Below are 56672 nucleotides of genomic sequence, written 5' to 3'. Positions count from 1 at the left end.
TGGTCTGGAGGACCACTGACAACTGTGCTCAGTGTGTTGAGGCCGGACCGCTTCGACCGCAAATCACACAAGTTATGTCAGGAATGGGCCATCAGATTTCGGGGCAGATGGCCTTCCTGACAAGGGTTCAAATCAACGATCAGATCACCGTGCCATCGGGAATGGTGGCGTTTTTCTGAACAACCACAATGCCGTTGCGGATGTAGAAGCCCTGATCCGAACGATCCGCTTCCTCGACGTTGTCCTTGTTGATGATCGAGACACCCGAACCGATGCGAGTGTTCTTATCGAGGATGGCTCGTTTCACAGTGGTGCCCTTACCCACACCAAGTGGGATGCCACCGCGTTCCTGAAGAAGAGCGCGCTCTTCACTCGATTCGAAGAAATCAGAGCCCATCACCAGGGTGTCCTGAAGGACGACGTCACTTTCGATCCGGCTGCGCACACCAAGAACACAGTGGTGGATGCTGCAGGACTTCAAAATTGAACCCTCTCCAACGATCGAATTGGTGATCTGAGCGTCCACAAGTTTGCTGGGGGGCAAATAACGGGGACGGGTGTAGATGGGGAACTTCTCGTCGTAAAAGCTGAAGGGAGGCTTCGGTTGTTGCGTTAGCGCCAGATTCGCTTCATAAAAGGCACCGATGGTGCCGATATCTTCCCAGTAATCGTCAAACACATAACTCTGAAGATTGTCGCCCCTCGCGAGAGCCTCAGGAATGACTTCCTTGCCGAAATCCTTGTGGCCGGGATGCTTGTCGAGCAAGTCAAACAGGGTTTGACGGCTGAAGACGTAAATGCCCATCGATGCCAGATACGGTCTCTCCTTCGCGGAGTCAGCACTCAGACCGAAGCGTGAGGTATCAACAGCCATCTCGACGAGTGAATCCCCCTTTGGCTTCTCACGGAACTCCTTGATGGTGCCGTTTTCATCAGTGCGCATCAGGCCAAACGCTTCCGCCTGCTTGGAATCAACAGGAAGAGCGGCAACAGTGAGGTCCGCGCCTGTGCGGCGGTGATGCTCGATGAAGCGGCTGTAATCCATCCGGTACAGCTGGTCACCGGAGAGGATCAGATATTCATCAACATCCCACTCCTGAAAGAGCCATTGGTATTTGCGTACAGCATCGGCAGTGCCACCAAACCAAGAGGGGCTGTCGGGCGTCTGCTGGGCCGCGAGCACCTCAACGAAACCTCCACCAAAGGTATTACTGAGGTTGTAGGTCTGGCTCAGATGACGGTTGAGCGACGCACTATTGAACTGCGTCATCACGTACATCTTGTTGATGTCGGAATTGATGCAGTTACTGATAGGGATATCAATCAGACGATATTTGCCAGCCAAAGGGACAGCCGGCTTAGCTCGCATTTTGGTGAGCGGATACAGGCGCGTACCAGCACCTCCGCCCAGAATGATGGCCAAAACACGCTTCATGCCGCTATCCCAAATCGGCGTTGCCGCAAGAACTTACTGGAGTTTTTGGCTTAAGAACCGTCTTCGGGAAGAATCAGTCGAGATTACTGGGATTCAGTTCGGGACTGAAAGGCTCAGCAGCTCAAGATGGCTCCAAATTGAACAGTCTTTCCACGATCCGAAGTGCCTGTTGACGATCCTGCCGTGTCTGCGGAGCCCGCAGCTGAGTGACTGGGGTGTGGAGGATCTTATTGATGATCCCCTTGCTCAAGGCCTCAACAACCTTGCGCTCTCTGGCTGAAAAATCAGGCCCCATCCTGCTAAGGGCCTTCTGCAGTTCCTCCGAGCGGATCGATTCCATGGAGGAACGCAGCTGGTTGATCGTCGGCACTGCCTCGAGGCTGTCCCACCATTCCAGGAACTGCTGCGCTTCCTGCTGAAGCAACTGCTCGGCCTCTCGAGCGATGGCTTGGCGAGCTTCCTGATTGCGGGCGACGACCTCCTGAAGATCATCCACATCGTGGGATTCAACGCCGTCAACCTCGGCAGCATCTGCAGCGATGTTGCGGGGAACCCCGATATCAATCAGGCGAAGCTTGCTGCGACGGTTCAGTGGAGCCAGCCGGGACGCGTCAATGATCGGGTCATCCGCAGCGGTACTGGTAAACACCAGGGAACAGGTGCTCAGATACTGATCCAGATCTGAGAGCGGCCTGCACTGAACCGGAAGATCAGGGAAATCGGCAGACAGCTGTTCGGCACGGGCAACAGTGCGGTTCAGCAGCACCACCCCTGAAGCACCCTTGGCCTGTAAGTGCTGAAGCAGCAGACGGCTCATGCGCCCTGCACCAACCACAGCGATCTGCTCACTTTCCAGGGTGACCAGTTGATCAAGACCACGGGACTGCCCAAGCTTCAGCTGGGCAAGCTCAACGGCCGCTGAACTGATAGAAACGGCTCCCGTTCCAAGGTTGGTCTCACTGCGGACCCGCTTGCCTGTAGTGACAGCCTGGGTCAGCAAGCGATTCAGGATCGGGCCCAGTGATTTGTGCTCTTGCCCGAGCCGCATCATCTTCTTGACTTGGGAGAGGATCTGTCCTTCCCCCAGCACAAGACTGTCGAGACCTGCTGCCACCCGCATCAGGTGGTCGACAGCGTCTTCGTGGTGAAAGCTGAACAGGTGAGGGGTCAGTTCACCTGTCTCAAGGCCGGAATGACTGCTGAGGAAGTCGCTGACAGCAGACACGCCGAGGTCGGGGTTCCGAACCAGGGTGTAAATCTCAAGACGGTTGCAGGTGCTGAGGATCGAAGCCTCGAGCACCTGCTCATTCCCGCGTAGCGATTGGAGCGACGTCTCCATGGTCTGCTCAGGGATGCTGAGCCGTTCCCGGATTTCCACCGGTGCCGTGCGATGACTGAGGCCGACGACGGCAATATGCATGGAGACGTTCCTCTCAACCAGTTAGTGACGATCAGCTCAGAGCAATGCTCTGGGCACCGTCTTTGATGTGCACGGTGTTGGTGAAGCGGCAGGTGTTGTCCAGGTTGCTAATCACCAGGCTGCTGGTGCGTGTGCAGTCCGTTTCGAACTTAACTCCATTGAAGAGCAGACCATCAGTGATGCCGCTTCCTGCGAAACAAACATGCTCACCGCAGGCCAGTTCCTCAGCTTCGTAGACCTTGTCGGGATCGGTGATACCCATCTCAGTCAGACGCGCCAGGTTTCCCTCTTTGGTCATGTCAGCCCATTCGGAAGTTTGAGCCACAGCCGGGTCGTAAACCAGCTGGCCCTGGAAATGGCCACCGAGAGCGCGCATGGCAGCAGCAGAGATCACACCCTCCGGTGCTGCACCAATGCCCATCAGGCAGTGGGTACCAGTGCCGGCAAAGCCACAGGCGATCGCAGCCTGAACGTCACCATCAGAGATGGGTTGGATCCGTGCACCGGTGGCGCGGATCTCAGCGATCAGATCCTTGTGACGAGCACGATCCATCACAACGATGGTGAGTTCGTCAGGGGCAAGCCCCAGGCATTCGCTGAGGATCTTGATGTTTTCAGTGGCCGACTTGCGGATATCCACTTTGCCCTTGGCTGCCGGGGGCGCAGCCAGCTTCTTCATATAGAAGTCGGGAGCATTGAACAGACCGCCACGGTCGGATGCCGCAAGAACGGCCATTGAGCCACGTTGGTTGTAGGCACAAAGATTGGTGCCTTCGCAAGGGTCAACGGCGAAATCGACGCCAGGACCATTGCCAGTACCGACCTCTTCTCCGATGTAAAGCATGGGAGCTTCGTCGCGTTCGCCCTCACCGATAACGATGCGACCTTGCATTTGAATTTGATTCATGCGCTTGCGCATGGCATCAACAGCCAATGCATCCGCTTCATCCTTCAGACCTTTGCCGGAGAGCGTGGCGGAAGCGATGGCGGCTTGCTCGACGATCTCGAGAATTTCCTGAATGAGGGTCTGATCCACGGGACTCCGGATGGGGTGGTACGGGTTGGCGAGATCTCCTGGACGGGCAGTTTGCCGCCGCCGCAGTGGATCTCGACGTCTGAGCGCGGCTCACTGTATCAGTGGTTGCAGGAGTCCCTAAAATCACTCGGCATTTCGCGCTCCACTGCCATGAGCACCAAGCCCCTGGTGATCTCGCCGTCGATCCTGTCGGCTGACTTCGCACGCCTCGGCGAAGAAGTGAAAGCCGTGGACGAAGCAGGTGCGGATTGGATCCATGTGGATGTGATGGACGGGCGCTTTGTCCCAAACATCACCATTGGCCCCCTGATCGTCGAAGCGCTTCGTCCCGTCACCCAGAAGCCGCTGGATGTTCACCTCATGATTGTTGAACCGGAGAAGTACGTCCCCGACTTCGCCAAGGCCGGTGCAGACATCATTTCGGTGCAGGTTGAAGCATGTCCACACCTGCATCGCAACCTCGCTCAGATCAAAGACCTGGGCAAAAAAGCAGGCGCGGTGCTCAATCCCTCGACTTCCCTCGACACCCTCGAGTACTGCCTTGAGCTTTGCGATCTGGTGTTGATCATGAGTGTCAACCCCGGTTTCGGCGGCCAAAGCTTCATCGAAAGCCAGGTACAGAAAATTCGCGACCTGCGCCGCATGTGCGACGAAAAAGGTCTTGATCCCTGGATCGAAGTGGATGGCGGCATCAAGGGTGCCAATGCCTGGAAAGTCATTGAAGCTGGCGCCAACGCAATTGTTTCCGGCTCAGGGGTGTTCAACCAACCTGATTACGCTGAAGCCATCAAAGGGATCCGGAACAGCAGCAGCAAAGAAGCTGTTCTCGCCTGATCCTCAGGTCGTTCGAGTGAATAGCACCAAGCCCGGCATCCATTGCCGGGCTTTTTTATGGCCGGCAGACACCATGACCTCAAGCAAGGGCTCAGCTGGGATGGTGGCTTGACGCCATAGAGAACAAGGCCCAGTGGCGGCTTGAGGACCCACAAAGATTCAACGTTCGAGGAATCCACAGTTTCATCATCTCCAAAGATTTGGAGCCACGGTGCAGCAAAAGAGACTCCGATAATTGTTTTATGAACGTTGAAGTCAAGCTGGTTGCAGCATTCCTTGCAATCAATGCTGGTGTTATTGCACTAGCTGTTGCTGGATATGCCAAGGGAGGCATGAACATCAGTGCCGTGCTTCAACACTTGAGCTCATAAGCCAGACGAAAAAAGGCAGTGGCCCACCACTGCCTTTTTGTTGATAACACCGGTCTACAAGCAACGTCCAGCTCTCCAGCTTCTCCACTTGAGTTGAAATACTGATGCTTTAACCAATCGCCTGAACGATGGTGGAACTGTCGAAGTCGGAGGCGTCCAATGCGTGACGACGGTCCAACTCAGCAGAATCTAGAAGCTGCCTGACTGGCCTAACAAGCCACACAGCCAGACGCTTCGTTCAGCTTCAAAGAACGCCAAAAAGGAAGGCCATCCCTGCAAGCAGGGATGGCCTTCCTTTTTGAACATTTTACGTGTGCATAGCTTGCTGACATCAATGGCAAACTGGCAGCACATTGAACAAAGTATTTGTCTTGCCTCTAAAGATCGTTTGATAGTACGAACAAGGCACCACAAGGAAGTGGACCTCAGGTCAGCCGAACAACTCCAGGACGGCAATCACCACAATCAGTGATGTTGAACACAAAACAGAAATCGATATTATGAAAGCATGAAATAACGCGACGACCCACAGGTCACAGCGCGAGATTCACACATAACCAAGGAGAAGACAATGAGCAGACGAGGAATCCATCCACTTCTAAGGGGTCTTGATCGGCCTCAACGGATCGCACCCCCCAGACATCCCGTCCAGCTATCTGGTTTGGAGTCGGCACAGCGGAAACGTTATCTCCGATCAGAAGCGGAGGAAGCAGAAAAATCCATCACAACTTTCAGACATTGGTCATCTCATTGAGGTGACATCGCTCTAACGAAGCGCAACCAAAACAAGGAGACGCTTCATCTCTCCTCGGTCCATGCCTTGCTGGATTAGTCCAACACCTTAAGGCTGACGACGGCATCACCAGCTCCATAGGCAAGGTCGATAACCGAGCCCTTCTTGAAGGGGTAACGGTCGTTGATCACGACAATCACACTTTCATTGGTGTCTCCTCGCTTCACTTTGACCTTTGCTCCCAAAGGCAACTGGAAGTGGGCTGATAAGAAGAGTGTGGGGGAGAGTCCACGTGGGCCTCGATCCCCCTCAGAGGTGGGGAGAGTCCGTTAGGCCTCGATCCCCTTGTGGCGGCCGCTTTCGCTGCCAGACCCACAAGTCCACCATGGTGAACATCGGCAGGAGCTAGCCCACACCACAGGTTTTCTTCAGACTGACGACATGCAAGGTTGATCGCGGCTGTCGCAGACAGCAATCCACCGTTCTGGAGGGAACATGTATGCCATCCATCTCACCCCCTAGAAAAAATATCGTTAGCAATCGCGTCTTTTTATGCAGGCTTACTTGAAAGAGATGTTGGCCGTTTTGGAGAAGCCATGAATATCTCCCTTGAGAGCAATTAAGTAACTCAAAGTTGGTATCAAGCGGATAACTCCATGCACCGCAGTGGGTTTACAAAACTCATCAGAGAAATACACCATCCGCAACGTTGAGCCTTCCCATTGCCTTTAGGTTTCTACTGTTGGCATTCGCCGGAGCAACCGTCGTCTTTGTGGCTAACTCAAGAAAAGACTTCGCCCTTCTCGCAGGCACGTTCCTCGTTGGACTTGGTGCCCTAGAAGCAGTGATGCATGTCTATGGCGGCTGACTGAGGGATAAAAGGAGCCGGGGTCCGCCCGCATCGGGAGTGGATTGCCCACTCTCAACTCGACAACAGACATTGACTATTCCGTTACGGAACAGGATTTTTTTAGAGAAGAGAGGAATTAAGCCCAGTTAGCACTGAGCCCAAATCACATCCTCGTTAAACATCGCTCTGGATGGGATCCGAATTGGATCAGCACCCATTAATAACCATGATGAACGCGATTAACTGTGTATATCGTGACGGTCAAAACAAACAGCTCATCGACATCAAAATCCACCGCGACATCTGGCATTACTGGGGGCGGGATCGGAGGTGTGTTCAGGCCAGTTCAGATAGATCACCTGCCATTACGCGGTTCAGGATGACCTGCTTGATCATTGCGCGGTCTCGTTCCACGTAGATCCTCGCCATGTGATCTGGATTCGACTTGAAGCGCAGGTTGTCCAGAGATTTCTCAATCTTGCCAAGAACCTCTTCAACGTGAGCGCCAGGGTTGTCTCCAAAGCTGTCGTAGTTGGCCAAGACCTTGTCGAGTTTTTTGATCAAGCGCGTGGCGGCAGTCATTGATGGCAAAAAAAATTCTCGATAATTTTGGTCGTAGAAAGCTCTGTTCAACAACTTCGTCAGGCCCTCCACATCTTCCATAAAGCAGTGGTGTGTCATTGATTACACCCTCCTCCTCGGATCCCCCATCAGATTCCTCCTTTCCATGGGGGCTATCCCTCTAGCTCTCGCTACGGGAGCAGAACCACAGGAGAAATGGGAGAAGAAGGGGGATCAACAAACTGATCACACGGGGGAACGAAAGACACCAAGAGGCTTATCCTCATCAGGAAGGCGAAAGCCCATGGAAGTCATATCGCGCTGGAACACTTCTCCCCATTGCCATCACAAACAACAACGCTGTCAAAATAGAGCATGCCGGATCACCCTCATCAAAGAATCACTTGATCATTGAACGCGGAACTGACAGGATTTTTTTTAAGAAGATAACGACTACTACAGCAAAGCAACGAGGATAATATTCGACCCGGAAAACGCCTGCAAATCATCAATATCCAAGAAGAACATTACTCACGCCGATCACTTATCGCCAAAAGTTCACGGCAAGGCGAATCGTATTTAGACACTGCTTGACCACGAAAACACATGAATGAGCCAGAACATTCGGAGCCAATATTTTAAGTCGAGTATTCCGTAGATTGAAATCTCTTCAGGAAGAACACTCCGTGTCAAACGCCATCATTGGCAAGACTACGCGCCAAAAAACCAGCCATAACTGTGCAAACCGATGCCTAGAAGATTGACGCCGATGTAGCAAACAGCAATCACCACCAGTCCCACTACAGCCACAAAAGCAGGACGCCGGCCCTGCCAGCCGCGGCTCAGACGCGTGTGCAGATAAGCCGCATAGACCAACCAGCAGATCAAGGCCCAGGTCTCCTTCGGATCCCAGCTCCAGTAACTTCCCCAGGCTTCGTTCGCCCAAACCGCGCCACTGACAATGCCCACGGTGAGCATCAGAAAGCCAACCGTGATTGTGCGGTAGCTGAGACTGTCGAGTTGCTCATTGGTGCTCAGCTGAACAGATTGCAGCTGAACAGAGCCACCATTCCCTATCGAGGCCGCCTGCCGAAAGCCACCACTGCCGATTGAACTGCTGCGCAGCTCCAGAGCCTGGTCGCGATCCGTGATCAGCACCGCAAGGGACAGAAGCGATCCCACCAGCAAGGCGGCGTAACTCACCATGATCACGCTCACATGCATCACCAGCCAGCTCGAGCGCAGGGCAGGCACCAGAGGAGCCGCTGACTGCAATTGATCTGGTAAAGCAAAGCTGGCAAAGGCAATGCAGCCGAGCCCCATCGGTGTGGCCGCTGCCGCAACGATCGGGGAAGGCCAGGCACGCTCCACCAGCAGCTGGGTGAGTGTGCAAGCCCAGGCCAAAAAGCAGAGTGATTCGTAGAGGTTGCTGATGGGAAAGTGCCCGGATTGCCACCAGCGCAGAATCAACTGGGCCGTGAACAGAAGGTTGGCCATCGCAACCAGCAGGCGCACTAGACCTCCACGGGACTGGCTCGACACCGCCCAGAAAGCCAAAGGCATGGCCACCAGCAGCAATACAAAGCCGGCAAAACCAAGGCTGGTCACCAGCTCAAAAGGCGTGTTCAGCACACCATTTCACGAAGAAATGCCATTCTGACTCGGCAGATCAACGACTGGCCTGTTTCAGCATCAGACCACCCGCACCCAGAAACAAAACCACAGGAAGCCATGCCGCCAGGAGGGGGGGAAGGGTGCCCTTCACTCCAAGCGAACTGAAGCTGAAGCCGATCACGTAATAAACGGCGATGATCCCAAGCGTGAGCACGAACGAAAAGCTGCGGCTGCTGCGGTAACTGGGCTGAGCACCGAGGGTGGCTCCAAACAGGCCGAACACCAGACAAGCCATTGGAACCGTGAACTTCTCCTGGATCCGAACACGGATCTTGCGAGCTTCTTTGATGCTTCCGGCCTCCTCATAGACCCTCTGAGCCTGCAAGGCTTCGCCCACGGTCATGTTGACGGCATCTTGCTCAATCCCAGCCAGACGTACGGGTCCGGAGCCAAGGGGATAGACATAACGATCAAAATCGGCCTTGGTCGAACTGCCATTGGCCGCCAAGGTCAGAATCTGCCCATCGAGGAAATCCCAGCTGGCCTGATCCTCATTCCAGATAGCTCTGTCCGCACGCAACATCTGCGTGAAACCAGATCGAGAGAAATCCAGAACCGTCACATCCACCATTTCGCCGTCCTGAAACTTGCGGGAATAGAACAGTTGGTTCAGGCCCTTGCCGTCTTCCTCACCCTGGGAATCGATGCGGCTGCCGAAACGTGGATAAATGATGTCGCGACCTGTCTCACTAGCGAGTGAGCGCCCCAAGGCTCGCTTCAAGGTGACCTCTGCATAGCGTTGGCTTCGGGGAACCACCACGTCGTTGAGGACGAAGGTGAACAGGGTCATCACCATCGAAAGAACGAGGGCCGCACTGATCATCCGCACCGTGGTGACACCGAGGCTGCGCAGGGCGGTGAGTTCACTGTTCGCCGAAAGGCGGGTGAATACAAACAGCGATGCCATCAGGGTTCCGATCGGAACGGAGAAGGCCAGCCAACGCGGGATGCTGAACAGCAGAACCTGCACCGCGATCGTGATCGGCAGGTTCTTATCGACCATCTGTCGCACCAGCTCAAACATCACCCCGCCGGTAAGCAGCAGAAGGGTGAACAGCGCGATAAAGAACAGCAGAGGGCCCAGGAGTTCCTGGAGCAACCAGCGGTCAAGAAGAGCCAGCCGCATCCAGGTGGCCCGTTTAAAACGTTCCAAAATCACAGCTGGAATCCCTCCCCGAGGTAGTAACGCCGCACCTGGGGATCGGCTGCGACCTCATCGGAGCGTCCTGCAGACAACACCGCTCCATCGTTAAGGATGTAGGCACGATCGGTGGTGGCCAGCGTTTCGCGCACGTTGTGATCGGTGATCAGGATGCCCATGCCCCGTGAACGCAATCCCTCAATCAGCAGTTGAAGGTCGGCGACAGCCAGGGGATCGACACCAGCGAAGGGTTCATCCAGGAGGAGATAAAGCGGTCCATTGACACCGGAGGCCAGCGCTCGGGCAACCTCACATCGACGACGTTCCCCTCCGGAGAGTTGGAAGCCACGGCGGTTCATGAACGCCGTGAGATGGAAGTCTTCAATCAGCTGCTGGCGCCGGTCCCGCCGTCGTTCAGGGCTGAGATCGGTCTGCTCAAGGGCAATATCCAGATTTTCGCGCACGGTGAGATTGCGAAAGACACTGGCTTCCTGGGGCAGATAGCCCACACCGAGACGGGCCCGTTGCGGCATGGGAAGGTCTGTGACACGCCGACCATCAATAACCACCTCACCCTGATCAGGGCAGAGCAGACCAATCACCAGATTGAAGGTGGTGGTTTTTCCGGCTCCGTTGGGGCCGAGCAACCCGACCACCTCGCCAGGAGACAGAGCCAGATCCAGATCCTTCACCAGCTGACGCCCCCCCAATGTGATGGAGACGTTTGACAGTTCCAGGGTCATGGCGCCACCGGTGTGGTCACGGGAGCGCCGTCCAGCACAGACTGGCTGGGCTGAAGTGTCCATTGACTGAACACCTGCTGGCCAGGAAGGGGATTGGCAATCGCCCTTCCTTCCTCCAACAGGTAGGTGAACCGATCGGCACGGAGAAGATTGCCGTCGGTCTGGATCACGTCGACATCACCACTCAGCACAATCCGATCTTCTTCAGTGAAGTACTGCGCCTGACGGCTTGTGGCCACCAGGCCCCGGTCGGCATGAACCAATCGAACGTTGCCACTGGCAGTGATCACACCCGTGCTGTTGTCTGCCGATTGCAGGTCGGATTCGATCGTGATCACACCGGCTTCAGCAGCTTGCTGGGACTGCGCAGGGAACAGAGGGCAAAGTGCAGCCAGAAGAGGCAGAAAGAAAAGAAGGCCCCCGGTACGGAGCATCGCCTTGGCTGCCACGCAATCAATCCACAGTTGGTTGAGGTTACCGGCGCTTCAGCTCTGCAACCGCAAAACAGGGACAGTGCATGACTCGGGATCCCCATCCAGCTGAAGTGCTTCAAGACGTTGCTGCGCCGCACCGCACAACGCCTCAAGATCAAGACCCAGATCCGGTGTACCTGGACGTTTCAGCCGTCCAAGCGCTTCGCCGTACAGGATCGTTGCACCTCGCCGGTTGCCCCGTTGCAGATGCAACTGCGCGACAGCAACCTGCAGGATTCCCTGCAGGCTGCGCCGCTCTGGATCAGCCGTTTCATGCCACAGCTCCTCAAACACATCGTGGGCGGCGTACCACTCACCTGCGTTGAAGAGCTCCAGGGCCTGATGAAAGCGGGGATCCGCTTGGGGCATCAGCGCTTGGCCTTCGCCGGCTTCTTGCCAGGAAGCTTGCGCAGACGAATCTACTCCGGCGTCACTTCGAGCATCTCATCGGGTCCGATGTATTCCAGAGCCCGTTCCAGGGTCATCTGAACCGGCGCTTGCAGCGTGTCCAGTTCCTCCGCACCGGCGGAGCGCATGTTGGTGAGCTGCTTGGTCTTGCAGACGTTGATCTCAAGATCCTGGGGTCGGTTGTATTCACCGATGATCATCCCTTTGTAGACCTTGGTTCCCGGGCTGATGAAGAACTGGCCACGATCCTCGGCATTCTTCAGCGCATAGAAGGTTGCCGTTCCTTCTTCGAAGGCGATCAAAACACCGTTCCGACGGGTGTCGAAGTCACCCATCATCGGGCGGTATTCATAGAAGGAATGGCTCATGATTCCTTCGCCGCGGGTGGCCCGGATGAATTCACCGCGGAAACCAATCAGACCGCGGGATGGAACGATGAATTCCAGCTGGGTACGGCCGTCAGCACTGGTTTCCATGTTCTGCATTTCGCCCTTGCGGGTGCCCAGTTTTTCGATGCAGCTTCCAACCGCTGGTTCAGGAACATCCATCACCAGGGTTTCAACGGGCTCGCATGGGGTGCCATCGATGGTGCGGTAAATCACCTGAGGCTGAGACACCTGGAACTCATAGCCCTCACGACGCATGGTCTCGATCAGGATGCCGAGGTGGAGCTCGCCACGACCACTCACCGAGAAACGGTCCGGTGAATCGGTGTCTTCGACACGCAGGGCCACATTGGTGAGCAACTCACGCTGCAAGCGGTCACGCACCTGACGACTGGTGACGAACTTGCCTTCCTTACCTGCAAACGGGGAATCGTTGACGACGAAGGTCATCTGCAAGGTGGGCTCATCCACCTTGATCAGTGGCAAGGCCGTGGGTTCATCCGGGCAGGCGATCGTTTCGCCGATATTGACGTCGTCAAAACCAGCCACGGCCACCAGGTCTCCGGCGGATGCCTCTTCGATCTCGATGCGTTGAAGGCCTTCGAAGCCCAGCAGCTTGCTGATGCGACCCTTCTTAACGGAGCCGTCGTCCTTAATCAGAGCAGCATTCTGGCCCTGTTTGATTTTTCCGTTGTGAACGCGACCAATGATGATCCGGCCGAGGAAGTCGGAATAATCAAGGGTGGTGATTTGAAGCTGGAGGGGCTTCTCGGGGTCACCAACCGGCGGCGGAACGTGGCGAAGGATGGCATCGAACAGCGGACGCATGTTGTCGCTGTCGGTCTTCATGTCGGGCTTGGCGAAGCCTCCGAGACCACTACCGAACAGATAGGGGAAATCACACTGATCGTCGTCGGCCCCCAGTTCGATGAATAGATCGAGAACCTTGTCGACAGCGGTCTCGGGATCCACACGGGCACGGTCGATCTTGTTGACGAACACGATCGGACGGAGCCCTTGCTCAAGGGCCTTCTTCAGCACGAAGCGGGTCTGGGGCATCGGCCCTTCATTGGCGTCCACGATCAGCAGACAGCCGTCCACCATGCCCAGCACGCGCTCCACTTCTCCACCGAAGTCGGCGTGCCCCGGGGTGTCAACGATGTTGATCCGCGTGTCGTTGTAAGTGACCGCAGTGTTCTTCGACAGGATCGTGATGCCCCGTTCACGCTCCAGATCGTTGGAGTCCAATACACAGGTGGGCACCGCTTCGTTGTCGCGGAAAATCCCTGACTGCGCCAACAGCGAGTCGACCAGAGTCGTCTTGCCGTGGTCAACGTGGGCGATGATCGCGATGTTGCGGATCGCCTTGTTGTTGGCGCTCATGCGGGCTGACCGTAAGAATTTGTGAAGAACGCCAAAGGCGCAGTGCGACAGGTTATCTCAACGTGAGAATCGACTGGTGCGCTCAGGACCCCTGATCCGCAGACTGCCGCGGGTGACCCCGAGCTGGTGGTGGATCCGCTCCTGAGACCACACGTCCTGGGTGGCCATTCGACCCGCCATAGCCTCGGCATAGAGGCTGATCCGACGGCGTGTGGCGGCAGCATCCTCATCGAGGAGTTCAAGCCGAATCCTGCGCACGCCTGCCCGCAGCAGCGACGGAAGCGCTTCCACCCCGGATTGCGCAGTCCCATTGAAGAGCGTGTTGCGACAGCCCAAATCGGCACGCAGGGGATGGTCAACGCCACTGCGATCCCTCAGCGTTACGTGGTGCTTCTCGCAGGGACGACCGCAGTCGGTGTGGTCTTTTCCGTCGGACAAAAAGGCACAGAACAGGCAATGCTCCATGTGGAACAGAGGCATGTGCTGATGCAGGGTGACCTCCAGCAAAGCTGGATCAACAGCAGCCGCCAAATCCAGCAACTGCTGAAGGTTGAGGTCGTAACTCGCGGTAATGCGCTGCAGCTTCCAATGGTCGCGATACCAGTGAAAACTCAGAGGATTGGCAGTGTTGAGGGAAAAGTCGCCGATGCAGGGGGCCAAAGGGGTCAACACCTCCAGCTGATCGGCATTGCGCACGAGAAAACCGTCAGGGCGAGCGCGAATGAGTGGCTCAAGGCTCCAGCGTTCGTCGGGTCGTGTGATCCGTGCCCCGGCCAGCCAGAGTCCATCCGGCCAGCAGCCTCGCCCCATTGCCACCGCTTCCCTTAGCTCTCGGGGCTGCTCAAGGTCCGCAACCACCGACTGGACCGGCAGGCCCTCGTCGGAGAGATTCACCAGTGTCTGCAACTGCTCAAGACTGCGCACCAGAACAACCAGACCCGGCGCCGTCTCGCTCTGCGGGGCGAGAGATTGGGGACACATCCTGGCCAGCAGCTGCTTGGCATCCGCCCGTTCGGAAGCAGCCGGGATAGAAGCTGAGCCTGTTGTGTCGTCCAGCGAGGCCTCCAAAAGCTCAAGCAAAGCCCTGCGCATGCGGTTCAGCTCAGCCACAGGCAGGAAAAGATCTCCCTGCAGCTGGATTTCCAGAGACTGAAGCGACCAGCCCGTCCCCCCCAGCCGTCCCAGTTGCTCCTGGAGCCGTTCACGATCGAGGGGGCGCTGGGAGGCTTGCTGCAGCGGCATCATGCTGCTGAGCTTGAGATCCAAGCCCTGCGGGGCCAGCAATTGCAGTTCGAGCGGTGCATCCAGCCGACCGGACACCCGCAGTGCCAGATCCCGGGACCGGGCCTCCACCGATCGGCGCGCAGCACGCTGCCAACGGGACTGCCAGTCGGGGTCGCTGGTGAGCCACACCGACGCTCCAGGGCTCAAGCCAGAGAGATCCGCACGATCCGGACCCAGCCGCAGCTTCCAGCGTTCGGCGCCCATCCGCTCACACACCATGATCCGGCCACCGATTTCCCGTGGTGGTTGCAAGGGATCAGACGAATGTTGTTCCAACACGATCCCCTGACCAGGATGCAACTGCTCTCGACTGCGCAGGTGCAACCAACCGCCCCGTTCAACCCGAAGCAGCTGCCCCAGCAGGGGACCACGCTTTTTGCTCCAGCGGCCATGCACAAGGCGACGGTGGTTCACCCCCTCCAGCCAACCGGTGGAGAGCCCCCTGGAAAACGCCAGCTCCAGCTGGCGTTGAACCTGCGGAGCCGAGACGGGGCTCAGATCCAAGCGTTGCCGATAGGCATCGGTTACGGCAGCCACATAGGCCGCATCCTTTAACCGCCCCTCGATCTTCAGACTGGCCACGCCGATCCGCTGCAACTCCGGCAGGAGCTCCCAGGCAGCAAGATCCTGGGGTGACAGCAGATAGCGCTGATCTTCGAGAGCGCGGGGCTCACCATCCACCACCATTTCGTAGGGAAGACGGCAAGCCTGAGCACATTCGCCTCGGTTAGCACTGCGCTGGCCAAGGGATTCACTCGTCAGACACTGCCCGGAATAGGCGACGCAAAGGGCGCCATGCACGAAAACCTCCAACGGCATCACGAGGTTCCGCTGGGCTAGTTGCGCCTGCAGGCGCTCGAGATCACGAAGGGCAAGTTCACGGGCCAGCACAACCCGCTGACAACCAAGCGCTGCAGCCTGGGCAATCCCCGCTGAGCTCGTAATCGACATTTGGGTGGAGCCATGCACGCAGAGATTCGGCACCAGGCGCTGAGCCAACCGACAGAGCCCAACGTCCTGGACGATCACCGCATCAACAGCCGCCTCGTCGGCAGCAATCAGCAACTGTGCCGCTGCCGCGAGTTCATCACTGAACACCAGCACGTTGAAGGTGAGGAAGCCCTTCACATCGCGCTGATGCAGCCATTGCATCAGCTCAGGGAGGTCATCAAGTCTGAAATTTTCCGCCCGCTGCCGAGCATTGAAGGCATCAACACCGAAGTACACCGCATCAGCGCCGGAGGCGACGGCCGCCTGCATCGCAGCCCAGTCGCCAGCAGGAGACAGCAGCTCAGGGACGGTCAAGGATCGCGCCTAGAGAAGCGACGGGCCGCCTCAAAGAGACGCAATGCATCCGCATTGCCCTGATAGCGCCAATGCCAGGGTTCGTACATCACACCTTGCTGATTTCCCTGAGGGAAGGACAGAACAAAGTGATATCGAGCGGCATGGTCCTGCAGCCAGCGAAAAGCGTTGGTGTCTTGAAAGCTCTGGGAGAGGTTGGTTTCAGGAACCCGGCCATCACCAAGATCAACGGCATAACCAGTGCTGTGCTCGGAGTAGCCCGGTGGAGCCGATACCTGGGCACGTTCCTCTGCAGTCTGATTACGTTCCGAGGCCACATCAAAAAAAATGGACTCCTGCAGGGCCAACGAGCGAAACCCGCTGAGCAAGCGGAGATCGACACCGTCGGCCGCAGCGGAACGCATCATCGTGTCGAGGGCATCGGCTGCCTCCAAATTCAGTTCAATCCCCGGTTGAAACACGATGAGTTGATCCGCTTGCGCTTCGCGATAAGGGAAGTGCCCCAACAGGCGTCCATCCGCATCGGGACGTTCACGAAAGCCTGAAATCTCGAGGGTCTGCGTGGGTTGCCGTCGAGACAACAGGGTGGGAGCGACCAGCACCGCTACCAGGGTTCCAGCGCAGACAAGTACAAGTCCGAAAAGCAGACCAACAGCGCCATTTCCCTTTCGTTGACGCGGCGGTCGTGTCCGACGGGCGACCGGAATATCCTCCCGCTCGGTGCGTCGCGCAGAGGATGCCCGAACCAAAGCGCTGATGCGTGTTGTTTCGATCGTAAAGGCACTGGCCAGTTCGACCCACAAAGGTCGTTGTGACAGTGATAGCTTCAAAAAACAATCCAGCGGAGACGGGCTGAGATGTTGCGAGTTGCGGTGATCGGCGGTGGCCCCAGCGGCTCCTGTGCTGCAGAGATTTTGGCCAAGGCAGGAATTCAGACCTGGCTGTTTGAGCGCAAACTCGATAACGCCAAACCCTGTGGAGGTGCCATTCCTCTCTGCATGGTTGAGGAGTTCGAGCTTCCGGACGAGATCATCGACCGCAAAGTGCGCAACATGAAGATGATTTCCCCTTCCAACAGGGAAGTGGACATCAAACTTGATCCCCTCGGCTACGACGACAACGCCTACATCGGCATGTGCCGTCGGGAAGTCTTCGACGCCTTCCTCCGCAACAGAGCCGCTGATTTAGGAACGACCCTGATCAATGGTCTGGTGCAGAAGATCGACACCGGTACCGACCGTCAGGGGCCATACACCATTCATTACGCCGACTACAGCGGCGGCGGCCCCACTGGAGAGCAGAAAACCCTCGGTGTCGATCTAATCATCGGTGCTGATGGCGCCAACTCACGGGTGGCGAAAGCCATGGATGCCGGTGATTACAACGTGGCCATTGCCTTCCAGGAGCGGATCAAGCTTCCGGCCGAGGAGATGACCTACTACGAGGATCTCGCGGAGATGTACGTCGGCACCGATGTGTCTCCTGATTTCTATGCCTGGGTGTTCCCCAAGTACGACCACGTTGCTGTGGGAACCGGAACCATGCAACAGAACCAGAGCCTGATCAAGGGTCTGCAGAAGGGCATCCGTGAACGGGCCAACAAGCGCCTGTTCCAGGGCGAAGTGATCAAGGTGGAAGCCCATCCCATCCCTGAGCACCCTCGTCCGCGACGGGTTGTAGGCCGAATGGCGCTAGTGGGCGATGCAGCTGGTTACGTCACCAAGAGTTCAGGAGAAGGGATTTATTTCGCTGCCAAGAGCGGCCGAATGTGCGCTGAAGCGATCGTGGAAATCTCCAACAGCGGTGCTTCCATCCCAACGGAAAAACAAATCAAGTCGACCTACATCAAGCGCTGGGACCGGAAGTACGGCGCCACCTATGCGGTTCTCGACATCCTTCAGCGCATTTTCTACCGCAACGACGCCGCCAGGGAGGCCTTCGTCGAGATGTGCGACGACAAGGACGTACAGAAGCTGACCTTCGACAGCTATTTGTACAAGCGGGTGGTGATGATGAATCCCTGGCAGCAGATCAAGCTCACCCTTCGCACTGTCGGCAGCTTGATCCGAGGCGAGGCCCTGGCTCCGTCGAAGTACAACCCTGTTCCCTCAGCAGTTGGTCGTTCAGACGGCGATTTTCTTGCCGAGGAAGCTTCACAGCAGATCAAGGCTCAGGCCACTGAGTCGAAAGGATCCAACTCCAAGGAAACGGAGTCGAAAGAAAAGGCCGGCGTCTCCTGAGGAGGCCGGCCCCAAACAACCCTGAAGTTGCTGGTTAGTTGCGCGACTCCATCGCTTTGCCAGCAGCATCTTTGATCCTTTCAATCCCCTGCTCAATGTTTTTGGCGGGGGATGTTTCTTTCTTGGTCGTCGACCAGACGTTGACGGCGTATATGGCTGCTGCCGCCACGATGATGGCCGCGATCACAGTTCCAAGGCCATTACCTCCTTGGCGGATCACGACAGGCTGCTGCTGGGTGGTGTTGGTCTCTTGTTCAGGCATTCCAAAGGAATGGACTGGCTCCTGCTTAGCCACTGGGGCAGGAGCTGCCATTCATTTGGATTGAATCGATTCAAATTCAGCCAAGACAGAAGCCTGATTCCGCAGAACGGCCAGCAGGTTGAGGCGGTTGAGCCGCAAGTCGGGGTCTTCGACCATCACCATCACACTGGTATCACCGTCGAAGAAGGCCTGAAGAATCGGGGTTGCGGCCACCAGCGCATCGGCTAGAGCTTGATACGACCGCTGCTGAGCCAAAGGTTGCAGCTGCTCCAGTGCGGCGAACAGATCCTGCTCACTGGCCGACTCGAAGCGTTCAGCCTGAACCACATCGCCAGCAACAAGCTGATCCCGTGCCAATTCGCCCTTCTCGGCCAGCTTGGTGGCCCGTTGAACAACCGCTTGCACGGCATCCAGCTGGCCGCTATCCCGGAGAGCACGCAACAGCTGAAGCCGCTGTTTCACGTCGAGAGGATCACTGAGCAAACGCTGGTTGGAAACGGCGTCTCCAGCAACAGCCTGCACCAGATCCGGAGCAAAGCCGTCGTCTTCCAGCTGGGAGACGATTCTCTGACGCATGAGCTGGCAAAGATCGTTGTGGAGCTGACTGGAGTCGACCGCAAAGGCCGGGAACAGGGCAGCCCACTCGGCCACGGCATTGGTCAAAAAGGCCATGAGGTCCAGCCGCCAACCCATCCCCCAGAGAATCTGCAAAACACCGTTGCCAGCACGGCGCAGGGCATACGGATCTGAGGATCCCGTCGGGCGCTCGCCTTTGGCAAAGATACTGAGCAGCAGCTCCAGCCGTTCCGCCACGGCCACCACAGCCCCCGCAGGCGTTGCTGGTAGGTCATCACCGGCACCTCGGGGCAGATAGTGCTCCACCACAGCAAGGGCGACCTCGCGGGGCTCTCCCTCCTCCAGGAGGTACTTACCACCCATCAGGCCCTGGAGTTCCGGGAACTCGCCCACCATCTGACTCACCAGGTCGTTCTTGCAGAAATGAGCTGCTCGCAGGGCCGCATCCGTAACGGCTTGATTGAGACCGAGTTGCTTCAACAGCAGCCCCGTCAGCCGCTCGATCCGCTCGGAGCGGTCGAGAAGACTGCCAAGCCCCTCAGCAAAGGTGACACGGTCAAGAGACTCACGCCTGGATGCGCTGGATTGACGTCGGTCGACATCAAGAAAGAATTCGGCATCCGCAAGACGCGCTCCGAGAACGCGCTCATTGCCGCGGACAATCAGGGAGGCTGCCGGAGCCAAGCCGTTGCCCACCAGCAGGAACTGAGGACGAAGCACCGCATCAGCGGTCAGTCGCAGCGGATCGGATTGAAGGTCAGGCACTTGCAGCGGCACATAACGCTGATGGGCCTGCATCACCGTGCTGATCACTTCGGGGGGGAGCTGCAGGAAACGCTCAGCGATGGTTCCCTCGAGGACCCTGGGATCCTCGACAAGGTCGACGAGTTCCTCGAACAGGGACTCTGGACAGTCGGGAGTTCCGTTGGCGGCCTCAGCCGACTGATCAAGACTGGTACGGATCCGTTTAGCTCGCTCCGTGCGGTCAACAACAACACCGGCAGCGTCGAGGGTCTCAGCGAACGCATCCGCCGATGCGATGGAGAGCGGCTCGTCACCATGAAGCCGGTGGGCACGGCTGAAGCGATCGCTGCGGACCTCAGGGTCAGCGCCATCCAGCACCACAGGAATGACCTTGGAGCCCTGAAGGGCGAGCAACCAGCGGATGGGGCGACTGAAGCGCTGGGCTCCCGTTCCCCAGCGCATGAACCGCCGCCCTTGGAGGGCATCGATCCATTGGGGGATCAGAGCCTGAAGGAGATCAGCACTGGCTTGACCAGGGGTCAATACCGTTGCAAAGACGCAGGGGCCCTTTGGCGTCTCTCGCTGTTCCAGCGCTGAGGGATCGACACCGCAACGCTTCGCGAAACCGATCGCCGCAGGTCCGGGAATGCCGTCCTTGAAGGCTTGAGCCACGGGGGGACCTTTGCGGTCTTCCTGAAGATCAGGTTGTCCGTCTTCCAGATCGGCGACGGAGACCACCAGACGCCGGGGGGTGCCGAACACCGACACAGCCCCGTGCCCAAGCCTTGCCTCACGCAAGTCGCGACTGACCCGCTGCTCAAGCTGGGTCAGCGCTTGCTTGACGAAATCAGCGGGAAGCTCCTCGGTGCCGATTTCCAGAAGAAAGGTTGCCGTCACGCCAAGGTCAGAGCCGGAGGCGACTGTATTGGAAGCCGTTTCGCTACGTTCAAATCAAGAAGTCCTTTTCGGGGTGGGGGAAAGCTCCTTGACAGTGGCGGAAACCGGATCTCAATCCCTGTCTAAGGCGGAGCAGCGCAAGCTGGACAGTGACTATCTGCGCGACCCATTGCTGAGCGAGCTCAGCAACGATGAGGTTCGCTTCACGGAAGATGCCGTTCAACTGCTGAAGTTCCACGGCAGCTATCAGCAACATCACCGCGAACTGCGAAAAACCGACAAGGTCCGCAGCTGGCAGATGATGCTGCGGCTGCGCAGCCCAGGGGGACGCATCCCCGCCAGGCTCTTTCTGGCCCTGGATGAACTCTCCAATCGTCTGGGTGATGGAACCCTGCGGGCAACCACCCGCCAGGCCTTCCAGATGCATGGCATCCCCAAGGCTGATCTGAAAGAGGTGATCGGCACCATCGTTCGCAACTTGGGCTCGACCTTGGCGGCCTGCGGAGATATCAACCGCAATGTGATGGCGCCTCCGGCTCCCTTTGAGAAGGGCGGGTATCCCGTTGCACGCCGCCTGGCAGATGAGATTGCGGATCTACTCAGCCCTGAGGCTGCTGAGGGGGCTTATCTCGATCTCTGGGTGGATGGTGACCTGAGTTATCGCTTCAAGCCCAGCCGCGCCGTTCGGAAGGCCAGGAAGCGCCAGAGCGAAGACGGTGTGTTTTCAGGCAGCTCTGAGGAGCCTCTGTACGGGGACACCTATCTCCCCCGGAAGTTCAAGGTGGCCGTCACCGTGCCGGGGGACAACTCCGTGGACCTGCTCACCCAGGACATCGGTCTGGTGGCCTTTACCGATCCTTCAGGCGAGCTTCGGGGCTGCAACGTCTATGTCGGCGGTGGTATGGGTCGCACCCACAACAAGGAGGAGACCTTCGCCCGCACCGCAGACCCCCTTGGCTACGTCGAAGCCGTTGACGTTCTCGATGTGGTTCAGGCGATCCTGGCGTTGCAACGGGACCATGGTGACCGGGAAGTGCGTAAGCACGCCCGCATGAAGTACCTGATTCATGACAAGGGCATTCAATGGTTCCGCGAAACCCTTTGCGCTACCTACTTCAAGGGAGCACTCAAAGGTCTGCGCAATGAGCCAAAGGCCAAACTGCTCGACTACCTCGGCTGGCATCGGCAGAAGGCAGGGATGTGGTTCGTGGGGCTGCCCCTGCTATGCGGTCGCCTGAACGGTGATCTGAAAGCGGGACTGCGGCAACTCGTCGAGACCTACCAGCTGGAGATTCGTCTCACAGCCAATCAAGACCTGCTCCTTTGCAACATCGGTACCTCCCAGCGCGCCAGCATTCGCACGCAGCTTGAGGCGATGGGCTTTGAGGTGCCTGAAGCACCAGCCCGCCTCGCCAGACATGCCATCGCCTGCCCAGCACTGCCCACCTGCGGCCTGGCGATCACCGAATCGGAGCGCATCCTTCCAGATGTTCTTGATCGCCTGGATGCCCAGCTGCGGCGGCTCGAGATCGAGAAGTCGCTCCTCGTGCGCATGACCGGCTGCCCCAATGGCTGTGCTCGGCCTTACATGGCGGAGCTGGGATTGGTGGGCAACGGAGTCAACCAGTACCAGCTATGGCTCGGTGGGACCCCCAACCTCCAACGTTTGGCGCGTCCCTACATGGAGAAATTACCCCTCGACGATCTTGAAAAGACCCTCGAACCGTTGCTGCTGAGCTGGAAGGCCGCCGGTGGTCGACGCAGCTTCGGGGATCACATCGAAAAGCTGGGGGATCAGGAAGTGAGCGCATTGTTAGCGGCCTCGGCATAGACCGCTACAGCAGCACCCTTGCGCCAGGCCCAGAGCTGATCACCGAACGAGTAGTGCCACCACTCGTTCGGGTGCTGGGCGAAGCCGGAAGCATTCATGACATCGGCCAGAAGCTGCCGACGTTGATGCCAGCAGCGGGCATCGGGATCCTCCTGTCCGGCGTAATGCTCGGGCTCTGAAATCGCACCAATGGCATCGATCTCTCCACCCATCTCCAGCGGGATTCCCTCACGGCTACTGAGGGTGAGATCAACAGCGGCACCGGTGCTGTGGGGTGGCGGTGTGGCTGGATCGCGGCTGGGGGCGGCCCAGAACCGCCCCACATCGGCAACCACCCGGTCGAAGGCGTCCCCCGACATCAGTTCAACCCCGCGTTCGCGGCAGAGGTCGGCAATGCTGTGCTCCACCATGAAGGCCTGCACCGCGATCGGACGCCACGCATCGAAAATGCTCAGGCGAAGGCTGGGGTCGTGATCGCTCAGACGCTGCTGCGCCTTCAGCAGACGCTGAACCACCCCTTGGCGCAATTGGAAGGGATTCCCTGAGGCCCCATAGGGTGCACCGAGCGCCATGTAGGGATGGGGTTCCATCCGCAAGAACTCCCGAGGGAGGTCTTGCAGCGGCTCACCGCACTCCTCGATCGGGATAGGGCTCCAGGGGCGCATCGAATCGTTGAGAGGGGATGGGTCAGTTCAGGGGGGTGCCGCCGCTGAGGCGACGCTGCTGCTCATCCAGGGTCTTGCGCAGCAGCGGGAGCTGTTCAAGGTCTGGATCGTGTTTCAGCAGCTCCTGAGCCGCCGTTCGTGCATCCTCCAGAACAGCACCATCATCGGCAAGGCTGGCCAAGGCCAGATCGGGCAGGCCCGACTGACGGGTCCCCAACACCTGTCCAGGACCGCGCAGACGCAGATCCATCTCAGCGATCTCAAAACCATCGGTGGAGCGCACCAGCACATCCAGACGCTGGCGTGCCAAGGGATTGGAACTGCCATTGATCAGCAGGCAGTGGGAGGCGGCGGCGCCCCGACCGACGCGACCCCGCAATTGATGCAACTGCGCCAGTCCAAAGCGCTCGGCATGGTCGATCACCATCACGCTGGCCTCAGGTACATCCACGCCCACCTCCACCACCGTGGTCGACACCAGCACCTGGGTTTTACCGGTGGCGAACGCGTTCAACACCGCCTGCTTGTCGACACTGGAAAGACGACCATGCAGGAGGCCGACAGCCAAGTCAGGGAAAACCTCCGAGGCCAACTCGGCATGAACTTCAACAGCCGAACGAAGCTCGAGTTTCTCCGACTCATCCACCAGCGGCAGGACCACATAGGCCCTCTGGCCAAGCTGCACCTCCTCACGGATCAGCTCATAGGCCTTCTCGCGCTTACCGGCCGTGAGCATGCAGGTGCGAATCGGTGTGCGACCTGGAGGTAATTCATCGATCTGGCTGACATCCAGATCCCCATGCATCGACAACGCCAGGGTGCGTGGGATCGGCGTTGCTGTCATGGTGAGCAAGTGGGGCTGCAACCCCTTATTGAGCAGACGATCCCGTTGGTGAACGCCGAAGCGGTGTTGTTCATCAACCACCACAAGCCCCAAGCGATTGAAAACGACCGGATCCTCAAGAAGGGCATGGGTCCCCACAAGAACCTTCAGAGAACCATTGGCCAAGTCATCCAACAGCTGACGGCGGCGTGGTCGTGGTGTGGATCCCGTCAACAAGGCGACGCTGACGTGAAGCTGAGGCAACCACTGGCAGAGATTGCGGTAATGCTGCTCGGCCAGCACCTCCGTGGGGGCCATCAGGGCCCCCTGCCAACCAGAGGCGATGGTGCTGAGCAACGCCGCAATGGCGACCACCGTCTTTCCCGAACCGACATCCCCCTGCACCAGTCGGGCCATGGGTTCGGTGCGACCGAGATCGGCTTCAATGTCCTGAAACACACGTTGCTGGGCTGCGGTGAAGCGGAAGGGAAGAAGGTCCATGAACTCCCCCACAAGCCCATCGGCACTGGTCTGAAGATCGAGATCAGGCCCCGTCCGAGAGCGCAGCAGCTGACGTCGTCTTAACAGGCCCAACTGCAAGAGCAGAAACTCATCGAACACCAGCCGGCGGCGGCCCCGATCGAGGCTTTCACGATCCTTCGGCGCATGCAGCGCTTGCAAGGCTTCCGCCAATGTCGCCAGCTCGAATCGCCGTTGCAGCTCAGCAGGAAGGGGATCGAGCCAGGTGGCCGCGAGGGGCAAGACCTGATCAATCAAGCTGCGGAAACGGTCAGCACCAACCCCTTCGGTGAGGGGGTACACCGGCAGAAGACGACCGATGCTGGGGGACTTCACAGGAGAAGAGGGGCTGTCCAACACCTCAATCAACGGATCCTGGAAGGTGATGCCGTAGGGGCCGTCCTTGACCAGACCACTAACGGCCACGGTGGCACCAACGGGGTAAAGGCGCTGCTGACCTTTGAGGTACGCCGGAGAACTGAAGCGTTTGCCAGCCAGGAAGCGACTCACCTTCAGGCGACCTGTCGGATCCTGGAGCTGGAGCTCAATGATGGCGAGATTGGTGTTCCTTGGGCTGACAAATCCATTGCAGCGGCGGATCGTGGCAACAATCGTGGCGGTCTCCCCCAACACCAGCGCCTCAATACGCCGCATCGCCGAGTAGTCGACATGATCACGGGGGTAGTAGCGCAGCAGGTCGCGCACCAGAAGCAGGCCGATCGACGCCAGCCGTGCGGCGAATTTCGGACCCACACCACGGATTTGCGTGATCGGACTATCGAGCTGCAACGGTGACGCAGGCCGTTGAGCGCCCTCTCCAGCCTTGGAGGACGACTGAACCTTCAGCCTTGGCGGTGCCATGGGGGCCGAGGGTTCCAGACGATGGCGCAGCTCATACAGCCACTGGCGAGCATCGGTAACCAGACGCCGGCGGGCAGGATCAGCCAACTCCGGATACTCGGCGAAACCAGCGCTGAGCCTGGTCATCCGATCGGTTACGGCCTGAGGGAAGGGCAGTGCCGGCGGGGCTGCAAGCTGCTGCTGCAGAAAGTCGTGAAAACGCTGCTGGCGACCCTGCAAGTTCCGAAAGCCTCGGTCGGCCTCCAACCCCAGCGAACGCTGGATGGGAAGCATCCATGCCAACAACAGCGACAGTTGCTCGCCGGTCAGTCCCCGCTCAGCTGCTGCGTTGAATCGGATGGGGTCTGCCAATGGGTACGGGCCTCACGATCGAGGGAGCGACGCTGCCAGTGGCGTTGCTGCCGAACCATTGTGAGCAGAGCATGGTGGTGAGTGCGCAAACGCTTGCGGCACTGACGCAGTCGTGGGCTGTCGAACTCCAGATCGTTGCTGCGCAGGAGCACACAAAGAACATCCATGCCCTGGTCGAGATCACCGACGGCCAGAGGCAGCCGCAAACGCAACACATTTGTGGCCGTTGGCTGTGTTTCCACCTGACCCTTCAGGACGGCGTCGAGAAGGCTGATGGGCAGAAGCGTCTGGGCCAGCCCTGAGCGCAGCATCTGCACATTCACAGCGTGGGACAGGTTGCGAAGCCGTCGCTCAAGTGCCTGATCCATGGCCTGGATCCAATGCAAAAGCGCATCCGGCTCACGAGGAAGGAAGTGGTCGTCGCCTTCAGCAGACTGATCAAATGCGCCACTGGCCTCGACGGGCATTTGTGCCTGCTGCATCGCATCACCGGCCAGCTCGAACAGCGAGCGGAGCACGTCAAGATCCCCTGAAGGTTGGCTGTCTGGTTGTTCAGGGAGAGGTTCAACAACAGGACCTGAACCTGGATCTCCCTGGGGGGAATCGAGGGGGGACGCCAGGCTCAACTGAATCGAGCCACTGGGTTCGTCCTGCTGCGGAGGAGACGATGGCGACTCGGACGCAGCGTCTCTGTTCAACGGCTGACGGCCGAGGTTCTGAAGCATGGTTCGGCTGGCATGGGCCTGCTGGCGCCGCTGCTCTTGCTGCATCTGCTGAACAAGCTGCATCAGCTGCTCCACCGTGAGCAGGACGCTGCAGCGCTCAATCAGATTGTTGACCGACGCATGGAAGTTCTGGCGGGTCGAGTCTGGAAGCCGACTAAATCGGGAAGGATCAACCTCGCCGAGAAGATTAAACAGAGCCTGACGGGTGGCTCCTGGAAGCAGCTCACGCAGCACCTGCAGATAGAGAGCCTGCTCCCGGTAGAGGGCGATGGCCCGCAGCCGGCACAACCGTTGAAGGCGCGCCAGCTGATCTGACGGGTCGTAAGCAGGCCTGACGTCCGGGTCGGACAATGGAATCAGCCGGCGCTCTGCATGGACGCCACTTCAGCGGCGAAATCGTTCTCCGCCACCTCGATGCCCTCACCAAGGGTGTAGCGGGTGAAGCGACGAACCTTCACGTTCTCGCCGATCTTGCCGGCAGCCTGCTTGACGAGATCAGCAACGGTGATTGAGCTGTCTTTGATGAAGGGTTGCTCCATCAGAGCGAGTTCCTTGAGGCGCTTGCCAATCCGACCTTCAACGATCTTTTCCTTCATCTGTTCAGGCTTTCCGTCGAGGTCGTCTCGGCCCATCTCAATCGCCTTCTCGCGCTCACGGATCTCGTCGGGGATCTCGTCGGTGGTGACGTATTCCACGTTGGGGCATGCCGCAACTTGCATTGACACATCCCGAAGAAGTTCCTGGAACATGTCGCCACGAGCCACGAAGTCGGTTTCGCAGTTGACTTCGATCAACACACCCACCCGGGCGCCGGTGTGGATGTAACTGCCGATCGCACCCTCGGCAGCGGTGCGTCCTGATTTCTTTTCAGCGCTGGCGATGCCTTTCTGGCGAAGCCATTCAACGGCTTTATTGGTGTCCCCATCCGTTGCGGCCAGGGCCTTTTTGCAGTCCATCATTCCCGCGCCGGTCTTGTCGCGGAGTTCTTTGACAAGCTTGGCGGATACGGCAGCCATCGGTCGGAAGGGAAGAAAAGGGTGGATGCGCCGTTCTCCGTTGACGGAGAACGGCGAGGTCGAGAAGGGAAAGGGTGATCAGGCGTCGGCGTCGCCGCCACGCTGATCGTTGGAACCGTGGCGACCTTCATTGATCGCGTCGGCCAAACGACCCAGCACAAGCTGAACGGAACGGACAGCGTCGTCGTTGCAGGGAATCGGAACCTCGCAGAGGTCCGGATCGCAGTTGGTGTCGAGCATTGACACCAGGGGAATGTCGAGCTTGCGGGCTTCAAGCACCGCATTGGACTCACGGCGTTGGTCCACCAGAACCACGACGTCGGGGAGACGGCGCATGTTCTTCAGACCGCCCAGGTACTTCTGGAGACGCTCAAGTTCGCGACGAAGCACCGCACCCTCTTTCTTGGGGCGCATGGCAATGGCGCCACTGGATTCCATCCGCTCCAAATCCTTGAGACGGTCGATCCGGGCCTTCATCGTGGTCCAGTTGGTGAGCATTCCGCCCAACCAGCGCTGGTTCACATAGGAGGCTCCGCAGCGGGCAGCTTCGAGAGCAACCACTTCAGAAGCTTGCTTCTTGGTGCCAACAAAAAGGAAGCGCTTGCCGCTGCGAGCAGCTGAACGGGTCCACTTGTAGGCGTTGTTCATGCAGACAGCGGTCTGCACAAGATCAATGATGTGAACACCATTGCGCGCGCAATAGATGTAGCGCGACATCTTGGGGTTCCAACGACGGGTCTGGTGCCCAAAGTGGGCACCAGCCTCCATCATCTCGGCGAGGGTGACGACAGCCATGGTTTGTGGGTTTCGGGTTCGCCTCCACCTGCCAGGGACCTGAACAACCAGCAGATGCTGGTGTCACGGTGCACCCGAAACGGGCAGGTGTGCGGAGTGAAAGGACCTATAGAAGGTATCAAAACGTTGATCAACGCAGTCCAGCTGCTTTGGCTTCGCGGAACAGGGCACGCACACCGATGCGATTCAGAGGCAGACGAAGCAGCTCCATTGCAGTCCCCGGGTAGCCATGACGAATTAACCAGCGGAGCAGGGGGCGAAGGCTGGACGGATTAATCAGCCCCCCGAAAGTGAGAAGCTCCCAGAGGATCCGATGGAACCAGGTGAACTGGATGATCAGGCGCACCCGCCGGGTTGGATGTTTGCGGAAGAACACCAGCCCCATGCGGGCCCGTTCTCCCTCCACTTCCACAAGGCGGGGGATTTGATCGAGGCTCAGAGCAGGGTGCCAGTGATAGCCGACAGCGGCAGGACACTTCACCAACTCAACCCCCATCCGCCGAAGGCGCTCACCAAGTTCCAGATCCTCCCAGCCGTAGAGGCGAAAACCTGTGTCGAACAGGCCTGAGCGCTCCAACACCGCCCGATCGATGGCCACGTTCCCCGTAGCGAAATAGGCCCAAGACAAGTCCCTCAACTTGTGACGTTCGGAGCGGGGCGCCTCAAAGTTGGCCGTGTTGATCACAGCGCCATAGGTGAAACAAAGGCGATCACCCCGTTTCTGCCAGCACTGCCTCAGGGCTAGTGCGTGGGTCGCCAGAAAGGTTTCTGTGACCACCAGGTCACTGTCGATAAAAACAATGACGTCACCACGGGCATGATCGACGCCCCGGTTTCGCCCTTCCGCAGGACCACCATGCTCCTGCTCAATCAGACGCACATGGGGGAAACGATCCGACTGGTGCCGCAGCCACGACGGCGTTCCATCGGTGGAGCCGTCGTCGACCACGACAACCTCGTAATCATCCAGAGCACCGTCGAGCTGCTGATCTTCCAGTGCCGAGAGGCATTTCTCGAGAATCGGGCGTCGGTTGTAGGTCGGAATAACGACGCTGACGAACATCGCGACAGCCGATGCAGAAGGAACCCACACTACGAACAACAAAAAAGGGGCCCGAAGGCCCCTTTTTTCTGAACATTGCTTGGCAGATCAGTCCGCCGCGCCACCATTGTTGGCGGTTCCGGTCACGCCATTGCCAGCGCCTTCACCACGGCCGTCGTTCCGCATCTTGCGCTTCTTGAACTTGCGGGCGTAGGCGCGGTTCCGCTCCTGCTTCTCTTTCTTCAGGTTTCTGCGCTTGGCCATGCGGAACTGCGGGCTCTTGAATCAACGCTGAGTCTACTCAACGGCATTCAGCAGACGCCCATCCTCCATCTGGAGCACGCGATCGGCGACATCAACGATGCGTGGATCATGGGTCACCATCAGCACCGCACAGGACTGTTCGCGCGCAAGTCGGCGCAGCAGCTCCACCACCTCCCTGCCGGTGCGGCTGTCAAGGGCGGCTGTGGGCTCGTCCGCCAGGAGCAGCCTGGGATTAGCCGCAAGGGCACGGGCAATGGCGACCCGCTGCTTCTGGCCTCCAGACAAGTCATGGGGGACTTTGGCCATGTGGTCCTCAAGGCCTACGGAGCGGAGCCACTGACGGGCCTCATCCCGACGGGCCCTGTAACTGAGATCAGGCAGAAGATCAGCTCCCATCTGCACGTTCTGTTCAGCCGTGAGGCAGCGCAGGAGGTTGTGCCCCTGAAAAATCATTCCAATGCGTCGGCGCACCTGCTGGCGACGACGACGGCCGGCTCCATCCAGGGATTGCCCAAGCACAGACACCTGGCCCTGCTGAACCGTCCGCAAGGCGCCGATCAAGGTGAGCAGCGTTGTCTTGCCACAGCCGGAGGGTCCGGTCAGCAAAACCACTTCGCCCGGCTCGATGCTGAAGCTGATGTTCTGAAGAACCTCGCGGCGCATCTCCCCCTGGCCGAAGGCATGGGAGAGGTTGTCGACAACAACAGCGGCCATCAGAAGATCTCCGCAGGGTCTGCATCAATGAGACGACGCATGGCCAGGAACGACGACAACATGCACATCACCAGGATCATCACCAGAACGGTCAACGCCCGGGACAGATCCATGCCGACGGGCAACTTGGTGGCGTCACGAACGAACCAGTACAGACCCTGACCGGCCATGTAGGCGGGGACGTACCCCATCACCGCCAGATAGAAGCCCTCCCGGACCACCACTCCCAACAAATGGCTGAGGCGATAACCCATCGCCATCAAGGTGGCGTACTCCGGCAGGTGATCACTCACATCGGTGTACAGCACCTGGTAGACGATCACGCAGCCCACAACGAACCCCATGGCAGCGCCGAGGGTGAAGATGAAACCGATGGAGGTGCTGCTCTTCCAGTAGTTCTGCTCGAAATCGATGAAGCCTTGCTTGGTTAACACCAAAACATCCTTGGGCAGCCGCTGGCTTAATCGGGACACCACCTGCTCAGGATCAGCTCCTGGCTTCAACCGCACCAGACCCACTTCGATCGCCCCAGGCGGCTTCTGAGGCATCAGATCGAGAAACGTCTCGGTGCTCGTAAGCAGATTGCCGTCGGCACCGAAGCTGGTGCCCAGGCTCACCAGACCTGCCACCCGGACGCGGTTGCCAGCGATCTCAGTTTCCACCACCCGGCCATCGCGATACCACTCAGCAATGGGTCCGAATTCAGGGCGTGACAGCTGATCAAACAGGATCCGTCCTTTCTGCTTGAGAGCGTCAGTTTTCTCAGCCAAGGAGGGGTCGACGAAGAAGGGGTCATCGGGATTGAAGCCCAAGGCCAGGATTGACCGGTTGCGCCGCGTCTCGGGGTTGCGCCAGAGCATCAGCCCCCAGTGCACCGGGGTCACCCCCTCGACATCGGGATCAGCCAGGGTCTGAACCAGCCGCCGCCTGGGAAAGGCTTCCATGCTCACGGAGCTGGCGGAGCGGGGACTGATCAGAACGACATCGGCATCGAACAGCCGGTGCGCCGTGACGCTGGCGTCAAAGAGGCCATCACGGAATCCGAGCTGCATGAACATCAGAATTCCCGCAAAACTGATGCCGGCAAGTGCCACCAGCAAGCGAACGGGCTGGCGCGTCAGCAACAGCCAGGAGAGGGGAATCCGACGCCCCCGCCAGAACCGGTTCATGGATCGAAGCGGGCAATCACCTTCAAGCCAGCCAAACGGCTGACTTTGGCTGCATCTTCAGGGTTGAGCACCACATCAACGACCACAACGCGGGCGTCGGCATCGCCGGTGGGATCGGTGGAGAGAACAGATCGTTGTTCCACCTGCGGGCTAATGCGCAGCACGCGCCCGATAAGTTCACCGCGGAAGCCACCGTTCTCACTGGTCAGGCGAACGGACTGGTCGGGGCTAATCCGAGCGATATCGGATTCATAGACCTCGATGCTGGCCTGCATCGCCTGGTTGGCCCCCACGTCCATCACTCCCTCCACGCCAGGGCGCTCGCCTTCACGGGCGTGCAACTTGAGCACGACACCATCAATGGGAGAAATCAGCTGGCTCAGCTCGAGATCGGCCATGAACCCCTTGCGTTCAGCCAGGGCCTGATCCCGCTGTCCCTGGAGGCGCACCAGCTCCTCCCGCTTGTTGTCCACCAAAGACAACTCAGCAGCTCCCCAGTCCGCGGCTTGAGTGAAACGCTCAACCTCAATGGCCTGAAGACGGATCTCCTGGTCCAGGCTTCTCAGCTCAGCGTCAACACGCTCTAGGTCTGCCAAGAGGCCAACACGGTGATCAAACGCCGCCAAAACCTGGCCTTGCTTGATCGCATCTCCCTCGTCCACCTGAAGTGAGGCAACCCTCGGGGTCCCCGCCATTCCCGCGTTGGGAGCCGCCAAATTGCGAATGTCGCCCGCAGGCTCAAGTTGCCCCAAGGCGGCAACGGCTTGCGAACGAACCGATCGTTCAGCAGGGGGGACAACAGGTGTTGGGGCCGGCTTTGGTCGAAGCAACCAGGCGCCGACTGCAGCGATGACCAAACTTCCAGCCACAACAGACCAGCGCTTGGGACTCATCACGGTTCGGGTGGATTGTCGAAGAGCAGCAAATCGATATAGCGATCGGCCCAAGCCGAATCGAAGGCCTTCTCGAGAACGCGTCGGGTCTTGTCGTTGCGTTTCTGCTGAAGGCAATAGTTCAGCTGGCCCTCGTATCGGCGAACTGTAGTGAGAGCAGTCGACGGTTCGGGAGTCGCTTCGATCACGCTTGTTGCCATCACCTGCAGGTAGTGGCTCACCAGGTCATGAAAGGCCGTCTCCTCTTCCACACCATCCGGGCGAATGAAGCAGACCTTTCTGGAGAAGATGGCTGATCCCCACGCCGGTAGGTCCCGGACCTGCCGAAACGCAGGCCAGGGCTTGGCCTGGAGACGATTCAGCAACTGATCCGGTAGGGCACCTGAGGTGGGAGAAAGATCGACGATCGCGGCGGAGATGCCAGCCGGGCCGGCCACGATGTCAGCCCCGAAAATCGGCAGGTCGTAGCAGGGATCCGGGAACCAAACGCTGTGGAGGATTTGAAGACCGTTCCCGAGTCGCGCGACCTCCAGATGCAATTTGCGAAGGCCGACACAGCGAAAGAGTTCATTCCCGATCGTCAGCCCTTCACCATCGAGCTTCCCCTTGATGAAGCGCAAATCATCATCACAGGGAAGGATCTCCAATCCGGGTAATCCTTGCCAGGCACTGCGAATCGACGCTGCCAAGGCGTGCACAAGAGGATGCTGTCCTGGCGGTTGCGCCAGCGGCTTGGGCTGCATCGAAGAAGCAGGCACAGAATGGAACTTTGCCACGCAGTTCTGAACATTCCGTTCTCCGGCCCATCACTGGACCATTGGACTCTCCCCAACGGAGTGCGCTGCGTGACGGCAGAGATGCCGGATGCACCCTTGACCTGTCTCGATCTTTGGTGCCGCGCAGGCAGTGCCAGTGAGCATCCCGGGGAAGAGGGAATGGCCCATTTCCTTGAGCACATGGTTTTTAAAGGAAGTGAGCGGCTAGCCGCAGGGGCCTTCGATGAGGCGATCGAGGCCCTGGGTGGCAGCAGCAATGCAGCCACGGGGTTTGACGACGTCCACTTTCACGTGCTGACACCACCGGATCGGGCCCGCGAAGCGTTGGATCTGCTGCTGGAACTTGTTCTGCAGCCGAGCCTCGATCCAGGCGGGTTCAGTACAGAACGGGGGGTGGTTCTGGAGGAGATCGCGCAATACGCCGATCAGCCGAATGAGCAGGTGCTGCAACTACTGCTCAGCAAAGGCTGTGACCAACACCCATATGGCCGCCCCATTCTTGGAACGCCCCGCAGTCTGGAGGCCATGACCCCCGGCGCTATGGAGGCGTTTCACAAACGGCAGTACCGCGGTTCCAACTGCTGCCTGGCGGTGGCCGGCCCCGCATCCACTGAGCTGCGCTCCGCTATTGGCTCCTCGGCTCTGGCCGGACTCCGAAATGCCCCTGGCCCCTCAGCCCGGTCAGCCCCTCTGAGCGTGCACCCCGGACGCCAGAGCGTCGCGGTGGATCGCCTGGAATCAGCTCGCCTACTGATGCTCTGGGAAGCCCCCAAGGCCCAGGATCAGGGCGGCGTGATGGCGGCGGATCTCGCTACGACATTGCTGGGGGAGGGACGACGCAGTCGTCTCGTCAACCGCCTGAGAGAGGAGCTTCAGATCGTTGAAAGTGTGTCGATGGACCTCTCGGTTCTGGAGCAGGGGAGCCTGATCACCCTGGAAGTGATCTGCCCAGATGAGCATCTGGACGCTGTTGAAGAGGAGGTCACCCGTGAGTTGCGCACCATGGCGCGCGAGCTTGTCACCGATCAGGAACTGAAGCGGGGTCAACAGCTAGTGAGCAATGGGCTCCGATACGCGTTGGAATCGACGGGTCAGGTCTCAGGACTCTGTGCCAGTCAGACCCTCTGGAACCGTCAGCAAGACCTGCTGCACCCCCTTGCCTTCCTCCCAACGTGGACAGCGGAGCGGCTGCGCTCGGAGCTGTTTCCCAGGCTTCAACCCGAACAGGCCTTCGTCCTGACGGCCCAAGCCAAGTCGGAGCACGAATGAGCAACCCCGAACTACTGGTCGAACCGGTCGCAACCCCGGGGATATTGGCCGCAAAACTGCTGCTCCCTTTCGGCAGCGCAGAGGACCCTGCTGGGGCTCGGGGAGCCCATGACTTGCTGGCGTCCCTGCTCAGCCGAGGCTGCGGAAATCACAACAACCTTGAGCTGGCTGACCTGGTGGAGGGATGCGGCGCCGGTCTGCGCTGTGATGCCCAGGAAGACGCCCTCATCCTGAGCCTGCGCTGCACGGTGGAAGATGCCGAGCATCTTTTGCCACTACTGGCGCAAATGGTGCGAGCCCCTCACCTTGAGCCCGATCAGGTGGCCCTAGAACGTTCGCTCACGATTCAGGCCCTACAGCGGCAAAGGGAGGACCCCTTCCATTGCGCCACGACCGGCTGGAGGCAACTGACCTACGGCAGCGGTGGTTATGGCCATGACCCTATGGGCATCACCGAGGAGCTGATCGACCTGGATCGGAAGGTGCTGCTTCCCCTCGCCGAACGGCTGCCAGAGGCCTCCAGTGTTCTCGCCCTTGCGGGCAGCGTCCCGCAAAATCTTGTCGATCAATTCCATTCGCTTGAGGACTTCCGCAACTGGCCTAAGGGCAGAGCCAAGGATTCCGCCAGCCGACTCCCCTACGCCGAAGGAGTCGGCACCGAAACAATCCACCTTGAACCGATGGACACCGAACAAGTGGTGCTGATGCTGGGTCAGGCAACGTTGGGGCATGGCCAGCCGGATGAGCTGGCCTTACGGCTGTTGCAGTGCCATCTAGGGGTTGGGATGTCGAGCGTGCTGTTCCAGCGCCTGCGTGAAGACCATGGCGTGGCCTACGACGTGGCAGCCCACTTCCCTGCCTTGGCCGGCCCCGCACCCTTTGTGCTGATGGCGTCAAGCGTGGAGGAACGAGCCAACCTCGCCCTGGACTTGCTGCTGACGATCTGGGAGGAGCTGCGCGAGCAACCCCTCAGCGAGGCAGAGCTTGAGCTCGCAAGAGCGAAGTACATCGGCCAGCTCGCCCAAGGACTGCAGACCTGCTCCCAAAGGGCTGAGCGGCGCGTACAGCTGAAGGCGCAGGGCCTCCCTGAAGATCATGACCAGAGATGTGTTGATGCCCTTTCGCAACTGACAGCGTCTGATGTTCGCGATGCAGCAACGCGCTGGCTCAGCGAACCACGGCTCAGCCTGTGCGGAACCTCCGGAGCACTGGAGCAGCTCGCACGACGCTGGCAGAGCCGTGTTGCTGGTTAGTCCGCCTCAGCGGCATCCACGGGATCCAGCCGGTCGAGCGCAATCAGGAACGTGCCCCGACGGAAGCGGACGGCCACCGTGTCCATCGGATGGAGCGCAACCACCTCACCCACTTCACCGGCCGCCACCAGATCCGGGGGACGCAACATCGGCATCGGATCAGCGGATTTCAGGAAAGGAAGCTGCTGCTTCAGGAGCAGGCGATCACCAATCGATACCGTCATCTGAACTGGGCAGGATCTGCATTGTCGAGCAGGATGGGCCGAGTTGACGGATTGATGTGAGGGCTCTCGCCTCCTGGTGTGGTGCCCTGGCGGGTCTGCTGGCCATCCTCATTGGTGGTCTTGTACCGGCAGCGATGTATCTGCCTGTGCCGGAACCAATTGTTCTGCCCCTGCCCGTGACCTGGCAGGTGCCAGCCCTCCTCCTCTGCGCCATGGTGAGCGGCCCGCGCGCCGGTGTGATGGCCGCCGTTGGGTATCTGACCCTGGGACTGTTCAGCCTGCCGGTGTTCCATGGCGGTGGCGGGCTGAGCTACGTGCTGGAACCAGGTTTCGGCTATCTGGCGGGTTTTGTTCCGGCGGCCTGGCTCACCGGTCGCCTGGCGCAGCAGGACGGCATGAACGACCTGCCCAGACAGTCGCTGTCCGCCCTTGCAGGGCTCCTGGTTCTTCAGATCTGCGGTCTCCTCAATCTCGCCATCGGGGCCATTTTGGGTCGATGGACGCTTGGATTTCTCGAGCTCCTGATGCAGTTTTCCATCGGCCCATTGCCTGCACAGATGCTGCTCTGCATCGGTGCAGGACTGCTCTCGGTTGTGTTGCGTCGGCTGTTGATCATTGAGTCATGAACAGAACCCTGCCGCGTCAATCCACCCTGCTCATTGCTCTTGTCATCGTTGTGGTGGACCAGGTCAGCAAGGCTGTGGCCTCCAGCGTTTTGCAGGATGGCCACACCCTTCCCCTGCTACCGCACCTGATCTCCCTGCAGTTGGTGCACAACACTGGAGCCGCCTTCAGCCTGCTGCGGGGATCCACTGCCCTCCTTGGACTTCTCAGCTTGGGGGTCGGCATCGGGCTGATTCTCTGGATCTGGCGACAACGGGTCCTGCCGTTTTGGCAAGCACTTGCTTCAGCAGCGCTTCTTGGCGGCACCCTGGGCAACGGGCTCGATCGCTGGCGCCTGGGTTACGTGGTCGATTTTCTGGCACTCGAACCGATCGACTTCCCGATCTTCAACGGAGCCGATGTCGCCATCAATCTCGCTGTGCTCTGCTTCGGCATCGATCTCTGGACCCGTCGTGGTGACACCAGCCGTGGCTGACCCAAACTTGCCCTGAGGCTGGTGTGACGCAGGAATGAAACGTCAAACCAAGTTGCTCATCGGTCTTGCAGTTGCCTTTGTGGCACTTGTGGTGATCGGTGTAGCCGTTCAAACCATCCGCAGCCTGCTATGGGATCTGAGTTACTTCTTGCCTCCCTGGCTGCTTACGCCGGTTCTGCTGCTGGGTCTTGTGCTGCTGGTGACTGTGGTGATGCAGGTGGGCTGGCCCATGTGGAAACGCTGGAAGTCACGCCCCCCTCAACACCCGCGGCAGCCAGCCGCCGCTCCTCAGAACCGCCGGGACGCCGCAAATACAAGCCTGGGCCATGTCGATCGTTTGATCGAACGCATCCAGGACGACATCAGCCGCCGGAGTCTGCAAAACGAACGCGATCGCGTCGCAGACGAACTGAAGCGAGGGGATCTGGTGGTTGTTGTGTTCGGCACCGGATCCAGCGGCAAGACATCGCTCATCCGTGCGCTGCTCAATGAAATGGTCGGCGATGTGGGTGCCCCCATGGGCGTCACAAAAACCAGCCGTGCCTACCGCCTGCGTTTGAAAGGGTTAGAGCGTGGTCTGCAACTTGTCGACACCCCAGGGATCCTTGAAGCGGGAGAGGAAGGCCTCAGCCGCGAGGAGACGGCCCGTCGTCGGGCGGTACGCGCCGACCTGTTGATTGTGGTGGTGGACGGTGATCTCCGAGCCTCGGAATTCGCCGTTGTGCAATCCCTTGCTGGCCTCGGCAAGCGGCTGCTCTTGGTGCTGAACAAGCGAGATTTACGAGGTGTGGATGAGGAAAAACGGCTTCTGCAGGTGCTTCGATCCCGTTGCCAGGGACATCTCAACACTGCCGATGTGGTGGCCTGCAGTGCATCTCCTCAATCGATTCCTCAACCCGGTCGTCGGCCCCTGCAGCCGATGCCTGACGTCAGCGATCTGTTGCAACGCCTCGCCGGCGTGCTTCATGCCGAGGGTGAGGAATTGATTGCCGACAACATCCTTCTCCAGTGTCGGTCCCTCGACAGCCGCGGTCGTGACCTGTTGAACGACCAGCGCTCCCGGGAAGCCAAACGCTGCATCGACCGTTACAGCTGGATGGGCGCTGGGATCGTCGCTGCCAATCCACTGCCAGGGGTGGATCTGTTGAGTACCGCAGCAGTGAATGCCCAGATGATTCTGGAAATGGCGAAGATCTACGGGGTTGAGATGTCCCGGGATCGTGCCAAAGACTTGGCCATGTCCCTCGGGCAAACCCTGGGCAAGTTGGGCATCGTCAAAGGGGCCATGTCCTTGCTGGGCACCAGCCTCAGCCTGAGTTTGCCCACCCTGATTCTTGGTCAGGTGCTCCAGGGGGTGGTCACCGCATGGCTCACCCGAATTGCCGGCAGCAGCTTCATCCGTTACTTCGAACAAGACCAAGACTGGGGCGACGGCGGGATGCAGACCGTCGTGCAACAGGCCTTTGAACTCAATCGGCGGGAACTCTCGCTGCAGCGCTTTCTGGCCAGTGCCATGCGGCAAGTGGTGGAACCGCTTCAGCAGTCGGCAGCGGGGCGCCTTCCGCCCCGGCCAGAGCCTCAGCAGGAGGGGGGAGCATCGGCCCCCGGGCATCCAGCACCGTGATCAGCAGCAGATAGATCACACCAATCGCCACTGAAATCGCACCGGTGACGATCGCAACCCAACGTGAACCCTGCTTCTGTTCCGGCATGGGACCCCTCAAACGAGGGCGATTGTGGACGATCAGGCTTCAGGCCAGCGATGCATTCAGCCGATCGGACAAGTCGCTGAGATGCTGAGCTGTGGTGTGCGGGTTACCCAAGACCGCTTTAAGACAGAAACGGTCGCCGTAGAAGGGTCTCGAGAGCATGTAGCCGTGAGAGAGAAGCATCTGGCGGGTCTCTTCACTCCAACAAGCGGCAGCGTCAATTCCCCCCTCCCTGGCCTGGAACGCCAGAAGGTGAAGGTCTCCCGACAACAGCGTCAGCTTGTTGGGATCCAACATGGAGGCAAAGGCCTTTCGCCGTTGCAAGGCACCACTGAGGGTCGCTTCAATCCCAGCCTCACCCAGCTGACGCAGGCCCAGCCAGAGCTTGAGGATCTCCGCGGGCCGGGTTCCCTGCAAGCCGATCTCCCCACCGTGGTCCACCCCATTGGGCGCCTGCATGTAGGGCAATCCTGTTGAAAAGGCCTGGCGGAGGTGGGTGCGATCCCTCAGCAACAGCAGCGATGAAGCTTTGGTGATGCCCAGCAGTTTCTGAGGATTCAGAGTGATCGAATCCGCCAACTCCATGCCGCGCATCAGAGATGCGTGGCTGGTGCTCAGGGCGAACACACCGCCGATGGCTGCATCCACATGCAACCAGACCCCTGCATCACGACAGAGAGCTGCAAGATCCGAGAGGGGATCAATGGCACCACGCACGGTTGTCCCAGCGGTGGCCACCACGGCCAGACAAGGGCGGCCCTGGGCTTGCAGTGTTGTCAAACGCTCGCCCAAAGCGTCAAGACAGAGGCCGCCATCGGGGGCCACTGAAATCGTCTGGAGGGCATCCTCCGACAGACCCATCACCCTTGCCGCCTTGTTGATCGAGACGTGGGTGTCTTGGCTGCAAAGGAGCACGGGATCCCGCTGCATCGAGCCCAAAGCGGCCCGAGCCGAGACCAGTGCCATGAGATTGCTCAGGGTTCCACCACTCGCCAGAACGCCTCCGGATCCTTCCGGCAAGCCAATCCTGTGGCAGAACCAGCGGCAGAGATCATGTTCCAGGCCAGTCAGCCCAGGAGACAGTTCCTCTGCCAGGAGATTGTTGTTCAAGCCCGCGCAAACCATCTCCGCCGCAATGGATGCGGTGAGAGGGGGCGGATCAAGATGAGCCAAGGCACCAGGATGAGACGGCTGGTAGGCCCCATCCATCACTTGCTGCAGATCACTCAGGAGTGATTCGACACCAGCTCCTTCCAGCCCGGGAGCCACCTCAGGCAAAGGGCGCATCAAGGGCACCGGGCCCGTTCGTTCAGCCGAGCCGATCCAACGGCAGAGCAGATCTGAACTGCGGTGCAAGAAGTCATTCAGGACCGGGTCTGCAGCCGAGGGGATGGCGAACGGAGCGAGCCGCTCCGATGGGTGCTGAGACTCGGAACAGGCTTGCAACGGAGACCCGTGAACTTCAGTGATCTTCGCGTCTCGTGGGATGGTGCTCAAAGGACAGCGTGTAACGGCGGTGGATCAGCGGGATGACTTGACTCGCTGGATGGACGTTCTGCTCCAGCGGGCCGAGGCCACTGGCGCGGAAGGAGAGGTACCAGTTGCCGCGGTGATCCTGGATGGGAACGGGAAAGCCATCGGACATGGACGCAACAGACGCCAGAACCATATGGACCCCCTTGGGCATGCCGAACTGGTGGCGTTACGGCAGGCAGCGGTGGTGCAGGGCGATTGGAGATTCAACGACTGCACCTTGATCGTGACCCTCGAGCCCTGCCCCATGTGTGCGGGAGCCTTGGTGCAGGCCCGAATGGGAGCAGTGGTGTATGCCGCATCGGACCCTAAACGCGGTGGTTTGGGGGGCAGCCTTGACCTCTCCACCCATGCCAGTGCTCACCATCACATGGAGGTGGTGCGCGGTGTGCGGGAGGCTGAGGCGAGAGGGCAGCTGGAGCGCTGGTTCAGGCAGCGGCGGCTTCAGAACCGCTGAAGCGAGGTAGCTCTGTCTCAAACAGGTTGAGGAGACGGTTCACATTTTCTGGGTTGGAGTTGTACCCCATCAGCCCGATTCGCCAGATTTTTCCAGCAAGCGTGCCGAGACCACCGCCCACCTCGATCCCGTGGTTGTTCAGCAGGTGCTGACTGAAGGCCTTTCCATCCACACCTTCAGGGATGCGAACAGTGGTGAGCGTCGGCAGTCGACGGTCGGCCGGAACATGCATAGAAAGCCCGAGACTTTCGAGGCCGCTCCAGAGCAATTCCGCATTGCTACGGTGTCGGGCCCAGGCCTGATCTAGACCTTCCTCAGCCAACAGACGTAAGGCTTCGCGCATGCCGAAATTCATGTTGACCGGCGCCGTGTGGTGGTAGACGCGATCACTGCCCCAGTACTGATTAAGCAGGGACACATCGAGATACCAATTGGGAACCTTGCCCTGACGCGCTGACATCTTGGCTTCGGCGCGAGGGCCCATCGTGAAGGGTCCAAGGCCCGGAGGGCAGCTCAATCCCTTCTGGCTGCAGCTGTAAGAGAGATCAACCTTCCACTCATCGATGTAAAGCGGAACTCCCCCCAAGGACGTGACGGTATCGAGCAGCAGCAAGCAGTCGTGCTTGCGGCAGAGATCGCCAATGCCGTCCATGGGTTGGCAGACACCCGTGGAGGTTTCGGCATGAACCATCGCCAGGATCGCGGGCTTGTGCTCGATCAGGGCCGCTTCGAGTTCATCGAGAGAAAACCAATCTCCCCAGGGCTTCTCAATGGTTTTGACATCAGCGCGGTAACGCCCCGCCATATCTGCCAGACGGAGGCCGAAATATCCCTTCACCGCAACAAGAACGGTGTCTCCAGGTTCCACGGTGTTGGCCAGGGTTGCCTCCATGGCAGCACTCCCGGTACCACTCATTGGCAGCGTGAGTCGGTTGTCCGTCTGCCAGGCGTAGCGCAGAAGTTCCTGCACCTCTCCCATCAGCTCGACGTAAAGAGGATCAAGGTGACCGATGGGAGTTCGCGACAGCGCCTTCAGAACCGTCGGGTGCGCGTTCGAGGGACCTGGTCCCAGAAGCAGGCGATCTGGAGTACTGATCGGTGCAAAAGCTTTGCGATGACGATCGTCAACAGGAAGAAGAGAGTTGGTCGTCGCCAAAGCCCTGATCATTGGTTCGTGGTGATGAGCCTACGCAGTCATGCCCCTCGGAAGAGATGAGAGCTGCACGATTGCAATCTGTTCAAATCTTGCGCTGAACTTTTGCGTTCAACGTTGGCGCACATTGGTTTCAGCAAGGCCTTTGGCCAGGTGATCGAACGGCTGCAGAACAGTGGCGAGCTGCTCGGATGCCGCACCGTTCGCCAGAAGCATCTCCGCCACGACTTCCCCGAGCAAAACAATGCTGCGAACAGTGGGGCCCGTAGGAACGCCAAGGCTCTTGTAGGTGTCGTCCAGCCCGTTGAGAACACGCTCATTGAGAATCGTGCTGTCGCCGGCAACCAGGGCATAGCTGGCGTAGCGCAGGAAGTAATCCATGTCCCGCAGACAGGCAGCGAGCCGACGGGTCGTGTAGGCGTTTCCGCCAGGAAGGAGCAGGTCGGGCTCATCCCGGAACAGCCGCTGGCTGGCCTCACGCACAATTTCGGCGGCGGAACCGTTGATCAGCTCAACAGCCTGAATCCGCAGCGTGGATTCATCCAGATACGCATTGATGCTGTCGATCGCTGGACGATCGAAATAACGACCCAGTTGGTCGTAGCGACCGATCAGACCGCTGATTGCATCGCGCATTTACCTGAATCTCCAGAGGATCCCCCGCGGACGCTAACACCGTTGAAGCGGGCAAATCCTTTGGCAGGCCTGCATTTCGGCCAAGTTGACAGAAACGGTTACGCAGTTGACTCCAGGCAGCTGGAACGTACCTCTTGATACAAAATGGTGACTTGTGGCTCTATACGGTCACATCACTGCACAATTCAGTCGAGCAGTCCTTTCTTATGTCGAAATCCCCCCAGGACGTCCTGCGCCAGATCAAGGACGAAGGCATCGAACTGATCGACCTCAAATTCACCGATTTGCACGGAAAGTGGCAGCACCTAACGGTCTGCACCGATCTACTGGAGGAAGAATCCTTCACTGAGGGCCTGGCCTTTGATGGTTCCTCCATCCGTGGATGGAAGGGCATCCAAGCCTCCGACATGGCCATGGTGCCCGACGCCAACACGGCCTGGGTTGATCCGTTCTATCGGCACAAAACCCTGAGCATGATCTGCTCGATTCAGGAGCCGCGCACCGGTCAGCCCTATGAGCGCTGTCCCCGCGCCCTGGCCCAGCGTGCTTTGAATCACCTCGCCAGCACAGGACTGGCCGACATGGCCTTCTTCGGTCCTGAGCCTGAATTCTTCCTCTTCGACGACGTCCGCTACAACTCGGCCGAAGGTGGATCCTTTTACAGCGTCGACACGATCGAGGCGGGTTGGAACACGGGTCGCATCGAGGAAGGCGGCAACCTCGCCTACAAAATTCAGGTGAAAGAGGGGTACTTCCCCGTTGCTCCCAACGACACAGCCCAGGACATCCGCTCCGAGATGCTTCTGCTGATGGGGCAACTGGGTATCCCCACCGAGAAGCACCACCACGAAGTTGCCGGCGCAGGCCAGCACGAGCTCGGCATGAAATTCGCTGAGCTAATCCAGGCAGCCGACAACGTCATGACGTACAAGTACGTCGTGCGCAACGTGGCCAAGAAGTACGGCAAGACAGCCACCTTCATGCCCAAGCCGGTGTTCAACGACAACGGCACAGGCATGCATGTGCACCAGAGCCTCTGGAAAGGTGGTCAGCCACTCTTCTTCGGCGAAGGCACCTACGCGAACCTGTCGCAGACCGCCCGCTGGTACATCGGCGGCATCCTCAAGCACGCTCCGGCCTTCCTGGCCTTCACCAACCCCACCACCAACAGCTACAAGCGTCTGGTGCCCGGCTTCGAAGCTCCAGTGAACCTTGTGTACTCGGAGGGCAACCGTTCCGCCGCTGTGAGAATTCCTCTCACCGGCCCAAGCCCCAAAGCCAAGCGCCTCGAATTCCGTTCCGGTGATGCCCTAGCCAATCCATATCTGGCCTTCAGCGCCATGATGATGGCTGGCCTGGATGGCATCAAGAACCAGATCGATCCCGGCGACGGCGAAGATCGCGATTTGTTCGAACTTCCTGCTGAAGAGCTTTCGAAGATCGCAACGGTCCCGGCTTCCCTGAATGGTGCCTTGGAAGCTTTGAATGCCGATCGTGGCTTCCTCACCGCTGGCGGAGTGTTCAGCGACGACTTCATCGACAACTGGATTGACCTCAAATACGAAGAGGTTCAGCAGCTGCGTCAGCGTCCTCACCCCCACGAATTCACCATGTACTACGACGCCTGATCAGCACTCGTTGAGACCCACGACCCGCCTCGCAGGAGGCGGGTTTTTTTGTGGACTGCTTGGCACGCGGTTGCGCGTCACATCCGCTGGAATAGGGGTGTTGTCTGAACCCGCGATGGCGTCAACGCCCCTGAGCAAGCTTGCGTACCAAACGCTTCAGCAAGGCAAAAGCATCGCGGGCCTGGCTCACAAAGAGCTGAGCACCAAGCTGATGGAATGGGTGGCTCCCGATGCCGTTCCCAAAACCGAAGCAGTACCCGCCGAGGTGCTCGGAGAACTGCGCCTGGACATGAACAAACTCCAGGAACAGGATTGGCAGGAGGCTCAACAGGGGATCTATCCCGAGCAGTTGCTCTTTGATGCACCTTGGCTCGACTGGGTCAGCCGTTATCCACAGGTGTGGATGGATCTCCCCTCCACCTGGGATCGACGCCGTGAGCGCAACGTTCGCGATATGCCACGGGACACCGAAACAGCGCTTTACCCCGACTACTACCTTCAAAATTTTCACCATCAAACCGATGGATATCTGAGTGATCACTCCGCCGGTCTCTACGACTTACAGGTTGAGATCCTTTTCAACGGCACAGCCGATGCCATGCGTCGACGGGTCCTGGCTCCGCTCAAACGCGGCTTGAAGCATTTCGCTGACCGGGCTCCGGGCTCCCTGAAGATCCTTGATGTGGCCACCGGCACCGGTCGGACGCTGCACCAAATCCGAGCTGCTGTTCCTCACGCGCAACTCATCGGTACCGATCTCTCCGAGTCGTACCTCCGTCAAGCCAATCGCTGGTTGAATACCGGGGACGCCTCGCTGGTTCAGCTGATCCGTGCCAATGGGGAATCACTCCCCTTGGCGGATGGCTCGGTTCAAGCCGTGACCTGTGTGTTCCTGCTGCATGAACTGCCAGCAGAAGCCCGCCAAAACGTTCTCAATGAGGCTTGGAGGGTGCTCGAGCCAGGCGGTGTGTTCGTGCTCGCCGACTCTGTGCAGATGGCAGATTCGGCCAAATTTGCCGCAGTGATGGAGAACTTCCGGCGTGTCTTCCATGAGCCTTACTACCGGGATTACATCGGTGATGACATCGACAAACGCCTAACAGCTGCAGGCTTCGAGGGAATCACAGCTGAATCCCACTTCATGACGCGGGTCTGGTCAGCTCGCAAACCCACCAATGAAGAGAGCTGATAAGCGGATTCCCTGACAGCGTCCCTTGCACGAACGCTTGCGAGCCATAGGGTAAATGCGATTACGAAGGGAACTTCATGACCAATCCCTTCCGGCTGCGTTGGCTTCAGGGCTGGACGTTTCAGGTCGTGCTGATGGAAGGTCACGTGCAAGTCGAAGCCCTTGGTTTCGGCATATGCCTGCGCACAGCTTTGCTGCCTGGGGAGAGCCCCCAAGCCGCGGCAGATCGTCTTGTTCTCTCTGAGGATCGCCGGCGGCGGGCCCTGCACAATGCATGGCTTCGCGGTCAGCACATGCCACAACCGTCGGGGGTTCCTTCCACCGAGGATGAAGCTCCCGCATCCAATTCTCTGGTGGTGGTTGCATAGGCCCAGCGCCAGTGGCTGGGCTTACCGGTTTAGAGCTTGGCCAGCAGCCAGGCCAGAGTGAAGCCCGCTCCAGCAAAGCGGAGTGCCTTCCAGAAACGCTGACCCGATTCCGTTGGTACATCCCACCCAGCAAGCGGCTGGCTGATCAGGTTTGTGGCAAGTTTGCGGCGCTGGATCCAGCGTCGAGCGGCAACACCCGACCCAATATGGGACTGCCTTTGCCCTTGCAGCAGCAAGCGTGAACCGTGGTGCAACCAACGCAGTTCACTGCGACCTCGTTTGCCTTTGCGCTCTTCCAAGGCATTGAACCCACGTGCTCCGAAACTAGAGCGATCTACTGATCAAGGGATGACACCGCCCCCCGCCCCATGGCCCGACTCCGCCAAAGGAAAGGCAGAGGAGCTCCATCAGCTGCTCCGCATTAGCGATCGCGACTGGCATCAACTGAAAAGCAACCGCAAGCGTCGTGGTGCCGAGTTGTTGGCGGCAGCGTTGGTGCAATTACTCCGCCAGGGAGACCACACGGATGTCGAGCAACTAACCCAGCAAGCGCTTGGCTGGATTAAAGGAGAACTGAAGGATCCGGGCTGTCCCCATCACTGACCGGGCGCCGGCAGGCCAGTTGCAGTCGGTTTCCCCTCCGACTCCAGCGGACATCGTCGAAACATTGATGAATGAGGAACAGCCCGCGGCCACTGGCAGCATCTAGCGCCGTCGGCAGGGTCGCTCTGCGGGACTGCTGCGGCAAGCCGCAGCCTTCATCCTGAACCTGCCAGACCAACCAGTTGGGCGTCAGGATCCGACGAACGCGAAGCTTTTTGGCTGGATTTTCATCATTGCCGTGGCGGACGGCATTCACCAGAGCCTCATGTAAACCCAACTCGATGCGCTGACTGGTGAACACACATCCCACCGGCTCGGTGAGCAGCTCCAGCAGAGGGGCCAGCTGCAACGTGGACGGCAGTGTGAACTCAGCCCAGCGAAACCTCTTGGACGGCACAGTGGAGCACGTTGACGTCGGTCTTTTGAACTTACCGTTGTTAGATCTCCCCGTCAGGATCTGCGGGCCACAAGCGCTGGATGATTCAGAACTGAATCCATCAACCGAACCCCCCTCAGCTGATTGATCAACGGCATGTGGCCCTCGGGAGCCTCAATCGACCAAGTGAATGCACCGGGATACCGGGTCCAGACCCCATCGCGTTTCCAGCCAATGCGGGGCCACAGGCGTTCGTAACGGCCATCGAGGGCGTCCAGTAGCTGGGACTGGACCGTAAAGCCAAAGCGGCCTTGGGAATAAACCGTCCAGAGCCGATCGAGACTGACCAGATCAATGCCCGACATCGGAGCCACTTCAGTGAAGTAGACGTAGCCCCGCTTCACAGCAGCATCCCCGGCCAAATCGCGCAGACACTGGCTTGTGATGCGATCCGCTTCCTCAAAGTTTTGGTTGAGCAGCTCCTGCTGCAACGGGCCGTAATTCAGGCCAACTGCCGATTCCACTGCCAGCCAGCCGGCATCTGGGGATTTGATCAGAGCGGCAATGGACTCAGGCTGGTGGCGCTGCAGGACCTGCAGAATCCAGCCTGCAGCCCAGTCATCACCGGCAGGATCGAAGCCAGAAAGAAGATCTGGCCCGACGGCAGCAAGGTCCTCAGATCGTGCTTCGACCTGCTTGATCAGAGGGCGTCGTTGGCGAGGTGTTCCCTTCGCGAAACGATCCAGCAGCTGGTCAACGCTGAGTTTGGTGGCGGGTGTGGAACCGGAGAGCATGAGTCGCAACCGGCCCCAACTGGCTCGGTGTTGGCCACTATGTCAGGCATGGGCGAGACAAGTTCAATCGAGATCCAGCAGCTTCGCGAGCTGAAAGGTCCGCTGGTGGATGTGCGCAGCCCCAGCGAATTTGCGAAGGGGCACTGGCCCGGGGCCATCAACCTGCCTTTGTTCAACGATGAGGAGCGGGCCGAAGTCGGCATCGCCTACAAGCAGCAAGGACGGAGACCAGCGATTCATCTGGGTCTTGAACTCACCGGACCCAAGCTCAGCAGCTTGGCCCGTGAGCTGGAGACCCTTCGCGAGCTGGGCAATCCACGGATCTACTGCTGGCGGGGAGGAATGCGCTCGGCCAGCATGGCCTGGCTCGCGCAGCAGATCGAACTCAAGCCAACACTTCTGCAAGGGGGTTACAAGAGCTACCGGCGCTGGGCCCAGAGCCGATTTGAACAGAGATGGCCCCTGCGCGTCATGGGGGGGCGAACGGGAACTGGAAAAACTGATTTGCTGTTGGCCATGGCGGCCTGCGGAGTAGCCGTTGTTGATCTGGAAGGGCTGGCCCACCACCGCGGCAGCAGTTTCGGCGGCCTGGGCCTACCGGATCAACCCAGTACCGAGCACTACGAGAACAAATTGGCTGAAGCGTTGGATCAGCACCAACGCCAGCAGGCAACGGCGATTTGGTTGGAAGCCGAAAGCATCCAAGTAGGGAGCTGCCGCATTCCCAAACCTCTCTTCGATCAGATGCAGCAGGCCCCGGTGCTGGAGATTCAGCGCGACCTGAACGAACGGGTCGAACAGCTGGTGCAGGTGTACGGCCATCAAGGGGCGTCAGCTCTCGCTGAGGCGACCCAGCGGATCAGTCGACGACTAGGCCCGCAGCGCACCAAGGAAGCCCTCGAGGCGATTGACAGGGAAGACTGGGCCAGCGCCTGCCGCGCCACACTCGACTATTACGACCGTTGTTACGACCACGAATTGGCGCGATCCCCCAAACGCGACAACATCGACCTATCGGGCCTCAGTGCTGATCAAGCCGCGCAGACGCTGATGAAGCACGGGTTTGTTGAAATCCCCGATTAAGATCTCTGCTACCGATGGTTCCAGAACGACGTGAGCGAAGCAGCGATTCAGTTCTTTCGGGGAGTCAATGAGCCGGTGGTTCCCGATATTCGTCTGACTCGCAGCCGCGACGGTCGTACTGGTCAAGCAACCTTCCGTTTCGAGAAGCCTGCTGCAATTGCTCCAGAAACGATGGGCGACATCACTGGAATGTGGATGGTCGATGAAGAAGGTGAGATGGTCACCCGAGAAGTGAACGGCAAGTTTGTGAACGGCACAGCAAGTGCTCTTGAAGCCGTTTACTCCTGGAAATCCGAAGAGGATTTCGAGCGATTCATGCGCTTTGCCCAGCGCTACGCCGAGGCCAACGGCTTGGGTTATTCACAAAATCAGGATTCCGATCAGACTGACTCGGCCGACGATCAACAAGCTTGAGACTGCCCCACTGGCTGTCGTTAACAGCCTTGATCGCAGCGATCACCTTGCTGTGGTCCCTGCGTGAGCTGGTGCTGCTGCTCTTTGCTGCAGTCGTTCTGGCCATGGCTCTTTGCACACTTGTGGGCATCCTTCGAGAGCGGAGGCCGATGCAACGGCCTCTGGCCTTGATTCTCTGCATCGCCGGGTTGCTCTTGCTCGTTGCAGGGGCTGCGGGTGTTGTGGTGCCCCCATTCCTCGAGGAATTTTCTCTGCTGCTGCAGAAGCTGCCCGAAGCGGGTCAGACCCTCGTTCGGATGGGAGTCGACTGGATCGACACCATCAGCGAAGCCATCTATGGCGCGGATGCATTCCCCGACATCGATGAACTGGAATTGAGTGGTCCGCGACAGCTTGTGCCCGATGGTTCATCACTGGCAGCAGGCGTGGGCAGCGGATTGCTAGGCCTGCTCGGTGTTGCGGGAAACCTCGGCAACGGGGTGCTGCGTCTGTTGTTCGTGCTGGCAGTCGCTTTGATGATCAGCATTCAACCCCAGGCCTATCGGAGTGTGGGGCTTCAGCTGATTCCCTCCTTTTATCGACGCCGTGGACGGCGAATCCTTGATCAGTGCGGTGCCGCTTTGAGTAGCTGGATGGTCGGCGTGCTGATCAGCTCACTGGCGGTCTTTGTGCTGTGCAGCATCGCGCTGACACTCTTGGGCGTGAAACTCGTTCTGGCCAATGCACTGCTGGCAGGACTGTTGAACGTGATCCCCAATGTGGGACCAACGATGAGCACCATCTTCCCGATGGCAGTCGCCCTGCTGGATGCCCCCTGGAAGGCAGCGGCGGTATTGGGGGTCTATGTGGTGATCCAAAACATCGAGAGTTACGTGATCACGCCTTCGGTGATGCACCACCAAGTGAAGCTGCTGCCTGGGTTGACCCTGGCCGCGCAGTTTTTGTTCACGCTGCTGTTCGGACCTCTCGGCCTGCTGATGGCTCTGCCTCTAGCGGTGGTGCTGCAGGTGATCATCCGAGAAGTCCTGATCCACGATGTTTTGGATCGCTGGAAACGTCTGGAGCCCGCAGGATGACAGCCGGCACGTTTCTTGTTGCTCTCACCCTGGTGGTGCTGGTGCTGCTGCTCTGGCACCTGCGCTGGGTGCTCCTGGTGCTGTTCGGCGCCGTGGTGGTTGCGGTGGCACTGGATGTGCTGATTGTTCAGGTTCAGAAGCGAACACGGCTGAAACGACCACAAGCCCTAGCTGCCGTGCTTGGGATTTTGCTGTTCGCAGGGGGGCTATTGGGACAGCTGCTGGTCCCGGAACTCATCAGCCAGTTCCAGCAATTGGGTCGTGATCTGCCGCAGTTGTTCAGCAAGGTGTCTGATCTGCTGAGCAGCGAGCCACGCCTGGCGCAGCTGAATGAAGCGCTGGGTGAGGGCCTCAACTTGAAAGGGCTTCAACCATTGCTGGGCTTTGCAGGCGGTGCGGCGAATTCGCTGATTCAGCTGTTCCTGATGGCCCTGCTCGCGATCTTGTTGGCCCTGGATCCAGGTTCCCATCGGCGCATGGTCGTCGCCGTGACGCCCCGCCCCGCCCGCCAGCAGATGGAACTGTTGCTGGATGAATGCCGTCAGGCGCTGGGGGGTTGGCTCAGCGGCATGACCCTTTCCGCCACCAGCGTGTTTTTGCTCACCTGGGGTGGACTGTTGCTGCTCAAAGCACCCCTTGCTCTATTGAGCGCCCTCGTCTGCGGCCTGCTCACCTTCGTACCCACCATCGGCCCCACAGCGGCAACCCTTCTACCGACGGGATTAGCACTGCTGCAATCGCCGCAATTGATGGTCTCGGTGCTCGTTTTCCGGCTGGTGCTGCAGAACCTCGAGGCATTTCTGCTCACGCCATTGCTGCTGCGCAAAACCGTGAATCTGCTTCCCACCGTCGCCCTGACAGCCCAGCTCAGCCTTGGCGCCCTGCTGGGGCTACCAGGCGTGCTGCTCGCCCTTCCGCTGGTGGTGGTGATTCAGGTGCTGATGCAACGCGTGGTGGTACAGCAGATCATGGATCGCTGGGCCTAAGACCAGAATCCACCAATGTATCCAGATGAACACTTTGTAGCAAGGGTCACACCTGAGACCAGTGCTGACTAAGTACTTTTACGGTGTCGTGAGAGCGACGCGTCGAGCATTGGGGCTCTTGGGAGAGGGTCCCAATTTTTTTTGAACATGCACCAAGGGCAAGCGCATTAGGTCGAGCTTTCAATCCCCTAGAGCAGCTGACGTTTCTTCTTCTCACTTGAATCGCGTTCCCGTTCAACCGCTTGCCAATAGGCCGCAGACACCGCAACCTCTTGGCCGCGTTCAATTTTGTTCAGCCGTGATTTCAGAGCCTCAACCTCGGCGCGCAACCCGAACACCTCTTCATTGAGACCAGGATTCAATTCCATGAGACCTGAGCAACCAGTTGAGTCGTAGCTCAGGCGCAACAAGCAATGACGTTCAGATTGATACCAACACCACCCCTTCCAGGCCAACGATCCAATAGCGTGTCCAACAGGTCTTGAGACGAAAGGGCTTGGACGTCATCTTCAATTTCTCTCGTTATGAGGAACTGAGGCAGGCCGTGAAGCAGCTGGTTCGAGAGAACCTCGATCCGGAATTACTGCACGAAGAAGCGCACGACCTGTTCGAATCGTGGTGGTCCTCGACCCACAGCAAGGGGCGATGGAACACTGATGTGAAGCAACGCACCTGGGATTCCATCTGGCGTGAATTCGGCAATGGCTCCAGCTAGCCGAAACGACGCCACAGGGACGGTGAACCCAGCAGCACCACCACAGCCAACTGGTGATGTCGAATCGCATAGCCCAAGCCTGTGAGTGTGAACTGATCACTCAGGAGCTGCACTTCGGTGCGCAGATCGCCCAGGGCCAAGAGGATCAGAAGAATCGGAAACCATCGAGCAGGATGGCGTCGCCGTTGAGATACGCCACTGCGATCAGTCACGGGAACGGTCCCAGAGCGTGAGCAGCGATGGTGCCAGGGCGATGCTCGACCAGGAGCCCACCACAACCCCCAAGGCCAGAGCGATCGCAAACCAGTAGAGCGTTGCTCCACCAAAGAACACCAGGGCCAAAAGAGGAAGCAGAGTGGTTCCGCTTGTATAGATGGTGCGGGTCAATGTGGCCGACACCGCTTGATCCACCTGTAAAGAGAGAGGCAGATCAGCTGCATCCTTGCTTCGTTCACGGATGCGATCAAACACAACCACCGTGTCGTTCACCGAATATCCAGCAATCGTGAGCAGCGAGACGGCGAAGAGGCTGTCGACCTCCAGTTGCAGCACAACGCCAAGCCAAGCGAACACACCACAAACGATGGCGACGTCATGGGCAAGGGCCACCAGGGCCAGGAAGGCGTAGCGGCGGTCGTAGCGGAAGCTGATGTAGGCCGCGATGCCACTGAAGGCGACCAGCAGAGAAATCAGGCTGCTGCGCAACAGTTGCCGACCCAAGCTGGGACCAATGGTGTCGACCGATTGACCACCGGAGAGGAACGGACCCGCGACCGGTTCAACCGCCTGGATCACCGCTTGGCCCTGGGCAGCCGACAGGGTTGGCAGCCGCAACAACAGTGACTGACCGCCATCCAACAGCTGAACCCGGGGCGCCCCCAGGTTGGGGAGAGGTTGCCCCTCCTCCACTGGCAGGTCCAGGCTGCGAATCACATCGGAGACCGCAATCGCCTTGAGCTCACCGCAGGAGTCATCACAACGGCGCTCCAACTGAATCTGCGTGCCGCCGGTGAAGTCGAGGCCCGGACGCAGGGGGGCCCGAATGGCGGGATCCAGCCAGCTGAGCAGCAACCCCAACAGGCTCACAAACACCACAAGGCCAGAGATCAGCCACACCCTGCGCCGCATGCTGCTGAGGGACCAGCGCAGATTGCGGACCTCGCCCGCTGTTGCCGATGACGAAGGTTCAGTCATGGTTCAGGCGGTAGGAGAAGGAAGCTGCCGGGCGGGCAGGAAATTACTGGCACGACGAAGACCGGCGTAACCCATCAGGAAACGCAACAAGGTGCGGGTGCAGGTGAGGGCTGTGAACAGGCTCAGCAACACACCGATGCCCAAAGTTGCCGCGAAGCCCTTGACAAGTCCCGTGCCAAGGAAAAAGAGAGCTGCACAGCTGATCAACGTGGTCAGGTGACCATCAACGATTGATGAAAAGGCCTCCGAGAAACCGGTATCAATCGAGCGAATCAGGGTGTTGCCCCGCCGCAGTTCATCTTTGATGCGTTCAAAGATCAGAACGTTGGCGTCCACAGCCATACCAATCGAAAGGATGAATCCAGCGATTCCCGGCAGGGTGAGCGTGACGGGGATCAAGGCATACACCGCCAAGTTGAACAGGGCATACAGGCTGAGAGCCATCACAGCCACAGCCCCAGGCAGGCGATAGGCCACCACCATGAACACGGCCACCAGAGCAAGTCCCGAGAGGGCGGCCACCAGGCTGCGGCGGATGTTCTCAGCCCCCAAAGTGGGGCCGATGGTGCGAACCTCGATCACTTCAACGGGGAGGGGCAAAGAGCCGCCCCGCAGCTTCACCTCCAGTTCGCGCGCCGTTTCCGCACTGAAATTGCCGCTGATGGTGGCTGCACCACCTGAGATTCCAGCGCTCTTGAACTGGGGACCAACACTGGCGGCACTGATCAGCTGATCATCCAAGATGATCGCCAGCAATCGGTCGGTGCCCGCAATCGACTTGGTGAGATCAGCGAAAGCCTCAGCGCCCTCCCCATCGAAGTTGAGGGTCACTTCCCAGCTGGTTGGGTTGTTCTGTAGCGGTTGACGACCGGCCGTCACAAGCTGCTTCCCCGTCAGGGCGGCCGGCTCAAGCATTGTGAGCAAATCGGCGTCGACCTTCTCGAGCAAGTCCCGAAGCTGCTCTTCCTCCGAGGTGGCCTCGCCCTCGAGCCCCAGAGTCTTCTGGGTTGTCTTGAGCTGATCCAGATCCAGCGGCGCTGGCGTTTCACCGCGGCGGATCTGATCCTCACGGAGCTTGAGAATGGCTTCCACCTGGGAGCGGAGCTGCCTCAGGCCACGGAATTCAGCTTCGGTATCGGGCTTCTGAGCACGAAACTCGAGCAGAGCCGTGTCGCCGAGAACCCTCGCAGCGGCGGTGGGGTCCTGTTCGCCAGGGAGCTGCAACACCAGCTGCGACTCACCCACCGTCTGGAGAGTCGACTCGGCCACACCGAGACCGTTGACCCGGCGATCAAGCACGGCTTTCACCGCTTCCATTTCCTCGGAGCCCACACGGGTGATCTCTCCGGCCGGCTTCACCTCAACAGTGAGCTGACTGCCGCCCCGCAGATCGAGGCCCAGTTCCAGCGGAGTACGAACTAAAAACATCCCGGCTGCGATCGCCAGGGCAAGAACAAGGGCAAACCAACCCTGAAAACGCGCCATCAATGTCAGATGTCCTTGTTGACCAACGCCTGAGCCGCCTCAACAATCTGATGCGGCTGAATGATCGTGAGATTCTCTAAGGATCCGTTGTAGGGGGTTGGAATGTCCTGACTGGACAGACGCATCGGACGGGCATCCAGATCGTCGAAGCACTGCTCGGTGATCAAAGCGATCAGCTCGGCACCGATACCGCCGGTCTTCATGCATTCCTCCACCACAATCACCTTGTGGGTCTTGCGAATGGAGCGGCTGATCGTCTCCATATCAAAGGGCTTGAGACTGATCAGATCGATCAGTTCAACGCTGACGCCGTCGGCTTCCAACTGCTCCACCGCTTTGAGGCAGTGGTGACGCATCCGGGAATAGGTCAGGATCGTGACGTCCGTCCCTTCTTGCACCAGATCAGCCTGATCAAGGGCACAGGTGTAGTCGCCTTCGGGGAGCTCCTCGGTGAGGTTGTAGAGCAGAACATGCTCGAAGAAGAGCACGGGATTGTTGTCCCGAATCGCGGCCTTCATCAGGCCTTTGGCATTGGTGGGCGTGCTGCAGGCAACGATCTTGATGCCGGGCACGGCATGGAAATAGGCCTCAAGCCGCTGGCTGTGCTCAGCCCCAAGCTGACGACCCACGCCACCCGGCCCGCGCACCACCGTGGGGATGGTGAAGTTGCCGCCACTGGTGTAGCGGAGCATCCCCATGTTGTTGGAAATCTGGTTGAAGGCCAGGAGCAGGAAGCCCATGTTCATCCCTTCAACGATCGGGCGAAGACCGGTCATCGCCGCACCCACCGCCATACCGGTGAATCCGTTCTCGGCAATCGGCGTGTCCAGCACCCTGAGATCGCCGTATTTCTCCGCCAGATCCTTGGTGACCTTGTAACTGCCGCCGTAATGGCCGACGTCTTCACCCATCACACAGACGTGGGGGTCTCTGCCCATCTCCTCGTCGATGGCTTCCCGGAGGGCGTTGAAGAGAAGTGTTCCTGCCACGGCGTCCCTTTGATCCCGGCCAATCCGGGTGGTGACGCCAAGCTATCTCAGTCAGCGCAGGGTCAACCGCCGGCAGCAAAGGTGAACAGCAACAAAACTGAGAGAAGCATGGCTGGAGACAGCAGCAGCGCCAGCTGACCGAGGTCGTGGGGCGTCATCCAAACCCTGGCAATGGGCGGAGGCTAGGCAGGGTTCTGATCGCGAGCCGTAAAGAGACTGCGAAGAAACACCAGGGTCAGACCGAGAGCCACAAACCCGGTGCTGAACGTGGCCAGAAAGGACAAGCCCACCAGCAAGGTCTTCAGGGTGACGGCAATGTTTTGGGCAATCGGCGAGCTGTAGTGAGGTGGGTGAACAGCGAAGTACACCACCATCCGCCGGCTCCAACCCAGAGCAAGCCAAGCCAAGAATCCAGCTGTGAGCGCCCCAGAAAGAAAACTCAGCGGACCTTTGCGGGGATCCCGTGGCTCGGGGCTCTCTGTGGTCTTGGCATCAGTCATGACTCGATCCTCACGCCATCGCGGCGAAAGGCGCAAGACCACGCCCTTAATCCGGCACGTTCCAGCTGGGGAGCGAGATCGCCCTGGACCTGTTGACATGACTCCAGATCACGGAACAGCGCAAAGCAACTGGGACCTGATCCGCTCATCGCCACCGCCAGGCTGTGGGGAACGCTCTTCAATAGTTGAAGCGCCGAGCGGACAGCAGCTGTTTCGGGCGCCACCACCTCCTGCAGATCGTTTCGCAAAGACGGTGGACGATCGCTGCGCAAGGGGTTCAGCCAATCGTCCTGACGTAGGGCCTGCCGGCGGCGTTCAAACGCAGCCTCATCAGCGAGGTAGCGGGATTGGTTCAGCTCGCGGCAACGTTTGTAGGCCCATGGCGTTGAAACACTCGCCCTGGGGTCTTTGACCAACAACACTGCCAGGGGTTCGTTGGTCGGCGGCACCGCCTCCAGCTGCTCCCCTCGGCCGAAACAGAGCTGACACCCTCCGGCGACACAGAAGGGCATATCAGAGCCGAGCTCAGCCGCCATCCGCTCCAAATCAGCGGGGCTATGGCCCAATCCCCAAAGGGCATTCAGACCCACCAGCGCCGCAGCGCCGTCGCTGGAACCTCCAGCCAGGCCAGCACCAATGGGGATGCGTTTCTCCAGATGAATCGACGCCCCCAATTCACTGAAGCCGGAACGATCCCGCAGCAGGTGAGCCGCACGGAGGATCAGGTTGTCGTCGCCAA

58 protein-coding genes and 1 pseudogene (2 of these 59 cut by a window edge) are annotated in these 56672 nt (G+C 59.2%); 18 read left to right on the top strand and 41 right to left on the bottom strand.

The window, feature by feature from the left end; all coding sequences use genetic code 11:
- From gndA to glpX, 4 genes are all read right to left on the bottom strand, one after another.
- Position 1, bottom strand: partial view of an NADP-dependent phosphogluconate dehydrogenase gene (gene gndA, locus FZX13_RS02545; RefSeq protein WP_115023257.1) — a 1-nt sliver only. Its footprint begins 1418 nt before the window's first position; a 1-nt sliver of its 1419-nt coding sequence is all that appears in the window; the start codon is cut by the window's left edge — 1 of its three bases falls inside, at position 1; its stop codon lies beyond the left edge, outside the window.
- 138 nt (positions 2-139) lie between these two features.
- Entirely contained in the window at positions 140-1435 is a 1296-nt protein-coding gene (locus FZX13_RS02540; protein ID WP_226406965.1) for a glucose-1-phosphate adenylyltransferase, read from the bottom strand.
- Between the two features lie 121 nt (positions 1436-1556).
- Positions 1557-2855: a glutamyl-tRNA reductase gene (locus FZX13_RS02535; RefSeq protein WP_115023260.1), complete on the bottom strand. Its 1299-nt coding sequence runs from the start codon at positions 2853-2855 to the stop codon at positions 1557-1559.
- Between the two features lie 31 nt (positions 2856-2886).
- Entirely contained in the window at positions 2887-3891 is a 1005-nt protein-coding gene (gene glpX, locus FZX13_RS02530) for a class II fructose-bisphosphatase (protein WP_115023262.1), read from the bottom strand.
- A gap of 150 nt (positions 3892-4041) precedes the next feature.
- Here glpX and rpe point away from each other — a divergent pair, with 150 nt between their 5' ends.
- Entirely contained in the window at positions 4042-4725 is a 684-nt protein-coding gene (gene rpe, locus FZX13_RS02525; protein WP_115023263.1) for a ribulose-phosphate 3-epimerase, read from the top strand.
- Positions 4726-5924: 1199 nt separating this feature from the next.
- Here the strand turns inward: rpe and FZX13_RS02520 are convergent.
- From FZX13_RS02520 to FZX13_RS02475, 10 genes and pseudogenes are all read right to left on the bottom strand, one after another.
- Positions 5925-6086 (bottom strand): annotated as a pseudogene (locus tag FZX13_RS02520) (RlpA-like double-psi beta-barrel domain-containing protein); the annotation flags it as partial.
- 929 nt (positions 6087-7015) lie between these two features.
- Positions 7016-7342, bottom strand: coding sequence for a hypothetical protein (locus tag FZX13_RS02515; RefSeq protein WP_226406962.1), 327 nt, complete (start codon positions 7340-7342; stop codon positions 7016-7018).
- A gap of 609 nt (positions 7343-7951) precedes the next feature.
- A complete protein-coding gene (gene ccsB / locus FZX13_RS02510) occupies positions 7952-8872 on the bottom strand; it encodes a c-type cytochrome biogenesis protein CcsB (protein WP_226406960.1) in 921 nt (306 codons plus the stop codon).
- 37 nt (positions 8873-8909) lie between these two features.
- The gene (locus FZX13_RS02505; RefSeq protein ID WP_166018403.1) at positions 8910-10040 is read right to left on the bottom strand and encodes an LptF/LptG family permease; all 1131 of its coding nucleotides are present in this window, start codon (positions 10038-10040) and stop codon (positions 8910-8912) included.
- Between the two features lie 29 nt (positions 10041-10069).
- On the bottom strand, positions 10070-10798 hold the full coding sequence (gene lptB / locus FZX13_RS02500) for an LPS export ABC transporter ATP-binding protein (RefSeq protein WP_226406958.1): 729 nt from the start codon (positions 10796-10798) through the stop codon (positions 10070-10072).
- Positions 10795-11247, bottom strand: coding sequence for an LptA/OstA family protein (locus tag FZX13_RS02495; RefSeq protein WP_370630768.1), 453 nt, complete (start codon positions 11245-11247; stop codon positions 10795-10797). The genes lptB and FZX13_RS02495 overlap by 4 nt, the downstream gene beginning before the upstream one ends.
- Before the next feature lie 36 nt (positions 11248-11283).
- The gene (locus FZX13_RS02490; protein WP_115023270.1) at positions 11284-11640 is read right to left on the bottom strand and encodes a DUF309 domain-containing protein; all 357 of its coding nucleotides are present in this window, start codon (positions 11638-11640) and stop codon (positions 11284-11286) included.
- Positions 11641-11690: 50 nt separating this feature from the next.
- Positions 11691-13448: a translational GTPase TypA gene (gene typA, locus FZX13_RS02485; RefSeq protein ID WP_226406956.1), complete on the bottom strand. Its 1758-nt coding sequence runs from the start codon at positions 13446-13448 to the stop codon at positions 11691-11693.
- A gap of 57 nt (positions 13449-13505) precedes the next feature.
- Positions 13506-16037, bottom strand: coding sequence for a U32 family peptidase (locus FZX13_RS02480; protein WP_226406955.1), 2532 nt, complete (start codon positions 16035-16037; stop codon positions 13506-13508).
- Positions 16034-16786 (bottom strand): D-alanyl-D-alanine carboxypeptidase family protein, encoded by a 753-nt coding sequence (locus tag FZX13_RS02475; protein WP_226406953.1) that lies wholly within the window; start codon positions 16784-16786, stop codon positions 16034-16036. The genes FZX13_RS02480 and FZX13_RS02475 overlap by 4 nt, the downstream gene beginning before the upstream one ends.
- 108 nt (positions 16787-16894) lie before the next feature.
- On the opposite strand from FZX13_RS02475, the gene chlP reads away from it, so the two are divergent.
- Entirely contained in the window at positions 16895-18277 is a 1383-nt protein-coding gene (gene chlP, locus FZX13_RS02470; RefSeq protein WP_115023276.1) for a geranylgeranyl reductase, read from the top strand.
- Positions 18278-18311: 34 nt separating this feature from the next.
- Here chlP and FZX13_RS02465 read toward each other — a convergent pair whose 3' ends face one another.
- Together FZX13_RS02465 and glyS are read right to left on the bottom strand one after the other, a co-directional pair.
- Complete coding sequence (locus FZX13_RS02465; protein WP_226406951.1) at positions 18312-18539, bottom strand: hypothetical protein; 228 nt, start codon at positions 18537-18539, stop codon at positions 18312-18314.
- A gap of 51 nt (positions 18540-18590) precedes the next feature.
- The gene (glyS, locus tag FZX13_RS02460) at positions 18591-20756 is read right to left on the bottom strand and encodes a glycine--tRNA ligase subunit beta (protein ID WP_226406949.1); all 2166 of its coding nucleotides are present in this window, start codon (positions 20754-20756) and stop codon (positions 18591-18593) included.
- Between the two features lie 88 nt (positions 20757-20844).
- Here glyS and FZX13_RS02455 point away from each other — a divergent pair, with 88 nt between their 5' ends.
- Complete coding sequence (locus FZX13_RS02455) at positions 20845-22587, top strand: NADPH-dependent assimilatory sulfite reductase hemoprotein subunit (protein ID WP_226408227.1); 1743 nt, start codon at positions 20845-20847, stop codon at positions 22585-22587.
- Here FZX13_RS02455 and FZX13_RS02450 read toward each other — a convergent pair.
- The 11 genes from FZX13_RS02450 to FZX13_RS02400 all read right to left on the bottom strand — a co-directional run bounded on the left by FZX13_RS02450 (position 22551) and on the right by FZX13_RS02400 (position 33167).
- The gene (locus tag FZX13_RS02450) at positions 22551-23252 is read right to left on the bottom strand and encodes a M15 family metallopeptidase (RefSeq protein WP_226406947.1); all 702 of its coding nucleotides are present in this window, start codon (positions 23250-23252) and stop codon (positions 22551-22553) included. The genes FZX13_RS02455 and FZX13_RS02450 overlap by 37 nt on opposite strands.
- Positions 23253-23274: 22 nt before the next feature.
- Positions 23275-25728: an ATP-dependent DNA helicase RecG gene (recG, locus tag FZX13_RS02445; RefSeq protein ID WP_226408225.1), complete on the bottom strand. Its 2454-nt coding sequence runs from the start codon at positions 25726-25728 to the stop codon at positions 23275-23277.
- A gap of 32 nt (positions 25729-25760) precedes the next feature.
- Positions 25761-26882 carry a hypothetical protein gene (locus tag FZX13_RS02440; protein ID WP_166018274.1) on the bottom strand — a complete coding sequence of 374 codons (1122 nt, stop codon included), beginning with the start codon at positions 26880-26882 and terminating at the stop codon, positions 25761-25763.
- Between the two features lie 5 nt (positions 26883-26887).
- Positions 26888-27547 carry a translation elongation factor Ts gene (gene tsf, locus FZX13_RS02435; protein WP_166018271.1) on the bottom strand — a complete coding sequence of 220 codons (660 nt, stop codon included), beginning with the start codon at positions 27545-27547 and terminating at the stop codon, positions 26888-26890.
- Between the two features lie 78 nt (positions 27548-27625).
- Positions 27626-28342, bottom strand: coding sequence for a 30S ribosomal protein S2 (gene rpsB / locus FZX13_RS02430; RefSeq protein ID WP_115023287.1), 717 nt, complete (start codon positions 28340-28342; stop codon positions 27626-27628).
- A gap of 130 nt (positions 28343-28472) precedes the next feature.
- Entirely contained in the window at positions 28473-29405 is a 933-nt protein-coding gene (locus tag FZX13_RS02425; RefSeq protein ID WP_166018269.1) for a glycosyltransferase family 2 protein, read from the bottom strand.
- An 87-nt stretch (positions 29406-29492) separates the two neighbouring features.
- Positions 29493-29648 (bottom strand): hypothetical protein, encoded by a 156-nt coding sequence (locus FZX13_RS02420; protein ID WP_006850288.1) that lies wholly within the window; start codon positions 29646-29648, stop codon positions 29493-29495.
- Between the two features lie 33 nt (positions 29649-29681).
- Positions 29682-30362, bottom strand: coding sequence for a DevA family ABC transporter ATP-binding protein (locus FZX13_RS02415; protein ID WP_226406945.1), 681 nt, complete (start codon positions 30360-30362; stop codon positions 29682-29684).
- A complete protein-coding gene (gene devC / locus FZX13_RS02410; RefSeq protein WP_166018265.1) occupies positions 30362-31531 on the bottom strand; it encodes an ABC transporter permease DevC in 1170 nt (389 codons plus the stop codon). Before devC ends, FZX13_RS02415 begins: the two co-directional genes overlap by 1 nt.
- Positions 31528-32424 carry an HlyD family efflux transporter periplasmic adaptor subunit gene (locus tag FZX13_RS02405; protein WP_226406943.1) on the bottom strand — a complete coding sequence of 299 codons (897 nt, stop codon included), beginning with the start codon at positions 32422-32424 and terminating at the stop codon, positions 31528-31530. Before FZX13_RS02405 ends, devC begins: the two co-directional genes overlap by 4 nt.
- Positions 32424-33167 carry a phycocyanobilin:ferredoxin oxidoreductase gene (locus FZX13_RS02400; RefSeq protein WP_226406941.1) on the bottom strand — a complete coding sequence of 248 codons (744 nt, stop codon included), beginning with the start codon at positions 33165-33167 and terminating at the stop codon, positions 32424-32426. Before FZX13_RS02400 ends, FZX13_RS02405 begins: the two co-directional genes overlap by 1 nt.
- Positions 33168-33185: 18 nt before the next feature.
- On the opposite strand from FZX13_RS02400, the gene FZX13_RS02395 reads away from it, so the two are divergent.
- Together FZX13_RS02395 and FZX13_RS02390 are read left to right on the top strand one after the other, a co-directional pair.
- On the top strand, positions 33186-34469 hold the full coding sequence (locus FZX13_RS02395) for a pitrilysin family protein (protein WP_226406920.1): 1284 nt from the start codon (positions 33186-33188) through the stop codon (positions 34467-34469).
- Positions 34466-35722 (top strand): pitrilysin family protein, encoded by a 1257-nt coding sequence (locus FZX13_RS02390; protein ID WP_226406918.1) that lies wholly within the window; start codon positions 34466-34468, stop codon positions 35720-35722. The genes FZX13_RS02395 and FZX13_RS02390 overlap by 4 nt, the downstream gene beginning before the upstream one ends.
- On the opposite strand, the gene FZX13_RS02385 is transcribed toward FZX13_RS02390, so the two are convergent.
- Entirely contained in the window at positions 35719-35946 is a 228-nt protein-coding gene (locus FZX13_RS02385; RefSeq protein ID WP_226406916.1) for an NAD(P)H dehydrogenase assembly family protein, read from the bottom strand. The genes FZX13_RS02390 and FZX13_RS02385 overlap by 4 nt on opposite strands.
- A 56-nt stretch (positions 35947-36002) precedes the next feature.
- Here FZX13_RS02385 and FZX13_RS02380 point away from each other — a divergent pair, with 56 nt between their 5' ends.
- From FZX13_RS02380 to FZX13_RS02370, 3 genes are read left to right on the top strand one after another with little or no spacing between them, the layout of a single operon-like run.
- On the top strand, positions 36003-36572 hold the full coding sequence (locus FZX13_RS02380; RefSeq protein ID WP_115093777.1) for a biotin transporter BioY: 570 nt from the start codon (positions 36003-36005) through the stop codon (positions 36570-36572).
- Complete coding sequence (gene lspA, locus FZX13_RS02375) at positions 36569-37045, top strand: signal peptidase II (protein ID WP_166018252.1); 477 nt, start codon at positions 36569-36571, stop codon at positions 37043-37045. The genes FZX13_RS02380 and lspA overlap by 4 nt, the downstream gene beginning before the upstream one ends.
- Before the next feature lie 34 nt (positions 37046-37079).
- On the top strand, positions 37080-38669 hold the full coding sequence (locus FZX13_RS02370) for a YcjF family protein (RefSeq protein ID WP_166018250.1): 1590 nt from the start codon (positions 37080-37082) through the stop codon (positions 38667-38669).
- A gap of 127 nt (positions 38670-38796) precedes the next feature.
- Here the strand turns inward: FZX13_RS02370 and FZX13_RS02365 are convergent, their stop codons facing one another.
- On the bottom strand, positions 38797-40200 hold the full coding sequence (locus tag FZX13_RS02365; RefSeq protein ID WP_226406914.1) for an aminotransferase class V-fold PLP-dependent enzyme: 1404 nt from the start codon (positions 40198-40200) through the stop codon (positions 38797-38799).
- A gap of 40 nt (positions 40201-40240) precedes the next feature.
- Here FZX13_RS02365 and FZX13_RS02360 point away from each other — a divergent pair, with 40 nt between their 5' ends.
- Positions 40241-40744, top strand: coding sequence for a nucleoside deaminase (locus tag FZX13_RS02360; RefSeq protein ID WP_226397775.1), 504 nt, complete (start codon positions 40241-40243; stop codon positions 40742-40744).
- Here the strand turns inward: FZX13_RS02360 and FZX13_RS02355 are convergent.
- Positions 40716-41912 carry an alanine--glyoxylate aminotransferase family protein gene (locus FZX13_RS02355; protein WP_226406912.1) on the bottom strand — a complete coding sequence of 399 codons (1197 nt, stop codon included), beginning with the start codon at positions 41910-41912 and terminating at the stop codon, positions 40716-40718. The two genes, FZX13_RS02360 and FZX13_RS02355, sit on opposite strands and share 29 nt — an antisense overlap.
- Positions 41913-42008: 96 nt before the next feature.
- Positions 42009-42533: an allophycocyanin subunit beta gene (locus FZX13_RS02350; protein WP_115023308.1), complete on the bottom strand. Its 525-nt coding sequence runs from the start codon at positions 42531-42533 to the stop codon at positions 42009-42011.
- 206 nt (positions 42534-42739) lie between these two features.
- Here FZX13_RS02350 and glnA point away from each other — a divergent pair, with 206 nt between their 5' ends.
- The 3 genes from glnA (at position 42740) to FZX13_RS02335 (ending at position 45718) form a co-directional block, all read left to right on the top strand.
- Complete coding sequence (gene glnA, locus FZX13_RS02345; RefSeq protein ID WP_006849711.1) at positions 42740-44161, top strand: type I glutamate--ammonia ligase; 1422 nt, start codon at positions 42740-42742, stop codon at positions 44159-44161.
- Positions 44162-44276: 115 nt separating this feature from the next.
- Positions 44277-45350 carry a class I SAM-dependent methyltransferase gene (locus tag FZX13_RS02340; protein ID WP_226406910.1) on the top strand — a complete coding sequence of 358 codons (1074 nt, stop codon included), beginning with the start codon at positions 44277-44279 and terminating at the stop codon, positions 45348-45350.
- A 77-nt stretch (positions 45351-45427) separates the two neighbouring features.
- On the top strand, positions 45428-45718 hold the full coding sequence (locus FZX13_RS02335; RefSeq protein WP_226406908.1) for a copper-binding protein: 291 nt from the start codon (positions 45428-45430) through the stop codon (positions 45716-45718).
- Between the two features lie 29 nt (positions 45719-45747).
- Here FZX13_RS02335 and FZX13_RS02330 read toward each other — a convergent pair whose 3' ends face one another.
- Positions 45748-46017 carry a hypothetical protein gene (locus FZX13_RS02330; protein WP_226406906.1) on the bottom strand — a complete coding sequence of 90 codons (270 nt, stop codon included), beginning with the start codon at positions 46015-46017 and terminating at the stop codon, positions 45748-45750.
- Between the two features lie 49 nt (positions 46018-46066).
- Between FZX13_RS02330 and FZX13_RS02325 the strand changes: the two genes are divergently transcribed.
- Positions 46067-46321, top strand: a complete 255-nt coding sequence (locus FZX13_RS02325; RefSeq protein ID WP_226397733.1) for a DUF6439 family protein — start codon at positions 46067-46069, stop codon at positions 46319-46321.
- Here FZX13_RS02325 and FZX13_RS02320 read toward each other — a convergent pair.
- Positions 46281-46718: an ATP-binding protein gene (locus FZX13_RS02320; RefSeq protein ID WP_226406904.1), complete on the bottom strand. Its 438-nt coding sequence runs from the start codon at positions 46716-46718 to the stop codon at positions 46281-46283. The two genes, FZX13_RS02325 and FZX13_RS02320, sit on opposite strands and share 41 nt — an antisense overlap.
- Positions 46719-46771: 53 nt before the next feature.
- Entirely contained in the window at positions 46772-47491 is a 720-nt protein-coding gene (locus tag FZX13_RS02315) for a GUN4 domain-containing protein (RefSeq protein WP_226406902.1), read from the bottom strand.
- Positions 47492-47530: 39 nt separating this feature from the next.
- Between FZX13_RS02315 and mnmH the strand changes: the two genes are divergently transcribed.
- From mnmH to FZX13_RS02295, 4 genes are read left to right on the top strand one after another with little or no spacing between them, the layout of a single operon-like run.
- Positions 47531-48574, top strand: a complete 1044-nt coding sequence (gene mnmH, locus FZX13_RS02310) for a tRNA 2-selenouridine(34) synthase MnmH (protein WP_226408223.1) — start codon at positions 47531-47533, stop codon at positions 48572-48574.
- 30 nt (positions 48575-48604) lie between these two features.
- Complete coding sequence (gene psb28, locus FZX13_RS02305; RefSeq protein ID WP_226406900.1) at positions 48605-48988, top strand: photosystem II reaction center protein Psb28; 384 nt, start codon at positions 48605-48607, stop codon at positions 48986-48988.
- Positions 48985-50064, top strand: coding sequence for an AI-2E family transporter (locus FZX13_RS02300; RefSeq protein ID WP_226406898.1), 1080 nt, complete (start codon positions 48985-48987; stop codon positions 50062-50064). Before psb28 ends, FZX13_RS02300 begins: the two co-directional genes overlap by 4 nt.
- Positions 50061-51050 carry an AI-2E family transporter gene (locus FZX13_RS02295; RefSeq protein ID WP_226406896.1) on the top strand — a complete coding sequence of 330 codons (990 nt, stop codon included), beginning with the start codon at positions 50061-50063 and terminating at the stop codon, positions 51048-51050. Before FZX13_RS02300 ends, FZX13_RS02295 begins: the two co-directional genes overlap by 4 nt.
- A 188-nt stretch (positions 51051-51238) precedes the next feature.
- Here the strand turns inward: FZX13_RS02295 and FZX13_RS02290 are convergent, their stop codons facing one another.
- Positions 51239-51418, bottom strand: coding sequence for a hypothetical protein (locus FZX13_RS02290; protein ID WP_115023327.1), 180 nt, complete (start codon positions 51416-51418; stop codon positions 51239-51241).
- A gap of 176 nt (positions 51419-51594) precedes the next feature.
- On the opposite strand from FZX13_RS02290, the gene FZX13_RS02285 reads away from it, so the two are divergent.
- A complete protein-coding gene (locus FZX13_RS02285) occupies positions 51595-51765 on the top strand; it encodes a hypothetical protein (protein ID WP_226406894.1) in 171 nt (56 codons plus the stop codon).
- Here the strand turns inward: FZX13_RS02285 and FZX13_RS02280 are convergent.
- The 6 genes from FZX13_RS02280 to ispE all read right to left on the bottom strand — a co-directional run.
- On the bottom strand, positions 51762-51977 hold the full coding sequence (locus tag FZX13_RS02280; RefSeq protein WP_226406892.1) for a hypothetical protein: 216 nt from the start codon (positions 51975-51977) through the stop codon (positions 51762-51764). The genes FZX13_RS02285 and FZX13_RS02280 overlap by 4 nt on opposite strands.
- Complete coding sequence (secF, locus tag FZX13_RS02275; protein ID WP_226406890.1) at positions 51970-52959, bottom strand: protein translocase subunit SecF; 990 nt, start codon at positions 52957-52959, stop codon at positions 51970-51972. The genes FZX13_RS02280 and secF overlap by 8 nt, the downstream gene beginning before the upstream one ends.
- A 3-nt stretch (positions 52960-52962) precedes the next feature.
- A complete protein-coding gene (gene secD, locus FZX13_RS02270) occupies positions 52963-54444 on the bottom strand; it encodes a protein translocase subunit SecD (RefSeq protein ID WP_115024197.1) in 1482 nt (493 codons plus the stop codon).
- Positions 54445-54449: 5 nt separating this feature from the next.
- Positions 54450-55433, bottom strand: a complete 984-nt coding sequence (locus tag FZX13_RS02265; protein ID WP_115023334.1) for a pyruvate dehydrogenase complex E1 component subunit beta — start codon at positions 55431-55433, stop codon at positions 54450-54452.
- Positions 55434-55615: 182 nt separating this feature from the next.
- Positions 55616-55933 carry a DUF3082 domain-containing protein gene (locus FZX13_RS02260; RefSeq protein ID WP_115023336.1) on the bottom strand — a complete coding sequence of 106 codons (318 nt, stop codon included), beginning with the start codon at positions 55931-55933 and terminating at the stop codon, positions 55616-55618.
- A protein-coding gene (gene ispE / locus FZX13_RS02255; protein WP_226406888.1) for a 4-(cytidine 5'-diphospho)-2-C-methyl-D-erythritol kinase crosses the window boundary here: on the bottom strand, positions 55930-56672 show its 3' portion. 181 nt of this gene lie beyond the right edge of the window; the window shows 743 of its 924 coding nt (coding positions 182-924); its start codon lies beyond the right edge, outside the window — the gene reads right to left on this strand; it ends in the stop codon at positions 55930-55932. The genes FZX13_RS02260 and ispE overlap by 4 nt, the downstream gene beginning before the upstream one ends.

It is taken from the genome of Synechococcus sp. MU1625 (assembly GCF_020514205.1).
Classification (GTDB): Bacteria; Cyanobacteriota; Cyanobacteriia; order PCC-6307; family Cyanobiaceae; genus Parasynechococcus.
The sequence above is the reverse complement of the archived record's forward strand: the minus strand, read 5'-3'. Positions and strand labels throughout refer to the sequence as shown.

Excerpts from the sequence above, each read along its gene's own strand:
- FZX13_RS02335 (WP_226406908.1), top strand. The coding sequence starts at position 45,428 with ATGACCAATCCCTTCCGGCTGCGTTGGCTTCAGGGCTGGACGTTTCAG.
- chlP (WP_115023276.1), top strand. The coding sequence starts at position 16,895 with ATGTTGCGAGTTGCGGTGATCGGCGGTGGCCCCAGCGGCTCCTGTGCT.
- FZX13_RS02360 (WP_226397775.1), top strand. The coding sequence starts at position 40,241 with ATGGTGCTCAAAGGACAGCGTGTAACGGCGGTGGATCAGCGGGATGAC.
- mnmH (WP_226408223.1), top strand. The coding sequence starts at position 47,531 with ATGTCAGGCATGGGCGAGACAAGTTCAATCGAGATCCAGCAGCTTCGC.
- FZX13_RS02420 (WP_006850288.1), bottom strand. The coding sequence starts at position 29,648 with ATGGCCAAGCGCAGAAACCTGAAGAAAGAGAAGCAGGAGCGGAACCGC.
- glnA (WP_006849711.1), top strand. The coding sequence starts at position 42,740 with ATGTCGAAATCCCCCCAGGACGTCCTGCGCCAGATCAAGGACGAAGGC.
- typA (WP_226406956.1), bottom strand. The coding sequence starts at position 13,448 with ATGAGCGCCAACAACAAGGCGATCCGCAACATCGCGATCATCGCCCAC.
- FZX13_RS02405 (WP_226406943.1), bottom strand. The coding sequence starts at position 32,424 with ATGAGTCCCAAGCGCTGGTCTGTTGTGGCTGGAAGTTTGGTCATCGCT.
- FZX13_RS02540 (WP_226406965.1), bottom strand. The coding sequence starts at position 1,435 with ATGAAGCGTGTTTTGGCCATCATTCTGGGCGGAGGTGCTGGTACGCGC.
- FZX13_RS02390 (WP_226406918.1), top strand. The coding sequence starts at position 34,466 with ATGAGCAACCCCGAACTACTGGTCGAACCGGTCGCAACCCCGGGGATA.
- FZX13_RS02385 (WP_226406916.1), bottom strand. The coding sequence starts at position 35,946 with ATGACGGTATCGATTGGTGATCGCCTGCTCCTGAAGCAGCAGCTTCCT.
- FZX13_RS02260 (WP_115023336.1), bottom strand. The coding sequence starts at position 55,933 with ATGACTGATGCCAAGACCACAGAGAGCCCCGAGCCACGGGATCCCCGC.
- FZX13_RS02425 (WP_166018269.1), bottom strand. The coding sequence starts at position 29,405 with ATGTTCGTCAGCGTCGTTATTCCGACCTACAACCGACGCCCGATTCTC.
- FZX13_RS02465 (WP_226406951.1), bottom strand. The coding sequence starts at position 18,539 with ATGCCTGAACAAGAGACCAACACCACCCAGCAGCAGCCTGTCGTGATC.
- FZX13_RS02325 (WP_226397733.1), top strand. The coding sequence starts at position 46,067 with ATGACACCGCCCCCCGCCCCATGGCCCGACTCCGCCAAAGGAAAGGCA.
- FZX13_RS02315 (WP_226406902.1), bottom strand. The coding sequence starts at position 47,491 with ATGCTCTCCGGTTCCACACCCGCCACCAAACTCAGCGTTGACCAGCTG.
- rpsB (WP_115023287.1), bottom strand. The coding sequence starts at position 28,342 with ATGGCTGTCGTCACCCTCGCCGAGATGATGGAGGCTGGTGCCCACTTT.
- recG (WP_226408225.1), bottom strand. The coding sequence starts at position 25,728 with ATGCTTCCCATCCAGCGTTCGCTGGGGTTGGAGGCCGACCGAGGCTTT.
- FZX13_RS02515 (WP_226406962.1), bottom strand. The coding sequence starts at position 7,342 with ATGGAAGATGTGGAGGGCCTGACGAAGTTGTTGAACAGAGCTTTCTAC.
- lptB (WP_226406958.1), bottom strand. The coding sequence starts at position 10,798 with ATGACCCTGGAACTGTCAAACGTCTCCATCACATTGGGGGGGCGTCAG.
- lspA (WP_166018252.1), top strand. The coding sequence starts at position 36,569 with ATGAACAGAACCCTGCCGCGTCAATCCACCCTGCTCATTGCTCTTGTC.
- tsf (WP_166018271.1), bottom strand. The coding sequence starts at position 27,547 with ATGGCTGCCGTATCCGCCAAGCTTGTCAAAGAACTCCGCGACAAGACC.
- FZX13_RS02395 (WP_226406920.1), top strand. The coding sequence starts at position 33,186 with ATGGAACTTTGCCACGCAGTTCTGAACATTCCGTTCTCCGGCCCATCA.
- FZX13_RS02450 (WP_226406947.1), bottom strand. The coding sequence starts at position 23,252 with ATGCGCCCCTGGAGCCCTATCCCGATCGAGGAGTGCGGTGAGCCGCTG.
- FZX13_RS02355 (WP_226406912.1), bottom strand. The coding sequence starts at position 41,912 with ATGATCAGGGCTTTGGCGACGACCAACTCTCTTCTTCCTGTTGACGAT.
- FZX13_RS02350 (WP_115023308.1), bottom strand. The coding sequence starts at position 42,533 with ATGCGCGATGCAATCAGCGGTCTGATCGGTCGCTACGACCAACTGGGT.
- secD (WP_115024197.1), bottom strand. The coding sequence starts at position 54,444 with ATGGCGCGTTTTCAGGGTTGGTTTGCCCTTGTTCTTGCCCTGGCGATC.
- rpe (WP_115023263.1), top strand. The coding sequence starts at position 4,042 with ATGAGCACCAAGCCCCTGGTGATCTCGCCGTCGATCCTGTCGGCTGAC.
- FZX13_RS02535 (WP_115023260.1), bottom strand. The coding sequence starts at position 2,855 with ATGCATATTGCCGTCGTCGGCCTCAGTCATCGCACGGCACCGGTGGAA.
- FZX13_RS02400 (WP_226406941.1), bottom strand. The coding sequence starts at position 33,167 with ATGCAGCCCAAGCCGCTGGCGCAACCGCCAGGACAGCATCCTCTTGTG.
- FZX13_RS02340 (WP_226406910.1), top strand. The coding sequence starts at position 44,277 with ATGGCGTCAACGCCCCTGAGCAAGCTTGCGTACCAAACGCTTCAGCAA.
- FZX13_RS02370 (WP_166018250.1), top strand. The coding sequence starts at position 37,080 with ATGAAACGTCAAACCAAGTTGCTCATCGGTCTTGCAGTTGCCTTTGTG.
- secF (WP_226406890.1), bottom strand. The coding sequence starts at position 52,959 with ATGACTGAACCTTCGTCATCGGCAACAGCGGGCGAGGTCCGCAATCTG.
- FZX13_RS02505 (WP_166018403.1), bottom strand. The coding sequence starts at position 10,040 with ATGCGGCTGGCTCTTCTTGACCGCTGGTTGCTCCAGGAACTCCTGGGC.
- FZX13_RS02290 (WP_115023327.1), bottom strand. The coding sequence starts at position 51,418 with ATGGAATTGAATCCTGGTCTCAATGAAGAGGTGTTCGGGTTGCGCGCC.
- devC (WP_166018265.1), bottom strand. The coding sequence starts at position 31,531 with ATGAACCGGTTCTGGCGGGGGCGTCGGATTCCCCTCTCCTGGCTGTTG.
- FZX13_RS02490 (WP_115023270.1), bottom strand. The coding sequence starts at position 11,640 with ATGCCCCAAGCGGATCCCCGCTTTCATCAGGCCCTGGAGCTCTTCAAC.
- FZX13_RS02295 (WP_226406896.1), top strand. The coding sequence starts at position 50,061 with ATGACAGCCGGCACGTTTCTTGTTGCTCTCACCCTGGTGGTGCTGGTG.
- FZX13_RS02415 (WP_226406945.1), bottom strand. The coding sequence starts at position 30,362 with ATGGCCGCTGTTGTTGTCGACAACCTCTCCCATGCCTTCGGCCAGGGG.